49 protein-coding genes and 4 tRNA genes (1 of these 53 only partly in view) are annotated in these 57,671 nt (G+C 57.9%); 21 read left to right on the forward strand and 32 right to left on the reverse strand.

The features are described 5' to 3' along the window. The first annotated feature begins 394 nt into the window (after nt 1-394). Together FHL07_RS10610 and FHL07_RS10615 are read left to right on the forward strand one after the other, a co-directional pair. A complete protein-coding gene (locus FHL07_RS10610; protein ID WP_138738447.1) occupies nt 395-1,546 on the forward strand; it encodes a M14 family metallopeptidase in 1,152 nt (383 codons plus the stop codon). 173 nt (nt 1,547-1,719) lie between these two features. Continuing rightward, nucleotides 1,720-3,030, forward strand: a complete 1,311-nt coding sequence (locus tag FHL07_RS10615; RefSeq protein ID WP_138738448.1) for a protein kinase — start codon at nt 1,720-1,722, stop codon at nt 3,028-3,030. A gap of 56 nt (nt 3,031-3,086) precedes the next feature. Here the strand turns inward: FHL07_RS10615 and FHL07_RS10620 are convergent, their stop codons facing one another. The 3 genes from FHL07_RS10620 to FHL07_RS10630 all read right to left on the reverse strand — a co-directional run bounded on the left by FHL07_RS10620 (nt 3,087) and on the right by FHL07_RS10630 (nt 6,631). After that, nucleotides 3,087-3,791 (reverse strand): YebC/PmpR family DNA-binding transcriptional regulator, encoded by a 705-nt coding sequence (locus FHL07_RS10620; protein WP_016782338.1) that lies wholly within the window; start codon nt 3,789-3,791, stop codon nt 3,087-3,089. Between the two features lie 107 nt (nt 3,792-3,898). Next, nucleotides 3,899-5,290: an FAD-dependent oxidoreductase gene (locus tag FHL07_RS10625; protein ID WP_138738449.1), complete on the reverse strand. Its 1,392-nt coding sequence runs from the start codon at nt 5,288-5,290 to the stop codon at nt 3,899-3,901. A gap of 15 nt (nt 5,291-5,305) precedes the next feature. Then, nucleotides 5,306-6,631: an MFS transporter gene (locus FHL07_RS10630; protein WP_095019312.1), complete on the reverse strand. Its 1,326-nt coding sequence runs from the start codon at nt 6,629-6,631 to the stop codon at nt 5,306-5,308. A 291-nt stretch (nt 6,632-6,922) separates the two neighbouring features. Here FHL07_RS10630 and FHL07_RS10635 point away from each other — a divergent pair, with 291 nt between their 5' ends. Next, on the forward strand, nt 6,923-7,792 hold the full coding sequence (locus tag FHL07_RS10635; protein WP_095001689.1) for a LysR substrate-binding domain-containing protein: 870 nt from the start codon (nt 6,923-6,925) through the stop codon (nt 7,790-7,792). 44 nt (nt 7,793-7,836) lie between these two features. Here the strand turns inward: FHL07_RS10635 and FHL07_RS10640 are convergent, their stop codons facing one another. After that, nucleotides 7,837-8,694, reverse strand: coding sequence for a LysR substrate-binding domain-containing protein (locus tag FHL07_RS10640; protein WP_095001690.1), 858 nt, complete (start codon nt 8,692-8,694; stop codon nt 7,837-7,839). A gap of 113 nt (nt 8,695-8,807) precedes the next feature. On the opposite strand from FHL07_RS10640, the gene FHL07_RS10645 reads away from it, so the two are divergent. Further along, nucleotides 8,808-9,917 carry a 2-aminoethylphosphonate--pyruvate transaminase gene (locus FHL07_RS10645; protein ID WP_095001691.1) on the forward strand — a complete coding sequence of 370 codons (1,110 nt, stop codon included), beginning with the start codon at nt 8,808-8,810 and terminating at the stop codon, nt 9,915-9,917. Between the two features lie 72 nt (nt 9,918-9,989). After that, nucleotides 9,990-10,817: a phosphonoacetaldehyde hydrolase gene (gene phnX, locus FHL07_RS10650; protein WP_095001692.1), complete on the forward strand. Its 828-nt coding sequence runs from the start codon at nt 9,990-9,992 to the stop codon at nt 10,815-10,817. 70 nt (nt 10,818-10,887) lie between these two features. Here phnX and FHL07_RS10655 read toward each other — a convergent pair whose 3' ends face one another. Then, entirely contained in the window at nt 10,888-11,436 is a 549-nt protein-coding gene (locus FHL07_RS10655) for an NADPH-dependent FMN reductase (RefSeq protein WP_095001693.1), read from the reverse strand. Nucleotides 11,437-11,632: 196 nt separating this feature from the next. Here FHL07_RS10655 and FHL07_RS10660 point away from each other — a divergent pair, with 196 nt between their 5' ends. Both FHL07_RS10660 and FHL07_RS10665 read left to right on the forward strand, forming a co-directional pair. Then, nucleotides 11,633-11,854: a hypothetical protein gene (locus FHL07_RS10660; protein WP_095001694.1), complete on the forward strand. Its 222-nt coding sequence runs from the start codon at nt 11,633-11,635 to the stop codon at nt 11,852-11,854. 171 nt (nt 11,855-12,025) lie between these two features. Continuing rightward, nucleotides 12,026-12,937, forward strand: a complete 912-nt coding sequence (locus FHL07_RS10665; protein ID WP_095001695.1) for a LysR substrate-binding domain-containing protein — start codon at nt 12,026-12,028, stop codon at nt 12,935-12,937. A 53-nt stretch (nt 12,938-12,990) separates the two neighbouring features. Here the strand turns inward: FHL07_RS10665 and FHL07_RS10670 are convergent, their stop codons facing one another. The 4 genes from FHL07_RS10670 to FHL07_RS10685 all read right to left on the reverse strand — a co-directional run bounded on the left by FHL07_RS10670 (nt 12,991) and on the right by FHL07_RS10685 (nt 15,682). Then, entirely contained in the window at nt 12,991-13,566 is a 576-nt protein-coding gene (locus tag FHL07_RS10670; protein WP_138738450.1) for a GNAT family N-acetyltransferase, read from the reverse strand. A 67-nt stretch (nt 13,567-13,633) separates the two neighbouring features. Next, entirely contained in the window at nt 13,634-14,392 is a 759-nt protein-coding gene (gene dnaQ, locus FHL07_RS10675) for a DNA polymerase III subunit epsilon (protein ID WP_095001697.1), read from the reverse strand. Then, on the reverse strand, nt 14,385-14,837 hold the full coding sequence (gene rnhA, locus FHL07_RS10680; protein WP_138738451.1) for a ribonuclease HI: 453 nt from the start codon (nt 14,835-14,837) through the stop codon (nt 14,385-14,387). Before rnhA ends, dnaQ begins: the two co-directional genes overlap by 8 nt. A gap of 86 nt (nt 14,838-14,923) precedes the next feature. Next, nucleotides 14,924-15,682 (reverse strand): methyltransferase domain-containing protein, encoded by a 759-nt coding sequence (locus FHL07_RS10685; RefSeq protein WP_095001699.1) that lies wholly within the window; start codon nt 15,680-15,682, stop codon nt 14,924-14,926. Nucleotides 15,683-15,791: 109 nt separating this feature from the next. Between FHL07_RS10685 and gloB the strand changes: the two genes are divergently transcribed. The 8 genes from gloB to fabI all read left to right on the forward strand — a co-directional run bounded on the left by gloB (nt 15,792) and on the right by fabI (nt 26,415). After that, entirely contained in the window at nt 15,792-16,571 is a 780-nt protein-coding gene (gloB, locus tag FHL07_RS10690; RefSeq protein WP_095025492.1) for a hydroxyacylglutathione hydrolase, read from the forward strand. Nucleotides 16,572-16,668: 97 nt separating this feature from the next. Continuing rightward, nucleotides 16,669-18,069, forward strand: coding sequence for a lytic transglycosylase domain-containing protein (locus tag FHL07_RS10695; RefSeq protein WP_095001701.1), 1,401 nt, complete (start codon nt 16,669-16,671; stop codon nt 18,067-18,069). Nucleotides 18,070-18,250: 181 nt separating this feature from the next. Continuing rightward, the gene (locus tag FHL07_RS10700) at nt 18,251-20,056 is read left to right on the forward strand and encodes an extracellular solute-binding protein (RefSeq protein WP_410000166.1); all 1,806 of its coding nucleotides are present in this window, start codon (nt 18,251-18,253) and stop codon (nt 20,054-20,056) included. Beyond that, nucleotides 20,053-21,894 (forward strand): extracellular solute-binding protein, encoded by a 1,842-nt coding sequence (locus FHL07_RS10705; protein ID WP_095001703.1) that lies wholly within the window; start codon nt 20,053-20,055, stop codon nt 21,892-21,894. Before FHL07_RS10700 ends, FHL07_RS10705 begins: the two co-directional genes overlap by 4 nt. Further along, nucleotides 21,895-22,968 (forward strand): microcin C ABC transporter permease YejB, encoded by a 1,074-nt coding sequence (locus tag FHL07_RS10710; protein WP_138738453.1) that lies wholly within the window; start codon nt 21,895-21,897, stop codon nt 22,966-22,968. It begins immediately after the preceding gene. Between the two features lies 1 nt (nt 22,969). Beyond that, nucleotides 22,970-23,989 carry an ABC transporter permease gene (locus FHL07_RS10715; protein ID WP_095019320.1) on the forward strand — a complete coding sequence of 340 codons (1,020 nt, stop codon included), beginning with the start codon at nt 22,970-22,972 and terminating at the stop codon, nt 23,987-23,989. Nucleotide 23,990: 1 nt separating this feature from the next. After that, the gene (locus FHL07_RS10720) at nt 23,991-25,601 is read left to right on the forward strand and encodes an ABC transporter ATP-binding protein (protein ID WP_138738454.1); all 1,611 of its coding nucleotides are present in this window, start codon (nt 23,991-23,993) and stop codon (nt 25,599-25,601) included. Between the two features lie 19 nt (nt 25,602-25,620). Next, entirely contained in the window at nt 25,621-26,415 is a 795-nt protein-coding gene (gene fabI, locus FHL07_RS10725) for an enoyl-ACP reductase FabI (protein ID WP_016782317.1), read from the forward strand. 226 nt (nt 26,416-26,641) lie between these two features. Here fabI and FHL07_RS10730 read toward each other — a convergent pair whose 3' ends face one another. The 10 genes from FHL07_RS10730 to FHL07_RS10775 form a co-directional block, all read right to left on the reverse strand. Next, complete coding sequence (locus FHL07_RS10730; protein ID WP_138738455.1) at nt 26,642-28,513, reverse strand: SurA N-terminal domain-containing protein; 1,872 nt, start codon at nt 28,511-28,513, stop codon at nt 26,642-26,644. A 229-nt stretch (nt 28,514-28,742) separates the two neighbouring features. Continuing rightward, a complete protein-coding gene (locus FHL07_RS10735; protein WP_016782315.1) occupies nt 28,743-29,015 on the reverse strand; it encodes an HU family DNA-binding protein in 273 nt (90 codons plus the stop codon). A 148-nt stretch (nt 29,016-29,163) separates the two neighbouring features. Then, complete coding sequence (gene lon, locus FHL07_RS10740; RefSeq protein WP_138738456.1) at nt 29,164-31,560, reverse strand: endopeptidase La; 2,397 nt, start codon at nt 31,558-31,560, stop codon at nt 29,164-29,166. Nucleotides 31,561-31,722: 162 nt separating this feature from the next. Then, the gene (gene clpX, locus FHL07_RS10745) at nt 31,723-33,006 is read right to left on the reverse strand and encodes an ATP-dependent Clp protease ATP-binding subunit ClpX (RefSeq protein ID WP_016782313.1); all 1,284 of its coding nucleotides are present in this window, start codon (nt 33,004-33,006) and stop codon (nt 31,723-31,725) included. Nucleotides 33,007-33,112: 106 nt separating this feature from the next. Next, nucleotides 33,113-33,754: an ATP-dependent Clp endopeptidase proteolytic subunit ClpP gene (gene clpP / locus FHL07_RS10750; protein ID WP_095001709.1), complete on the reverse strand. Its 642-nt coding sequence runs from the start codon at nt 33,752-33,754 to the stop codon at nt 33,113-33,115. A 90-nt stretch (nt 33,755-33,844) separates the two neighbouring features. Continuing rightward, nucleotides 33,845-35,155 (reverse strand): trigger factor, encoded by a 1,311-nt coding sequence (gene tig, locus FHL07_RS10755; RefSeq protein ID WP_029611584.1) that lies wholly within the window; start codon nt 35,153-35,155, stop codon nt 33,845-33,847. A gap of 359 nt (nt 35,156-35,514) precedes the next feature. Then, nucleotides 35,515-35,590: transfer RNA gene (locus tag FHL07_RS10760), tRNA-His, on the reverse strand. A gap of 85 nt (nt 35,591-35,675) precedes the next feature. Continuing rightward, nucleotides 35,676-35,760 (reverse strand) — tRNA-Leu (locus tag FHL07_RS10765). A 56-nt stretch (nt 35,761-35,816) separates the two neighbouring features. After that, nucleotides 35,817-35,892 (reverse strand) — tRNA-His (locus tag FHL07_RS10770). A 41-nt stretch (nt 35,893-35,933) separates the two neighbouring features. Then, nucleotides 35,934-36,010, reverse strand: a tRNA-Arg gene (locus tag FHL07_RS10775). A gap of 280 nt (nt 36,011-36,290) precedes the next feature. On the opposite strand from FHL07_RS10775, the gene folD reads away from it, so the two are divergent. Beyond that, on the forward strand, nt 36,291-37,148 hold the full coding sequence (gene folD / locus FHL07_RS10780; protein ID WP_088377854.1) for a bifunctional methylenetetrahydrofolate dehydrogenase/methenyltetrahydrofolate cyclohydrolase FolD: 858 nt from the start codon (nt 36,291-36,293) through the stop codon (nt 37,146-37,148). Between the two features lie 220 nt (nt 37,149-37,368). Here the strand turns inward: folD and cysS are convergent, their stop codons facing one another. Together cysS and FHL07_RS10790 are read right to left on the reverse strand one after the other, a co-directional pair. Further along, nucleotides 37,369-38,751, reverse strand: a complete 1,383-nt coding sequence (gene cysS, locus FHL07_RS10785) for a cysteine--tRNA ligase (protein ID WP_095001710.1) — start codon at nt 38,749-38,751, stop codon at nt 37,369-37,371. A 22-nt stretch (nt 38,752-38,773) separates the two neighbouring features. Beyond that, nucleotides 38,774-40,471, reverse strand: a complete 1,698-nt coding sequence (locus FHL07_RS10790) for a glutamine--tRNA ligase/YqeY domain fusion protein (protein ID WP_095019323.1) — start codon at nt 40,469-40,471, stop codon at nt 38,774-38,776. Between the two features lie 277 nt (nt 40,472-40,748). On the opposite strand from FHL07_RS10790, the gene FHL07_RS10795 reads away from it, so the two are divergent. Together FHL07_RS10795 and lpxH are read left to right on the forward strand one after the other, a co-directional pair. Continuing rightward, nucleotides 40,749-41,252 (forward strand): peptidylprolyl isomerase, encoded by a 504-nt coding sequence (locus FHL07_RS10795; RefSeq protein ID WP_095001712.1) that lies wholly within the window; start codon nt 40,749-40,751, stop codon nt 41,250-41,252. Beyond that, nucleotides 41,249-41,986 carry a UDP-2,3-diacylglucosamine diphosphatase gene (lpxH, locus tag FHL07_RS10800; RefSeq protein ID WP_138738457.1) on the forward strand — a complete coding sequence of 246 codons (738 nt, stop codon included), beginning with the start codon at nt 41,249-41,251 and terminating at the stop codon, nt 41,984-41,986. Before FHL07_RS10795 ends, lpxH begins: the two co-directional genes overlap by 4 nt. A 121-nt stretch (nt 41,987-42,107) precedes the next feature. On the opposite strand, the gene FHL07_RS10805 is transcribed toward lpxH, so the two are convergent. From FHL07_RS10805 to miaE, 5 genes are all read right to left on the reverse strand, one after another. After that, a complete protein-coding gene (locus tag FHL07_RS10805) occupies nt 42,108-43,637 on the reverse strand; it encodes a DHA2 family efflux MFS transporter permease subunit (RefSeq protein WP_138738458.1) in 1,530 nt (509 codons plus the stop codon). A 63-nt stretch (nt 43,638-43,700) separates the two neighbouring features. Further along, nucleotides 43,701-44,906, reverse strand: a complete 1,206-nt coding sequence (locus tag FHL07_RS10810; RefSeq protein WP_095019325.1) for an efflux RND transporter periplasmic adaptor subunit — start codon at nt 44,904-44,906, stop codon at nt 43,701-43,703. A gap of 9 nt (nt 44,907-44,915) precedes the next feature. Continuing rightward, the gene (locus FHL07_RS10815; protein WP_095020910.1) at nt 44,916-46,391 is read right to left on the reverse strand and encodes an efflux transporter outer membrane subunit; all 1,476 of its coding nucleotides are present in this window, start codon (nt 46,389-46,391) and stop codon (nt 44,916-44,918) included. Next, nucleotides 46,388-46,861, reverse strand: a complete 474-nt coding sequence (locus FHL07_RS10820) for a MarR family winged helix-turn-helix transcriptional regulator (RefSeq protein WP_095020911.1) — start codon at nt 46,859-46,861, stop codon at nt 46,388-46,390. Before FHL07_RS10820 ends, FHL07_RS10815 begins: the two co-directional genes overlap by 4 nt. Before the next feature lie 261 nt (nt 46,862-47,122). Then, nucleotides 47,123-47,731, reverse strand: a complete 609-nt coding sequence (gene miaE / locus FHL07_RS10825; RefSeq protein WP_138738459.1) for a tRNA-(ms[2]io[6]A)-hydroxylase — start codon at nt 47,729-47,731, stop codon at nt 47,123-47,125. Between the two features lie 220 nt (nt 47,732-47,951). On the opposite strand from miaE, the gene FHL07_RS10830 reads away from it, so the two are divergent. Next, nucleotides 47,952-48,815 (forward strand): universal stress protein, encoded by an 864-nt coding sequence (locus FHL07_RS10830; protein WP_138738460.1) that lies wholly within the window; start codon nt 47,952-47,954, stop codon nt 48,813-48,815. Nucleotides 48,816-48,819: 4 nt separating this feature from the next. On the opposite strand, the gene FHL07_RS10835 is transcribed toward FHL07_RS10830, so the two are convergent. Continuing rightward, nucleotides 48,820-49,290 carry a DUF1289 domain-containing protein gene (locus FHL07_RS10835; RefSeq protein WP_095001720.1) on the reverse strand — a complete coding sequence of 157 codons (471 nt, stop codon included), beginning with the start codon at nt 49,288-49,290 and terminating at the stop codon, nt 48,820-48,822. 406 nt (nt 49,291-49,696) lie between these two features. On the opposite strand from FHL07_RS10835, the gene acnB reads away from it, so the two are divergent. After that, nucleotides 49,697-52,297, forward strand: coding sequence for a bifunctional aconitate hydratase 2/2-methylisocitrate dehydratase (gene acnB, locus FHL07_RS10840; protein WP_095001721.1), 2,601 nt, complete (start codon nt 49,697-49,699; stop codon nt 52,295-52,297). Between the two features lie 69 nt (nt 52,298-52,366). Here the strand turns inward: acnB and FHL07_RS10845 are convergent, their stop codons facing one another. Further along, nucleotides 52,367-53,437, reverse strand: a complete 1,071-nt coding sequence (locus FHL07_RS10845; RefSeq protein WP_095001722.1) for an AI-2E family transporter — start codon at nt 53,435-53,437, stop codon at nt 52,367-52,369. 87 nt (nt 53,438-53,524) lie between these two features. Continuing rightward, nucleotides 53,525-53,764, reverse strand: coding sequence for a sulfurtransferase TusA family protein (locus tag FHL07_RS10850; protein WP_095001723.1), 240 nt, complete (start codon nt 53,762-53,764; stop codon nt 53,525-53,527). 120 nt (nt 53,765-53,884) lie between these two features. On the opposite strand from FHL07_RS10850, the gene FHL07_RS10855 reads away from it, so the two are divergent. After that, nucleotides 53,885-55,315: a M48 family metalloprotease gene (locus FHL07_RS10855; RefSeq protein ID WP_095001724.1), complete on the forward strand. Its 1,431-nt coding sequence runs from the start codon at nt 53,885-53,887 to the stop codon at nt 55,313-55,315. A gap of 39 nt (nt 55,316-55,354) precedes the next feature. On the opposite strand, the gene nadA is transcribed toward FHL07_RS10855, so the two are convergent. From nadA to FHL07_RS10870, 3 genes are all read right to left on the reverse strand, one after another. Continuing rightward, nucleotides 55,355-56,413: a quinolinate synthase NadA gene (gene nadA / locus FHL07_RS10860; RefSeq protein ID WP_095001725.1), complete on the reverse strand. Its 1,059-nt coding sequence runs from the start codon at nt 56,411-56,413 to the stop codon at nt 55,355-55,357. Nucleotides 56,414-56,626: 213 nt separating this feature from the next. Next, nucleotides 56,627-57,313, reverse strand: a complete 687-nt coding sequence (locus FHL07_RS10865; protein WP_095032087.1) for a type 1 glutamine amidotransferase domain-containing protein — start codon at nt 57,311-57,313, stop codon at nt 56,627-56,629. Between the two features lie 84 nt (nt 57,314-57,397). Beyond that, on the reverse strand, nt 57,398-57,671 hold the 3' portion of the coding sequence (locus tag FHL07_RS10870; protein WP_095001733.1) for a type II secretion system F family protein. The gene runs 689 nt beyond the window's last position; 274 of the gene's 963 nt are visible here — the last part of the coding sequence; its start codon lies off the right edge, out of view — the gene reads right to left on this strand; the stop codon is at nt 57,398-57,400.

The raw sequence follows: 57,671 nt of genomic DNA on the forward strand, positions 1-57,671 counted from the left end.
CCTTAGGTCGGTCTTTTGAATTACCTCCTCATCAGGCTAATCACGGTTATTTGACCCGGCTTCTGGCCGGGTCTTTTTTTTGCGGCCAGTTATCTGGCTCTGCGTGCTTCAGGCTAATGAAGTCTGGTGTGCAGCCATTTTCTTGGGTGGCCGTCACGATAGGGTGATGATAGCAAAAGAACATCGAGAAACGGAAGCCTGAAGTCTAGGACTATAGCCGTAATGGCAATCTAGCACTTGAGAATCAATCGCAAAAACCCTACAATTGCGATGCGTCAAGGATGACGCCCCCCTTCGCTATTTCCTTCTTCCTCCCGCCTAAAATTCTGTATTGGCCTATCGCCATAGCACGGTACAGTAACGTCCACAATTATCAGATTTCGGGATTTGGACGATGACCGTGGCGCCCTCTTCACTTCATATCAGCAGCGACTTCGACAGCGGCAATATCCAGGTGCTGGATAGCAGCAACCCGTTGCAGGTAAAACTTGCCATCAAGCCGGACACCAAGAGCCCGCATTTTCAGTGGTTCCATTTCAAGGTCGATGGCCTGACACCCGGTCACACCCACCATTTCCAATTGAGCAACGCCAGCCAGTCTTCCTACAATAAAGCGTGGGATGGCTATCAGGCAGTGGCGTCTTACGATCAGGAAAACTGGTTCAGGGTACCGAGCGATTTCGACGGCACATCCCTGAATATTCATTTTGCAGCCGAGCAACCTCAGGCCTGGTTTGCCTACTTCGAACCCTACAGCCGCGCACGTCATGATCAGTTGATCAAAAATGCCCTGCAGTGGTCAGGTTGCGAGCTGCTGGCCACCGGCAAGAGCGTTGAAGGTCGCGACATCCAGTTGTTGCGCAAAGGTAGCGGCGCCAGCCACAAGCGCAAGATCTGGATCATCGCCCAGCAACATCCCGGCGAACATATGGCCGAATGGTTTATGGAAGGCCTGTTGGAGCGTCTGGAGCAAGGCAGCGACCCGCAAATGCGCAAGCTGCTGGACTACGCTGATCTTTACCTGATTCCCAACATGAACCCTGATGGCGCCTTCCACGGGCACCTGCGGACCAATGCCAACGGTCAGGACCTGAACCGCGCCTGGCAAAACACCAGCCCGCAGGTCAGCCCCGAAGTGTTTTTTGCCCTAGAGCAGATGAGCCAGTACGGCGTCGATCTCTTCCTCGACATTCATGGCGACGAAGAAATCCCCTATGTGTTTACCGCAGGCTGCGAAGGTAACCCGGGCTACACCCAGCGCCTGGCAACTCTGGAAGAACGCTTTCGCACGCATCTCAGCGCCCTGACCAAAGATTTCCAGACCACCCACGGCTACACCCGCGACGAACCCGGGCAAGCCAATATGACCCTGGCCTGCAACAGCGTTGGCCAACGCTTCGACTGCCTGTCGCTGACCCTGGAGATGCCGTTCAAGGACAACAACGATGCGCCGGACCCGCAGACCGGCTGGGATGGCAAGCGTTCTAAGCAATTGGCCAAGGACGTGCTGACCACCCTTTCGACGATGGTCAGAGAGCTGCGTTAAAAGCGGCATAAGCAGTACCGGGCCCGACCAAGGGCCCTTTACCGCTGACTGGCCAGAGCCCAGGTGCATCACGTTTTGCGCTCATAACCCGCCGACAAATCCTCGGCCCCAAGCCGATAAATCGCTATCATGCGCGACACTTTTTGTCCTGCTTACGAGTCCCGACCCTGCATATGGATACCCTCGCTAAACTGCGCGCTGGCCAACTGGCGGGCCTCAAACGTCTTGATCTGTCGTGCGGGCTGACCGAGTTTCCGGCCGAGATATTCCAGTTGGCCGACACCTTGGAAATCCTCAACCTCAGCGGCAACGCCCTGAGCAGCCTGCCCGCTGACCTGCATCGCCTGACCCGGTTACGCATCCTGTTTTGCTCGGACAATCAATTCACCGAGCTGCCGGTTTGTCTTGGGCAGTGTGCGCAATTGAGCATGATTGGTTTCAAGGCCAACCGGATCGCCAACGTACCCGGTGCGGCACTGCCTCCTTTACTGCGCTGGCTGATCCTGACCGACAATTGCATCGAGCAACTGCCCGAAGAGCTGGGCCAGCGGCCACTGCTGCAAAAGCTGATGCTGGCCGGTAACCGCTTGCAGCAACTGCCCGCCAGTCTGGCCAAGTGCGAGCGTCTGGAGCTGATCCGTCTGGCTGCCAACCAGTTCAGCGAACTGCCCGACACCCTGCTGGCCTTGCCGGGCCTGAGCTGGCTGGCGTATGCCGGCAACCCGCTGCGTGAAGATGCCAGCACCCGGCACCAGCCCGACACCACGCCAAATATTGACTGGTCGCAGCTCGAGCTTGAGCAAAAGCTGGGCGAAGGCGCCTCCGGGATCATTTATCAGGCGCAGTGGCGCGCACCGGGGCAATCCCTGCAACCGGTGGCGGTCAAACTGTACAAGGGCAGCATCACCAGTGATGGCTCGCCGCTCAATGAAATGAATGCCTGCATCGCGGCAGGCCAGCATCCAAACCTGATCAAGGTACTGGGCCGCGTCACGGGTCATCCCGACGATCAGGCCGCATTGGTGATGGAACTGATCGACCCGTCCTTTATCAATCTCGCGGCCCTGCCCAGCTTCGACACCTGTAGCCGCGACGTGTATGCCGACAGCACCCGTTTCACCCGCGACAGCGCCTTGCGCATTGCCCGCGGTATTGCCTCGGCGGCCGGCCACCTGCACGCGCAGGGCATCTGCCATGGCGACTTGTACGCGCACAATATTTTATTCAATGCCCGGGGTGACTGCCTGCTGGGCGATTTCGGTGCCGCGTGCTTCCATGCCCTGGACGACAGCCCGCAAAGCCGGGCGCTGCAACGCATCGAAGTGCGAGCGTTCGGGATTTTACTGGGCGAATTGCTGGAGCGGATCGACTCGGGCTTGAGCGATCAACAGCGCATTGAGCTGCAAGGGTTGCAACAGCGCTGTATTCAGCCAGAGGTACTGGCACGGCCGGGATTTGCCGAGGTTATACGGGCATTAGAGTAAGTCCTGTAGCAGCTGCCTTCGTTCCTCGGCAGCTGCTACGGGATAGGCTCGATGGCTTACGCCAACGCTACAAACATGTCCTGCACGTCGTCCTGCTCTTCCAGCTTGGCCAGAAACTCTTGTACTTCGGCCATTTGCTCATCCGTCAAACCGCTTACCGGGTTCTTCGGCTGGTAGCCCAGCTTGGCTGAAACCACGGTAAAACCTTGCTCGGGCAATGCTTTCTGTACAGCGTCGAGGTCAGTCGGCTCGGTGATGAACAAGGTCGTGCCTTCTTCTTCGCCTTCTTCGAAATCCTGGGCACCGGCTTCAATCGCGGCCATTTCAGGGTCTGCGTCCGGGGTATCAGGCTTGGCCTCGATCATGCCGACATGATTGAAGTCCCACGCCACCGAACCCGAAGCGCCCAGTTGGCCCTTGCGGAAGGCCACGCGGATTTCAGCGACGGTACGGTTGATGTTGTCCGTCAGGCACTCAATGATCAGCGGCACCTGGTGGGGAGCGAAACCCTCGTAGGTAACGCGGTGGTATTGCACGGCCTCGGTGCCGATACCGGCGCCCTTGTTGATCGCGCGCTTGATGGTGTCAGCCGGCATCGAGGCTTTTTTGGCCTGCTCATAGACCAGACGCAAGTGCGAGTTCATGTCCGGGTCGGCGCCGTTGCGCGCAGCAACCGTCAATTCCTTGGCCAGCTTGCCAAAAATCTTGCCGCGGCTGTTGGCGGCGTCCGCTTTATGTTTAACCTTCCACTGTGCGCCCATTACTCACTCTCTCAATCTGGTGTGTCGCAGCCTGTCGGCCGTCGAATGGGCGCAAGTTTATACGGCAAGAAGTCGGCAATCGACCAAAAAATCCAATTGATACCTGCTTAACCCTTGTCAGCCTTGCCCGCCGCCGCGGCAAATCTGGCCAGGCGCACATCCAGATGCCGAGGCCGGCGACCATGATCTTCGGCCCGTTCCTTGCGCCGAATGGCGTTGCGCACCATCAGCGACCCCAGGTAACGAATGGGTTCGGGCGGGAAATACCCCAACGGTCCATTGACCAGCGGCGAGCGGGTCCAGTCATTGGCCAGCCCCAACACCAGCGAGGCGAGAATCTGCCCGCCCATATGGCAAGGCCCCACGCCGCTGCCCGAATAACCAAAGCCATAAAACACATTGCCGTTGCTGCTCATCTGACCAAAAAACGGCAAACCGGTGACAGAGCGGTCTGAAGGACCATTCCATGTCGCCTCGATCCCAACCCCGGCAAACGCCGGAAAGAACTGCTCCAGGCTTTTGCCCAGCAGCCCGGCGTAGGGCGACGGCTGATCGAACACAGGCAGCATGCGCCCGCCGTAGGCGAAGGTATTGCCACCCTTGCCCAACATGATTCGTCCGTCCGGGGTGTTGTGGTAGTAGTGCACGAATATTCTCGAATCGAGCACGGTGACACCACTGGTCAGGCCGATGTCCTGCAGCAGGTCCGGGCGCGGCTCGGTGATCAGCATGTCGCTGGAGACAATCGCCACACTGCGCTCGAACTGCGGGAATGCCCGGGCCATCCAGGCATTCATCGCGAGCACCACGCGGTCAGCACGAATGCTTCCGCCAGGCGTGCGGATAAGCGCCGGCGCGCCCTCTTCCAGCCCGGTCATTGGCGTGTTTTCGTGGATTTTAACCCCCAGCTGCAAGGCCACCCGACGCAAACCACGCACCAGTTTGCCAGGCTGTACGCTGGCAGCAGCGGGAGAAAACCAGCCCTCCAGATGCTGGGCAGAACCGGCCCGGCGCTGCACTTCATCAACCGCCAGCTTGCTGAACGAGTTGATGGCCTGGCGCTCCAGCGCAGCAATCACGCCATCCGTCGATCCGATCTGGGCCTGATTGGTCGCGGTGTATAACGTGCCATCGAGGCGGTAATCAGCCTCCACACCATAGCGCTCACAAAATGCACCGATTGCGTAAATGCTCTGTTCCGAGGCTTTGACCAGCCGCACGGCCTCCTCCACCCCGAACAACCGCTCAAGGGTGAAGTACTTGGCCGACCATGACAGCGCACAGCCACCGTTGCGCCCGCTGGCACCTGCGCCGCATATATCGGCTTCAATCAGCACTACATCCAGTTCAGGGCTTTGCTCCTTGAGCATGATCGCCGTCCATAACCCGGTATAACCGCCCCCCACAATGCACACCTGGGCACGGGTTTCACCCGCCAGCGCCTCGCAGGGTGCTTCATTTTCCAGGGCCAGTGCCTGTTCCAGCCAAAAAGGTCGCATGGGTCATTCTCCTGCTCAGGTGCGTAAAGGCTTGATCAGCAATGGATGATTGGGCACAAACGGGCACGCGGCTTTGAGCCCCGCAGGTCGGCTGTTCCAGTGCGGAATCAGCACCAGCGAGGAAAACAGCGCGCAGCAGGCAAATACGATAAACACCGTGACCGTGTCGAAATAACCGGGCAGCAGGCCGCCCAGAATCGCCCCGACCGAGCCGCAGCCATTGACGAACCCCGCCGCCGTGGCTCCGGCCTTGGCGGTGCCAAAATCAATGGCTGCAGCGCCGCTGATCATGGAGTCAGGCCCATACAGAGTCAGGCCCATGACAAACAGCAAGGCCACCACCAGCACCACGCTGCCGGAATGCAGTGCACCCATGAAAAACGCCAGGGAAACGGTCAGCGCCAACAGGCTCAAAATGCAGGCGGGCATGCGCCGGGCACCGAACAGCTTGTCGGAGGCCAGGCCGATCATGATCGGCCCCAGCAAACCCGCCAACTCAAAGGCCGTAGGAATAATCGCGGCGCCGACCTTGCCCACTTGCGGCATTTGCTCGAACACAATCACCGGCCCCCACAGCAGAATCGCGTAGCGTGCCGGCTTGAGCATGAAGTACGCCAGACCCAGGGTCAGCACCGTGCGATTGCGCATGATCTCGCGCAACGGTGCCCAAACGCTGATGCGCTTTTCGGCAGCGATTTCATCGGCGCTCATTGGCGGCTCGGGCTCAACCGCCGGCAGGCCGACATCTTGCGGCGTATTGCGCTGGAAGATAAAGAACAGCACCGCCACCAGCGCCACCACCGCCGCGCTGGAAATAAACGCCGCATGCCAGCTGCCGATCAGCGTATACGCCCACCACCCGGCAAAGGGTGAGGCCACCAGCCCGCCAAAGGCGTAGCACGAACTCCACAGTCCCAGCACCCGACCACGTTGCTGCGCCGGGAAAAAGCTGCCGATGTTTTTGCACAGCCCCGACCAGCCGGTGGATTGCGCCAGACCCTGGATCAGCATGCAGGTGGCAAAGATCGGCAAGGTGGCGTAAGTGCCCATCACCAACGCCGCCAGTGCAGAGATGATCAAGCCGCCCAGCACCACAACCCGCGGGCCGAAGCGATCGGCGAGAATGCCCCAGGTAAATTGTCCTACGGCGTAGGCTGCCAGGTAGATGGCATCGAGGTTGGCCATTGCCATCTTGTCCAGATGGAAGCCGGGATCATCAGCAATCCCCAGTTTAGCCACGGAAAAGGCTTTACGAGTGAAGTAAAAGGCCGCGTAGGCCAGCCAGGTGATGGCAAAAATCTGCACGCGCCAGCGCTTGATGGTGGCAAAGGAGTTGTTCATGTCGGGTCTGACCTCAGAGGTGGAATGTGCCGGCAGAATCAGAAGAGAACGCCTGTTTTTTTATTGTGTTGAGCACTTCAATACCGCCCTTCAGACAAGAGCCGTATTTGACAGACACACCCTGAACGGCCCGTTTTTTGTTGGAGTTAGGGGCTGCACATCAGTGTGTCGCGACCCACCGTTATCGAGGACATAACGCCGGGCTGAGGTCGATCAAAGCAATTACTGACTAATAGGTAAAATCGATTTATCGTATTTCACTCATAAGCTCAGCTTGTAAGAGGTTTTTCAATGTCAGTTTCCCATGCGCAGTTGAAGGCCTTTCATGCCGTCGCCGTTCACGGCAGTTTCACACGGGCTGCCGAACGTCTGTTTTTAAGCCAGCCGGCCATCTCCGATCAGGTCAGAAAACTTGAAGAACGCTTCGGGGTGTTGCTGTTCCACCGCAACAAGCGCTCGGTGCGCCTTACCGACCTGGGTGAGCGGTTGCTGAGCATCACCCAGCGCCTGTTCGGGGTACAGGCCGAGGCCCAGGAGTTACTGCAGGACTCCCAGGCCCTGCAAACCGGCAGCCTGATCCTGGCGGTTGACGCCCCTGTTCATGTGTTGCCGCAAATCGCCCGCTTTTGCCAGCGCTACCCCGGGATCACGGTAAAAATCGAAACAGGCAACACCGACGAATGTCTGGCGCGGCTGTTCAACTACCAGGCAGACCTGGCCCTGCTGGGGCGCGATGTGAATGATGACCGGCTGCTGAGCGTGCCCTTGCGCAGCGACCCGATGGTGGCGTTTGTAGCACGCACGCACCCTTGGGCAAGCCGCCGTTCGATCTGCCTGGCCGACCTGGATGACACACCGCTGGTATTGCGCGAAGTCGGTTCGGTAACCCGGCAAACCCTGGAAGAAGAAATGAGCCAGGCCGGCCTGCGTATCCGCGCCGCGATCCAGGTAGAGGGTCGTGAAGCGGCGCGTGAAGCAGTGGTGGTCGGGATTGGCGTGGGGGTGGTGTCGGCGGCGGAGTTTGGCTCGGACTCCCGGGTGTGCGCCCTGCCCATCATCGACTGCAAAAGGCGCCTGACCGAAACCTTGGTGTGCCTGCAGGAGCAGAGCTCACGGCGGGTAGTGGCAACGTTTCTGGAGATTGTGCGGGCAGACCTGTAACACACCATTCGTAGCAGCTGCTACGCGTGTTATTCCCGCACAAATCACACCGCCAGCTCCATAAACGCCTTGATCAACCGCAACTCGGCCCGCCGTTCCATGCAGCCGAGCATATGCAGATTGACCAGCCCCGCGCCGTTGATCGGTACCGCACGCACGCGGGGGTCATGACTGACTTCCACCGACGACACAATGCCCACACCCAACTGCGCAGCGACGGCTTCGGTCACCGCCTCCCGGCTGTCCAGTTCCAGTAATACCCGTGGATTGACTCCAGCCTGCTCACAGGCATTGTCGAAAGTGCGACGGGTAATCGAGGTTGGTTCACGCAGCACCATGATCACCTGATCCAGTTGCCCGATCGCGATGCCATCAGGCAAGGCCAGCCACGGGTGGTTGGCGGGAACCAGCGCACAAATCCGCGACTCGTTCAGCGCACGCAAGGCCAGGCCCTTGCGCGGCTCCACTTCAGTCAGCACCGCCACATCGGCATGCTCCGACAGCAACGCCGCCAAGGTTTCCTGAGCGTTGCCCAGGCGCAAATTCACGGTAACCCCCGGATAACGTGCGCGCAGGCTTGCCAGCATCGGCATCACCAGATGCGGACCATCGGCCGCCACCTCAAGTCGCCCGGTGAGCAACTGGCGGTTGGCCTCCAGCATGACCTGCGCTTCATCCACCAAACCGAACATGGCCCGGGTGATGGCCGCCAGCTTGGTGCCTTCTTCAGTCAACTCCACCCGCCGCGCCGTACGCCGCAGCAAGGTGATCTGGTAGTGCTCCTCAAGCGCCTTGATATGCCCGGTCACCGCCGGCTGGCTGATAAACAGCCGGGCCGCAGCCCGGGTAAAACTGCCCTCGCGGGCCACGGCATCAAACGCACGGAGCTGGAATAAATTCATTTATAAGCCTCACTGATGGCAGGCATAACAACAAACAATTTGATTGATATCAACACAAACTGCAATTTATGTCCTGTACCAAGTAGCCATCCCATGCTTGTGAGGAATTCAGAATGAGTACTGCCGCGCCGATCCTGCTGACCCCTGGCCCACTGACCACCTCGGCGCGTACCCGCCAGGCGATGATGGTTGACTGGGGCTCATGGGATGACAGCTTCAACCAGTTGACTGCCAGCCTGTGCCAGCAACTGCTGGCCATTATCAACGGCGCCGACAGCCATCACTGCGTGCCCCTGCAAGGCAGCGGCACCTTTGCCGTCGAAGCCGCCATCGGCACCCTGGTACCCCGGGATGGCAATGTACTGGTGCTGATCAACGGTGCGTACGGCAAACGCCTGGCGAAAATCTGCGAAGTGCTGGACCGTCGCTACAGCACCTTTGAAACCGCTGAAGACGAGCCCACCACGGCGGCAGACGTCGACCGCCTGCTGCATGCAGACCCGAGCATCACCCACGTGGCGTTGATCCACTGCGAAACCAGCACCGGCATCCTTAACCCGCTGCCCGACATTGCCGCAGTGATCGCTCAGCACGGCAAACGCCTGATCATCGATGCCATGAGTTCCTTCGGTGCCCTGCCGATCGATGCCCGGCAAGTCCCTTTTGATGCATTGATCGCTGCCTCCGGCAAATGCCTCGAAGGTGTGCCCGGCATGGGCTTTGTATTCGCCCGCAAAGAAGCCCTGGGCAATGCCGCCGGTAACAGCCATTCACTGGCAATGGACCTGCACGATCAGCACGTTTACATGAGCAAAACCGGACAATGGCGCTTTACCCCGCCGACCCATGTGGTAGCCGCCCTGCACGAGGCACTGCTGCAATACAACGAAGAAGGCGGCTTGCCTGCCCGCCATCAGCGTTACGCCAACAACTGCCAGGCCCTGCTCGACGGCATGGCCAAACTGGGCATTAGCAGTTTTCTGCCCGAGGCTATCCAGGCGCCGATTATCGTCACCTTCCATGCGCCAAAAGACCCCCGCTATCAGTTCAAGGAGTTCTACGAGCGGGTCAAGGCCAAGGGTTTCATCCTGTATCCGGGCAAATTGACCCAGGTTGAGACTTTTCGTGTGGGCTGCATCGGCCACGTCAATCAGGCCGAGATGCAGGCAGCCGTAGACGCCATAGGCCAGGTGCTGCAGGAAATGGAAGTCTTCGATATTTGATGGTGCAGGAACAGGCTAGAACAACCCTATTTACTTCGTGCGGCACAGCCCGCTCTTACAGGATTAACAGACATGAACTACACCAACCCGAGCAAGCTGCAAGCCGCCATCCTCGACTGGGCCGGCACCGTGGTCGATTTCGGCTCGTTCGCCCCAACCCAGATTTTTGTCGAAGCCTTTGCCGAGTTTGACGTGCAGGTGTCCATCGAAGAAGCTCGCGGGCCGATGGGCATGGGCAAGTGGGACCACATTCGTACCCTGTGTGATCAGCCGCAGATAACCGAGCGCTATAAAAAAGTGTTTGGCCGTGCACCGACCGACGATGACGTCACCGCGATTTATGAGCGCTTTATGCCGCTGCAGATCGAAAAGATCGCCGAGCATTCGGCCCTGATTCCCGGCGCACTGGACACCATTGCCCAACTGCGTGAGCAAGGTATCAAGATCGGTTCCTGCTCGGGCTACCCCGCGCAGGTCATGGCCAAAGTGGTTGAACTGGCCGCCACCAATGGCTATGTGGCCGACCACGTCGTGGCCACCGATGAAGTCCCTAACGGTCGCCCCTGGCCGGCCCAGGCACTGGCCAACGTGATCGCGCTGGGCATTGATGATGTGGGTGCCTGCGTCAAGATCGACGACACCGTACCGGGCATTCTTGAAGGTCGCCGCGCCGGCATGTGGACCGTGGCGCTGGTGTGCTCGGGCAACGCCCTGGGCCTGACCTGGGAACAATACAAGGCACTGGCCCCGGCAACCCTGGACAGCGAACGCAACCGCATTCACGCCCTGTTCGCCGGCTCTCGCCCCCACTATCTGATCGACACCATCAGCGACCTGCCCGCAGTGATTAGCGATATCAACCAGCGCCTGGCCAAGGGCGAGATGCCACAGAGCAGCTGATAGCTGCAGGTTGATAGCTGCAAGCTGCAAGCTGCAAGTTTCTGACTTGCGGCTTGCGACTGCTGTAGTCCTAGCGCTCTACCCACCCGGCAAACTGATCGATAAATTTCTGCAAAAACGGTCGGGTTTTATCCGACAGTTTACCGGATGCATCAAACGCATCACCGGCTCCTCCCAGATAAGCCTCAGGCTGCTGCATGCACGGCACATCGAGAAACACCAGCGACTGGCGCAAGTGATGGTTAGCCCCAAAGCCACCAATGGCCCCAGGCGAAACGCTGATCACCGCGCCCGGCTTGCCACTGAACACACTCTGCCCATAGGGCCGCGAACCGACATCAATGGCGTTTTTCAACACCCCTGGCACCGAGCGGTTGTACTCGGGGGTCACAAACAGGATGGCATCGGCCGGGCGGATCTGATCGCGAAAAACCGTGTATGGCGCAGGTGGCGACGCACCATCAATGTCTTCGTTGTAAAGCGCCAGCTCACCGATTTCGACAATAAACAGTTTCAGGCTTGGCGGAGCCAGCTCTGCCAGAGCCTGAGCCACTTTTCGATTGAGGGAATCCTTCCTCAAACTGCCAACCAACACTGCAACGCTGTAGACCTTGCTCATGGAAAACCCCGAGTCAGTAGCTGTAGGAAGAGTAGTTATAGATGATCGGACGGCTTTCTTGCACCCCAGTTCACCCTATCGGCCTGCAAGCCTGTAAAGTAGGGGGACTATTTTTTTCACATGGTTAAACTTCCCCTGCTGAACAACGGTCTACAGAACCGCAAATTGGGTGTTTATCTCCAGAGGTTCTCTACAAATGGCGGCAGTTCTCGTTGGACAATTTCATGCAAGAGATGCGGAAGGTCGCGTCTATTCCGTGCATGAGTTTGAAGATTCACAAGCAACCGGCGATCAACCCGTAATGACCTACAAACTGGCCATTGGCGATCGTGTCAAAAAGAACGATGACAACAACTTCGAGCTGGTGCAGTCGGGTGTCATCCTGGTTCGCGACCCGTCGCCCGTCGTCGCAGCCTGACCTGCCACTCAGGGCGTACAGGTTGAAGTCAAAGGATGAGAGACGGATCAGGCTTCGCAACGCTGAAACCTCATCTGCCGGGCACTGGTGTCCGGCCTCATGATTACGATCCTTTTTGACGACAACAGACGCCGTCAAAAAGGATCAGTATTTGCGAGACAGGACACCAGTATGCGTCTACGCCACATCGAAGTGATTCAAGCCATCTTGCAAACCGGCAACCTCGGCCATGCTGCCGAATTGCTGCAATTGCCCACGGCCACCCTCAACGCAACGCTGCAGGAAGCCGAACAGCAATTGGGCTTTATGCTGTTTGCCAGTATTCGCGGGAGGCTGCAAGCCACCCGCGACACCCTTGTGCTGCAACCCCTTATCAATCAGCTGTACCAGGCACTTGAGCCTCTGCGCCAGCTGGGCAACGAGCTGCGCCAGCATCAGGAACCGGCCTTGCGCATAGCCTGCAGCGAAACCCTGGCCCAACCGCTGCTGCCTCATTGCATAGGCGCCCTCAGACGGCGCTTTCCCGATACCCCGACAACCTTGAGCAGCCAGCCTTGCGCCGAAATTGTGCGCCGTCTGTTAATGGACGAATGCGATCTGGGCTTGAGCCTGCAGCAATCGGAGCAATCCGGGATCGAATCTCAGCCACTGGTTCAAGGCAAGGTGCAGTTTCTGGCGCCTCATGGCTGGTTGTCACCCAAGCACAAATACATCGCACTGCAAGAGCTGGCGGGACAGGCAATGATCGGCCTGCATCAGCACGACCCGTTGAGCCGCCTGCTCGACAGCAAGCTGCAAGCCTTGCGTCCGGCACCGGTGGTGCAGATTCAGGTGCAGAGTTACCAGATGATGCGCAGCATGGTCGAAGCGGGAGAAGGACTGGCGCTGGTCGACCCGTTCACGGCAGTGGGTGCCAGGGCAAGCGGGCTGGATGTGTGCCCGATTTCACCGGCGATCCCGGTGACGCTCTATGCGCTTACACGCAAAGGCACCCGGCACGGGCTGGCACTGGATGCCTTGCTGGAGATTGTGCGGCAAAAGGCCGAGGCATTGCTGGCGGATCAGGGCTTGGTGGTGCTTTAAAACACGATCCCTGTAGCAGCCGCCGAACGCAGCCTCGCAGAGCTCGACAACTGCTACAGATCCCTGCGCTCAAATATCAAATACCAGAAAATAGCCACTTCACGGGTCTGCGGGTCAATACCGCGATAGCGCAAATCATCGATGCCCCCTACCTGATACCCGCAACGCTCATACAACCGGCAGGCGCCCAGGTTGTTGTTCTGGGTCTCGAGCATGATCCCCGGCAGGTTTTTTTTATGGCTCCAGAACCTCACCACTTCCAGCAATGACCTGGCCACACCGTGGCGACGGGCGCCCGCGATAACGGCCAGTTCATCGACATGGGCAAAGCCGTTCCAGTGGGTGCTTACCACCACATGCCCCACGGGCTGGTTGTCCAGGTACGCCATAAAGATGTCGCTGCTCTTGCCACCGCGGTAGCTGGCGAACTCATCCGGGTCGATGCCGTAGCACTTGCGATAGGGCGTAATCAGCTCCAGCGGCCAGTGCTCGACCTTTTTATGGCGGTCGGCACGGGCATAGGCACGAACTTCAAAGCTGAAATCGTTGCACCAGACATAGGGCGCAAAACCCTCGTCGGCCAGGCGTACCGAGACTTGAGGGTCTTGGGGGTTGATAACCAGATGCATGAAAAATCCTTCTTTCCTGTCGTCGACGCTGACAATAAGCGGCAGCGGCAGTCAGGTAGGCGCCAGGTTACTGCAGCGTCTGCCCTTTCGCGTCGAGGAGTTGCGCCCACAACGACGGGCCGCCAGCCGATTTGGCAATGGCTTCAAGTCGAGCCGCATGCTCGGTCAAGTCGCTTTCACTTGCACGAATAATCCGGCCCGGTTGACGGTCCGCCGACAGGCGGCGAATTTCGCTGGCCTGATTGCCCGACCCCTCACCCGAGCCATTACCGTCAGAAGCATTCCCGGCCAACGACAGGCTGGTCTGGCCACCGGTCATGGTCAGGTAAACGTCGGCCAGGATCTCGGAGTCGAGCAAGGCGCCGTGCAGCTCACGGCCCGAGTTGTCGACACCATAGCGTTTGCACAGCGCGTCGAGGCTGTTGCGCTGGCCCGGGTGACGGGCCCGTGCCATGGCCAGGGTATCGAGGATGGTGCAGTGCTGAGTCAGGTCGGCGCGATCGGTCTGGCCGATCAGGGCAAACTCGTTGTTGAGGAAGCCCACGTCAAACGCAGCGTTATGAATAATCAGCTGTGCGCCCTTGATGAATTCGAAAAACTCATCGGCGACTTCAGCAAAACGCGGCTTGCCCACCAGGAATTCATTGGTAATGCCGTGGACGCCAATGGCGCCTTCGTCACTTTCACGGTCGGGTTGCAGATACACGTGAAAATGGCGACCGGTCAAACGGCGCCCCATCAACTCGACGCAACCGATCTCGATCACCCGGTGGCCGTCGGTGACCGGCATACCGGTGGTTTCGGTATCGAGTACAACACTACGCATGCTTGATTCCCCGTACCTGATCGACCCCACGATTGGCCAACTGGTCGGCGCGCTCGTTGCCGGGATGGCCGATGTGACCGCGTACCCACTGCCATTTCACGGTGTGACGACTGACCTGCTCATCGAGCAGCTTCCACAGGTCGGCATTTTTTACCGGCTCCTTGGAGGCGGTTTTCCAGCCGCGTTTTTTCCAGTTGACCATCCACTCGGTGATGCCTTTCATCACATACTGCGAGTCAGTCACCAGCAGCACCTCACACGGACGCTTGAGCTCTTCAAGCCCGCGAATGGCGGCCATCAGTTCCATGCGGTTGTTGGTGGTACTGGCCTCGCCACCCCAGAGCTCTTTCTCGACACCCTGGCAGATCAGCAAGGCACCCCAGCCACCCGGGCCAGGATTGCCCTTGCAGGCACCATCGGTGAACATTTCAACGCTATCAATCATTGCAAACTATCCAGGTAAGGCTGCTTATGGCCTGACCATCAGCAATGGCCAGCACCTGAGCCGGGCAAACCCGGCCCAACATAAATTTAGGAGTCTGTGTGGCGCCGATTGACCTTGGCCATCTGCAAGGGAATCAGCTTGCCCATCGGTTCCCGGCGCATCGGGTTGACAGGGCGCAAGCCCACCACCATTTTGCGAGCAACCAATACATAGAAGCCGCCACCTGCCAATTGCCAGCTACCGGCCTTGCGTTCCCAGCCGGACAAGCGGCTTTGCCACACTTTGGAAGCGAGCGGCGGACGATAGCACCCGAAGCGGCGTTTCTCCAGCGCAAAGCCCAGCAGGTTCAGCCAGTCGGCGACCCGTGAAGGTGAGATACAGCGTGCCTTGCGCAGGGCATCCTTGGCGAAGACATGGCGCAAGCCCCAACTGCTCCAGGGGTTGATCCCGACAATCAGCAGGTGCCCGCCAGGGCGTACGCTGCTGGCCGCTTCGCGCAACAGACCGTGGGGCGACAGACAGAAATCCAGCCCGTGCTGCAGCACCACCACGTCGGCAGCGTGCTCGCACAATGGCCAGGCCTGTTCTTCGCAGATGATTTCAACACCCGGTAATGGCGCGCCCAGGCGTACGTTGCGCTGAACCTGCGGGGCCTTGGGCGGGGTGTCGGCAGCAGGGCCGTAATGCACCAGATAGCCGCCGAAAAAGCGCCCCAGCTCGTCCTCAAGCACGCGTTGCTCATCTTCGAGCAACAACTGCCCATGGGGGCCAGACAGCCACTCACGCGCCGAACTGATCAGTGCCAGCCACTCAGGATCAGCCTGAGCCAATGCTTTATCGGTCATTGCTCCTCCAACTCGCCCTTTATCTGTCGCAAGCCCTGACGACGCGACTCGCAATAAAACGTCAACAGCCCCTAAGATGCGCCATTGTTTCACACTTGGGAATTGCACCATGTTACAGATCGACGCCCTGCCCGCCTTCAACGACAACTACATCTGGTTGTTACAGGACACTACCCAAAAGCGCTGCGCCGTGGTCGACCCGGGTGATGCCGCGCCTGTTCTGGAGTGGCTGGCCAGGCGCCCGGACTGGGTCCTCAGCGACATTCTGATCACCCATCACCATTTCGATCATGTGGGCGGTGTCGCGCAACTTCACGCACACACTAACGCGAAGGTCTGGGGGCCGGCGCTTGAGACCATACCGGCCCGACAAGTGGCACTCAACGACGGCGACCGCATCGAGGTACTGGGCCTGGAGTTCCAGATCCTGCTGGTACCCGGCCATACGCTTGGGCATATCGCCTACTATCACCAAGACCCGACAGCGCCCCTGCTGTTCTGTGGCGACACCCTGTTCGCCGCGGGTTGCGGCCGACTGTTCGAGGGCACCCCGGAACAGATGCATCACTCCCTGACTCGCCTGGCCGCGCTGCCCGCCCACACCGGCGTGTACTGCACCCACGAATACACCTTGAGCAACCTGCGCTTCGCCCAGGCCGTGGAACCGAACAACCCGGATATTGCCGCGCGTGTAGCGCAAGTCACGCAGTGGCGGGCTGAAGGTCGTATCAGCTTGCCATCATCTATGGCACTGGAACTACGCACAAATCCCTTTCTGCGAGTCCACGAAACATCTGTTAAAGAAAAAGCTGACGAGTGGAACTCCCGCGACAACGACTCGCCCAGTGCGGTCTTTGCCAGCCTGCGCAGCTGGAAAGACAGGTTCTAAAACCGGCCGCGGTCAGAACAAAAATTCTCAACAGTTGACCGCGCCCCCCCTGCTTTCTAGAATCCCCCGACATTTTTTCCTGACTTTTTTCAAAACAATGTCGTCATTTAAAGGTAACTCCATCAATTCAGACGCATTGACGCGCATGGTCAAAGCCATTGCGGTGGCTGTCTGCGCCACGCTCGCGGGCTGCCAGTCCATGGATCATTCGGCGCAGACCACGGAGCGGGCCAGCCTTAAAATCGCCAAACGCATTCCCCAGGATCCACTCTGGCTCAGCCAGAAGCCCAGCCCCCTCCCCCCTCAAGATGTGTGGGAGCGCATGCGCCAGGGTTTCAAGTTGCAGGACGGCCAGAACGTCAACCCCCGAATTGAACAACAGCGCCTGTGGTTTGCGAGCAACCCGTCGTTTCTCGAGAATGCGGGCGAGCGCGGCAGCCTTTATATCCACTACATTGTAGAGCGCCTCGAAGAACGCAATATGCCGCTGGAACTGGCCCTGCTGCCAGCCATTGAAAGCGCCTACAACCCAATGGCGTATTCCCACGCAAATGCGGTCGGGCTCTGGCAGTTCATTCCGTCGACAGGCCGCTACTTCAACCTGCGTCAAACCCGTGCCTACGATGGTCGCCGTGACATTACCGCCTCGACGCTGGCAGCCCTGAACTACCTGAACCGTCTGCATGACATGTTCAACGGCGACTGGCTGCTGGCCCTGGCGGCCTACAACGCTGGCGAAGGTACCGTCAGCCGGGCCATCGAGCGCAACGAAAAGCTCGGCCTGCCGACCGACTACTGGAACCTGCCACTGCCGCAGGAAACCAAAGACTACGTGCCAAAACTGCTGGCCCTGTCACAAGTGGTTCTGGCCCCTGAAGCTTACGGCATCAACCTGAACCCGATCGCCAACGAACCCTACTTCGAAATGGTCGAGATCAAACAGTCCATGGACCTGTCCCGCGTGGCAGCCCTGGCCGAAATCGACGAAGACGAAATGTTCCAGCTCAATCCGGCCTACAAACAGCGCGCCACCACCGATGGCCCCCAGCATCTGCTGGTACCTACGGCCAAAGCCCAGCTGTTGACTGCCAGCCTGTCCAATCTCAGCTCCGACCAACTGGTCAGTCTTCGCCCCAACAAGCCGGTATTTGACAAGGTTGCAAGCACATCCCCAGCTCGCCTGAACCGCAAGTACCGGGTCAAGAGCGGCGACAACCTGACCCTGATTGCCAAGGCCAACAAGGTCAATGTCAAAGACTTGCAACACTGGAACAAGCTCAGCGGCAACAACCTCAAGGCCGGCCAGGTCCTGGTGATGCAGGACACACGCAAGCCCTCGGGCAAAAAGCCGACCCAATACAAGGTCCAGAAAGGCGACTCGCTGTATATGGTGGCCAAGCGTTTCAACGTTGAAATGCAGCATCTCAAGCGCTGGAATCCAAACAGCGCAAAAGCCCTCAAGCCGGGGCAAATGCTGACCGTTTCCAAACCCCGATAAGCACAGCGCTGACATCCCCCGCGGGCAAGCTGATTCCTACACAAAAGTAGGCCGCAGCTTGCCCGTCGTGCTTACCAGCGTGGCCTTTTTCCTACAGATACAAGCTGTTACTGTACGGAAACCTTAAGCCCAATGCCTGGATCGGATCTCTGACTTGACGCGTCCCCTCCTTACGCTATTTATCTGCCTGGCCTTGAGCTTCACCGCCAGCGCAAACCTGAGCGAAAGCCACGGTTATGCGCAGTTCGGCACACTCAAGTACCCCGCCACCTTTACCCATTTCGACTGGGTAAACCCTGACGCCCCCAAGGGCGGCACCTTGAAGGTCATGGCGTTCGGCACGTTCGACACGATCAACCCCTACACCTTCAAAGGCACCAGCCCGGTTTCGACTCCCAACTTCCTGCAGTACGGGGTCAATGAACTCAACGAAACCCTGATGGCCGGTACGGGCCAATATGCCCCCTCCGGCGATGAGCCAACATCCAGCTATGGTTTGATCGCTCAATCAGTGGAGTACAACGAGGACCGCAGCTGGGTCGTCTTTAACCTGCGACCCGAAGCCCGCTTTCATGATGGGACGCCGATCACTGCCTACGATGTTGCCTTCTCCTACGACCTGTTACTAAAAGAAGGTCATCCGCAGTACCGCACCAATCTTCAGGAAGTCCAGCGAGTCGATATCCTGGGCCCCAAACGAATTCGTTTTGTCTTCAAGCGCTCAGGCAACCCGTTGCTGATTTTGCGCCTGGGCGAACTGCCCGTGTTGCCCCAGCATTACTGGGTAAAGCGCGACTTCAAAGCCACCACCTTCGAGCCACCGCTGGGTAGCGGCCCCTATCGCATTACCCGGGTTACCCCCGGGCGCCAACTGGTCTTTGAGCGCGTCAAGAACTGGTGGGGCGCCAACCTGCCGGTCAACCGCGGCAAATACAACTTCGACCGGGTTGAAGTGGAGTTCTACCGCGACAGCGATGTCGCCTTCGAGGCGTTCAAGGCCCGCGAGTTCGACATTTACATCGAGCACCAGGCCAAGAACTGGGCCAATGGCTATAACTTCCCGGCGGTACGCCGCGGCGATGTGATCAAGGCCGAAATTACCCACCAGATCCCGACACAAACCCAGGGGCTGTTTATGAACAGTCGCCGCGCCACCTTTGCGCAAAACAAAACCCGTGAGGCCCTGGGCCTTATGTTTGATTTTGAATGGACCAACCGCACCCTGTTCAACGGCGCCTACCAGCGCGCCGTGAGCCATTACCCCAACAGCGAATTCTCGGCCAGCGGCATTCCCCAGGGGCATGAGTGGCTGATGCTGTCACCCTGGCGCAGCCAACTACCGCCCGAACTGTTCAACCAGGCCTTTACCTTGCCGCAAACCGACGGCCGCGGCATCCCCCGCGCAACTCTGCGCCAGGCACTGGCACTGCTGGATGAAAGCGGCTGGAAACTGTCGGGCCAGCGCCTGGTCAATAGTGAAGGCAAACCCCTGCGTTTCGAAATATTACTGGTAAACCCGAACCTTGAGCGCATCCTGCAACCCTATGTGGAGAACCTGGCCAGCATTGGCGTCGATGCCCGGCTGCGCACCGTGGATCGCGCGCAATACAAGCAGCGCCTGGACCAGTTCGACTTTGACATGATCCTGATGACCCTTGACCAGACCCTGAGCCCCGGCCTTGAACAGTGGCAGTACTTCCACTCCAGCCAGGCCAACGTCAAGGGCAGCAAAAACTATGCAGGGGTAGCCAGCCCGGTGGTGGACCAACTGCTCGAGCGCCTGCTGGCCGCACGGACCCGCGACGAGCAATTGTCTGCCGGCCAGGCCCTGGACCGCGTGTTGCTGTGGCAGCACTACATCATTCCCAACTGGTATCTGAACTATCACCGCCTGGCGTACCGCAACCGGTTCGCCTTTGTGACTACGCCGCCCTACACCCTGGGCCTCAGCGCGTGGTGGCTTAAGCCTACGGAGAAAAAACAATGATGCCTTTGCGTACATGGCTAAAGCCCCTTGCCAGCTTGTTGTTTGCCGGTTTTGCCTGCACGGCCATGGCCGCTCCCCAGCATGCCTTGACCCTCTATGACGAGCCGCCGAAATATCCTGCCGACTTCAAGCATGTCGACTACGTCAACCCGCAAGCCCCCAAGGGCGGTACCTTTCGCAAGTCTGCGCTGGGCAGCTTTGACAGCCTCAACCCGTTTATCAATAAAGGCGTGCCAGCCGACGACATTGATCTGACCTTCGATACCCTGGCCCGGCAAACCCTCGACGAGCCTTTTACGTCCTACGGCCTGATTGCCGGGAAAATCGAGAAAGCCCCGGATAACAGCTGGGTGCGGTTTTACCTGCGCCCGGAAGCGAAGTTCAGCGATGGCCATCCGATTCGCGCCGAAGATGTCGTGTTCAGCTTCGATACCCTGATGAAAAGTGGCTCGCCGCTGTACAAGGGTTATTACAGCGATGTCGACCAGGCCATCGCGGAAAACCCGCTGCAAGTGAAATTCACCTTCAAGCACAACAAAAACCGTGAACTGCCGCTAATCCTTGGCCAGCTCCCGGTTCTGCCCAAGCACTGGTGGGAAACCCGCGACTTCAACAAGGGCAACCTGGAAATCCCTCCCGGCAGCGGCCCCTACACCATCGCCGAGATCAAGCCCGGGCGCTCGATCCGCTACGAGCGCAACAAGGACTATTGGGGCAAGGACCTGCCCATCAACAAGGGCCTGTACAATTTTGATGCCATCACGGTCGATTACTTTCGCGACAACAGCGTTGCCTTCGAAGCCCTCAAGGCCGGTCAGTTTGATTACTGGCTGGAGATCAGCGCCAAAAACTGGGCCGGAGCCTACAACTCTCCGGCATTTACTCAGGGCCGCCTGAAAAAAGAAGAAATCCGCAACCACAATCCAACAGGCATGCAGGGATTTGTCTTCAACCTGCGCAGGCCAATGTTCCAGGATGTGCGTGTACGCGAGGCGCTAAGCCTGCTGTTCGACTTTGAATGGGCCAACAAGCAACTGTTCAACGGTGCCTATGCGCGCACTGGCAGCTACTTCGAAAACTCGGAAATGGCCGCCAAGGCGCCGCCGACCGAAGCTGAACTGGCCATTCTGGAGCCCTTGCGCGGCCAGATTCCCGAGCAGGCGTTCAGCCAGGTGTTCAAACCCAGCGTCACCGACGCCAGCGGCATGATTCGCGAGCAACAGCGCCGCGCCTACCAACTGCTGCAAGACGCCGGCTGGCGCATCGTCGATGACAAGATGGTCGACGCCCAGGGCAAGCCGGTGAAGATCGAATTCTTGCTGGCACAAACCGAATTCGAGCGCATCCTTCTGCCGTTCAAGCGCAACCTCAGCGACCTGGGCATCGATTTGCAGATTCGCCGGGTCGACACCTCCCAATACCTCAACCGCCTGCGCTCAAGGGATTACGACATGATTGTCGGCAGCTTCCCGCAGTCCAGCTCACCCGGCAGCGAGCAGCGCGAGTACTGGGAATCACAAAGTATCGACAAACCCGGCAGCCGAAACTTTATCGGCCTCAAGGACCCGGCCATCGACCAGTTGACCGAGGGCCTGATCAACGCCGAGTCACGGCAAAGCCTGATCAACCATGCCAGGGCGCTGGACCGTGTGTTGCAGTGGGGCTTCTACGTGATCCCCAACTGGCATATCAAAACCTGGCGCGTGGCCTACTCGAACCATATCGGCCATCCCGAAGTTACGCCCAAATACGATATCGGCACCAACACCTGGTGGGCCAAACCTGACGCAAAACCTGCACCCTCTACCAAACCTTCAAGCGCGAGCCAGGAGCCTTAAATGCTGGCTTATATTTTCAGGCGACTGCTGCTGATCATTCCGACACTGTTCGGGATTCTGTTGATTAACTTCATCATTATCCAGGCGGCCCCCGGCGGCCCGGTTGAACAGATGATCGCCAAGCTCGAAGGCTTTGACGGCGCCACCAGCCGCATCGCCGGTGGTGGTTCGGAAGTGTCGGTGGCGGGCTCCAACTACCGTGGCGCCCAAGGGCTGGATCCGGAACTGATCAAGGAAATCGAAAAGATGTACGGTTTCGACAAGTCGGCGCCGGAACGCCTGTGGATCATGATTAAAAACTACGCCCGACTGGACTTCGGCGAAAGCTTCTTCCGCGACGCCAAGGTCATCGACCTGATCAAGGAGAAAATGCCGGTCTCCATCTCGCTGGGGTTGTGGAGCACCCTGATCATGTACCTGGTGTCGATCCCCCTGGGGATCGCCAAGGCCACGCGCCACGGCAGCCACTTTGATGTCTGGACCAGTTCACTGATCATCATCGGCTACGCCATCCCGGCCTTTCTGTTTGCCATCCTGCTGATCGTGCTGTTTGCCGAGGGCAGTTACCTGGACTGGTTCCCTCTGCGCGGCCTGACGTCCAACAACTTTGACGAACTGAGCCTGGGCGGCAAGATTCTCGATTACTTCTGGCATCTGGCATTGCCCGTTACGGCACTGGTTATCGGCAACTTCGCCACCATGACCCTGCTGACCAAAAACAGCTTTCTCGACGAGATCAACAAACAGTATGTCGTCACTGCCAAAGCCAAGGGCCTGACCAACCACCGGGTGCTCTATGGCCATGTGTTCCGCAATGCCATGCTGCTGGTTATTGCCGGTTTCCCGTCGGCCTTTATCGGAATTTTCTTTACCGGCTCACTGCTGGTCGAAGTGATTTTCTCCCTCGATGGCCTGGGCCTGATGAGTTTCGAGGCTGCTATCAATCGCGACTACCCGGTTGTCTTCGGCACCCTGTTTATCTTTACGCTGGTCGGGCTGGTGGTGAAGCTGATCGGTGACCTCTCATACACCCTGGTCGATCCGCGTATCGACTTTGAAAGCAGGGAGCATTGAGATGAAGCTATCCCCCCTCAATCGACGCCGTTTTGCCCGTTTCAAAGCCAACAAGCGTGGCTGGTGGTCGCTGTGGATCTTCCTGGTGCTGTTCGGGCTGAGCCTGAACGCCGAGTTCATTGCCAACGACAAACCCTTGGTGATCAATTACGACGGGGAGTGGTATTTCCCGGCGCTCAAGCGCTATCCAGAGACCGACTTCGGCGGTGAATTCCCCCTCGAAGCCAACTACAAAAGCCCGTATATCCGTGAACTGCTGGCCAAGAAAGATGCCTGGGTTGTGTGGCCACCCATCCCCTACAGCTATCAAAGCATCAACTACGACCTGAAAGTCCCTGCCCCTGCCCCGCCCTCCGCCGAGAACTGGCTGGGCACCGACGACCAGGGCCGCGACGTGCTGGCCCGAGTGATTTATGGCTTTCGCATATCGGTGCTGTTCGCCCTGACCCTGACGGTACTGAGCTCCATCATCGGCGTGATCGCCGGGGCCTTGCAGGGCTTTTATGGTGGCTGGGTCGACCTGGCCGGTCAGCGCTTTCTGGAAATCTGGTCAGGCTTGCCCGTGTTGTACCTGCTGATCATTCTCGCCAGTTTTGTGCAGCCCAATTTCTGGTGGCTGCTGGGCATCATGCTGCTGTTCTCGTGGATGAGCCTGGTGGACGTCGTGCGCGCCGAATTCCTGCGTGGGCGCAATCTGGAGTATGTGCGCGCCGCCCGCGCCCTGGGCATGCAGGACATGGCCATCATGTACCGCCACATCCTGCCCAACGCCATGGTCTCCACCATGACCTTTATGCCGTTTATCCTCACTGGCGCCATCGGCACCCTCACTGCCCTGGACTTCCTGGGCTTCGGCCTGCCCCCGGGCGCGCCGTCGCTGGGCGAACTGGTGGCCCAGGGCAAGTCCAACCTGCAAGCGCCCTGGCTGGGCATCAGTGCATTCGCAGTGCTGGCCATCATGCTCAGCCTGCTGGTGTTTATCGGTGAGTCCGCTCGCGATGCCTTCGACCCGAGGAAATAAGATGACGCAGGACAATCTGATCGAAGTGCGCGACCTCAGCGTCGAGTTTGTAGCGGGTGACACACCGCAGCGGGTGGTGCAAGGCGTCAGTTTTGATATCAGGCGCGGCGAAACCCTGGCCCTGGTGGGCGAAAGCGGTTCGGGCAAATCGGTGACCGCGCACTCGATCCTCAGGTTGCTGCCCTACCCCCTTGCACGCCACCCCAGCGGCAGCATCGCCTACGGCGGCCAGGATTTGCTCAGCGTGGACGAGAAAAAGCTGCGCAACATTCGCGGCAACCGCATTGCGATGATTTTTCAGGAGCCCATGACCTCCCTGAACCCGCTGCACAGCATTGAAAAACAAATCAATGAGGTGCTCGGCATTCACAAGGGGATCACCGGCAAGGCCGCTACCCTGCGCACCCTGGAGCTTCTGGAGCTGGTAGGCATACCCGAGCCTCACAAACGCCTCAAGGCGCTGCCACACGAGCTCTCAGGGGGTCAGAGACAGCGCGTGATGATCGCCATGGCCCTGGCCAATGAACCCGAACTGCTGATTGCCGACGAACCTACCACCGCCCTGGACGTGACCGTTCAGCTTAAAATCCTCGACTTGCTCAAGGATCTGCAAGCCCGCCTGGGCATGTCGTTGTTACTGATCAGTCACGATTTGAACCTTGTACGAAGAATTGCGCATCGCGTATGTGTCATGCAGCGCGGTTTAATCGTCGAACAAGCATCGTGCGAGCAGCTGTTCCGTTCGCCGCAGCATCCTTACACCCGGGAACTGCTCAGCGCAGAGCCCAGCGGAGGCCCGGCCAGCACCATTGCCGGTCCGCCATTGCTGCAAGTCGAGGACCTGAAGGTATGGTTCCCGATCAAGAAAGGCCTGCTGCGCAAGACCGTCGATTACGTGAAAGCGGTGGACGGTATCAATTTCAGCTTGCCCCAGGGGCAGACCCTGGGAATTGTGGGTGAAAGCGGATCGGGCAAATCAACGCTGGGCCTGGCGATTTTGCGTCTGATTGCCAGCAAGGGCCTGATCAGCTTTGAAGGCAAACGGCTAGACTGTCTGTCACAGAAAGAAGTCAGGCCATTGCGACGGGAAATGCAGGTGGTATTCCAGGACCCGTTTGGCAGTCTCAGCCCGCGCATGAGCGTCAGCGAGATTGTCGGTGAAGGGTTGCGCATTCACCGTATGGGCACCGAAGCGGAACAGGAAAGTGCAATTATTGAAGCCTTGCGAGAAGTAGGTCTGGATCCGGAAACCCGGCACCGTTACCCTCACGAGTATTCAGGCGGACAACGGCAAAGAATCGCCATTGCCCGCGCACTGGTGTTAAAGCCGGAGTTGATATTGCTGGACGAGCCAACCTCTGCGCTGGACCGCACAGTACAACGCCAGGTTGTTGAACTGCTGCGCTCACTGCAAGCCAGGCACAACCTGACGTATTTGTTTATCAGCCATGACCTGGCTGTCGTCAAAGCGCTGAGCCACCAATTGATGGTGGTCAAGCATGGCCAAGTGGTCGAACAGGGTGATGCGCAAAGTATCTTTGCCTCACCGCAACATCCATATACACAACAGCTGCTGGAAGCCGCCTTTTTGGCACCAGTGGCTGTCGATTAACCTGATAGAGGAACAACACATGGGTTTTCTCACCGGTAAGCGCGTACTGATCGTTGGTGTCGCTAGCAAATTGTCCATCGCTTCTGGCATTGCTGCCGCCATGCACCGTGAAGGCGCCGAGCTGGCTTTCACTTATCAGAACGAAAAGCTGAAAGGTCGTGTTGAAGAATTCGCCGCAGGCTGGGGTTCGAACCCTGAGCTGTGCTTCCCTTGCGACGTTGCCAGCGATGAAGAAATCGCCAAGGTCTTCGAAGACCTGAGCAAGAAGTGGGACGGTCTGGACTGCATCGTTCACTCAGTAGGTTTCGCTCCTGGCGACCAGCTGGATGGCGATTTCACCGACGCCACCACCCGTGAAGGCTTCCGCATCGCTCACGACATCAGCGCCTACAGCTTCGTGGCCCTGGCCAAGGCTGGTCGCCCGATGATGAAAGGTCGCAACGGCAGCCTGCTGACCCTGTCCTACCTGGGCGCCGAGCGCACCATGCCTAACTACAACGTGATGGGCATGGCCAAGGCCAGCCTGGAAGCCGGTGTACGTTACCTGGCAGGCAGCCTGGGCCCTGAGGGTACTCGCGTTAACTGCGTATCGGCAGGCCCGATCCGTACCCTGGCAGCGTCGGGCATCAAGAACTTCCGCAAAATGCTGGCGGCCAACGAAGCGCAGACTCCACTGCGTCGCAACGTGACCATCGACGAAGTCGGCAATGCCGGCGCCTTCCTGTGCTCGGATCTGGCATCGGGCATCAGCGGCGAAATCATGTACGTAGACGGTGGCTTCAACACTACCGCCATGGGCAGCCTCGAAGAGTAAACCCTTCGTTACAAGCGCTACTCAAAAACGCCCGGTGTAGAGATTGCATCGGGCGTTTTTTTGCCTCGCGACAATCTCTGGGAGATGATCTGTGGGAGCGGGCTTGCCCGCGATACGTCAGACAGAGCGCATGGATGCCATCGCGAGCAAGCCCGCTCCCACAAAAAAACCAGCGCAAAAAAATGGCCGCTCAATGAGCGGCCATTTTTAGCGAAGCAGGCTGAACTTAGTAGCGCTCAACCTTGGCTTCGTTTTCCAACTGCTTGCGGTAGGCAGCAAAGTCTTGCTGGCCAACACGCGAAGCGAGGAAGCGGCGATACGACGCTTTCTCTTCTTCAGTCGGCGCTACTGCATCGTTGACGCCGTTCAAACGCAATACAACCACAGTGCCATCTGCCAGGGTGACACTGCTGAATGTCGGCTTGTCCTTGGCTGCAGGTTTCGGCATGCGGAATACCGCTTGCAGCACGGCAGGATCAATACCTTCCTGACGACGGGCAACCGCTTCCTGGACCTTCCACGCCTGACCATCAACCGGCTGGTTCAACGGCAGTTTGCCATCGCGCAGCTCCTTGATGATTTCTTCAGCACGGGTTTTGGCCGCAGCACTGGCGTGCTCTTTGACCAGTTGCGCACGAATGCTCGAGGCAACAGCCTCCAGCGGCAACTGCTCAGGCTTGCGGTGCTCCTTGACGCGCAACACCACTACGGTCTCAGGGTCCAGCTCCAGGGCTGTACTGTTCGCGCCCTCATCCATCACTTCGGTGCTGAATGCGGCCTGAATCACAGCGCGATTGGCGGTGACACCCTCGCCCCCCTCGCGACCAAATGGCGCAGAGGTATGCACAGTCAGCTTAAGCTCTTGAGCTGGCTGAGCCAGATCGGACGCTTCAAATGCCGAGTCTTCCAATTGCTTGGTTGCATCGACAAACAGGCGTTCAACCTGCTGGGTTTTCAGGTCATGGGTCAGCTTGTCTTTCAGGCTGGCAAAGCTCGGCACTTCAGGTGCTTCAACACCCAGCAGCTTGATCAGGTGATAACCGAAGCTGGTGCGTACCGGCTCCGAAACCTGGTCCTGCTTCAACCCGTAAACAGCCGTTTCGAACACAGGATCGTAAACACCAGGGCCTGCGAAGCCCAGGTCACCGCCATTGGCAGCCGAACCCGGATCCTGAGAGAACTCCTTGGCCAGAGCTTCGAAGCTTTCACCTTTGGTCAGACGCTGCTGAATCTCGGCGATCTTGGCTTTGGCCTGCTCGTCGCTGACCTTGTCGTTCACTTCGATCAGGATATGCGCAGCGCGGCGCTGTTCGGCCAGGTTGGCGATTTCCTTTTGATACAACGCTTGAAGCTCATCATCCTTCACGGCTACCTGGTCAAAGAAAGAAGATTTCTTCAACTCGATATAGTCGATCACGACCTGATCAGGGGTCATGAATTCCTTGGCGTGCTCGTCGTAGTAAGCCTTGATTTCGTCATCGCTCAGTTTCACCGCAGCCGGGTCGGCCTTGATGTTCAGCGAAGCGAAATCACGGGTTTGTTTCTCAAGACGGGCGAACGCATTCACCTGTTCGTCGGTCACGAAACCACTGCCCGCCAAACCGGCACGCAGCTGACCAATCAGCATTTCTTCGCCCAGCATGTTACGGAACTGCAAGCGACCGTAACCCAGTTGACGGATCACCTGGTCGAAACGCTCAGGGCTGAATTTGCCGTCTTCCTGAAATTCAGGAGTCAACAGAATGACTTGGTCCAAAGCGGCTTCAGAAAACGAAAACTTCGCGTCTTTGGCGCCTTGCAGCAACAGCTTGCGATCGATCAACCCTTTGAGGGCCGCTTCACGCAGCATTTTTTCATCCAGCAACGACGAGTCGAAATCCTTGCCCAACTGCTGCAGCAGCTGCCGGCGTTGCATATCGACGGCCTGGCTCAGTTCAACCTGGGTGATTTCTTCACCGTTAACCTTGGCAGCATCCTGGCTGGTAGAGGTGGCTTGAAAAATGGCATCGAAACCGGTCAACGCCATTAACGCGACGATGACACCGATGATGGTCTTGGCAATCCAGCCTTGTGAATTGTCCCTGATATTTTGCAGCATGCTTCCCCCAGAAACGGTCTTGCATAATGAGCAACCGTGGAGCGTGGGTAGAGTCCGGATAGAAGAAAGGCGCATCCGAGGATGCGCCTTCTCGTAACTGGCGGAGCGGACCGGGCTCGAACCCGCGACCCCCGGCGTGACACATCGATGTTGCCACCGACTGCACTACCGCTCCGCTGCCAAGCCTGGCGTGCGCCTGACCCGGTTGGGTAAAAGGTGTTACAGAAACTTAGTTAACCGCTTCTTTCAGTGCTTTACCGGCTTTGAAGCCTGGCTTTTTGGCAGCAGGAATTTCCAGCGTTTTACCGGTCTGTGGGTTACGACCAATACGGGCAGGACGATCGGTTACAGAGAAAGTACCAAAACCAACCAGTACCACAGAGTCGCCAGCTTTAAGAGCGCCAGTGACGGATTCGATTACTGCGTCCAGCGCACGGCCAGCTGCAGCTTTCGGGATATCAGCAGATGCAGCGATAGCATCAATCAGTTCCGACTTGTTCACTCTAAGTCCCCTTATATCTGTCTGAGTATGTTTCTAAAGTTTTTTGGTAAAAGCAAAACGACTGCTGAAGCACTTACGGACACTTATAGAGCCGCTTTATAACAAGGGCTCTAAAAAGCGTCAAGAAAGCCCGTCAGGCGAATCCGTATTAATGCGTGCTAATTCTTTCCTTAGAGTCAGATTCTCGTTTGTCGTCCTTGGCAACAATCTCGGGAGCCACATCCGGCAAGGGCTCCGGGGCGTATTGCAGCGCAATTTGCAGGACTTCGTCAATCCATTTAACCGGTTTAATCTGAAGATCCTGTTTGATGTTGTCAGGAATTTCCTTCAGGTCACGAACGTTCTCTTCAGGAATAATTACAGTTTTGATGCCACCACGGTGAGCAGCAAGTAATTTTTCCTTCAGGCCACCAATCGCCAACACCTGACCACGAAGGGTAATTTCACCGGTCATGGCAACATCGGCGCGTACCGGAATCAGGGTCAATGCAGAGACCAGGGCAGTACACATTCCCACACCAGCACTAGGGCCATCTTTAGGCGTAGCGCCTTCGGGCATGTGAATGTGAATATCGCGTTTTTCGTGGAAATCCAACGGGATACCCAGGCTCTTGGCGCGGCTGCGCACCACCGTCAATGCAGCGGTGATGGACTCTACCATCACGTCGCCCAGCGAACCGGTCTTGATCAGCTGGCCTTTGCCAGGAACAACGGCCGCTTCAATGGTCAACAACTCGCCACCCACCTGGGTCCAGGCCAGGCCGGTCACTTGACCGATCTGGTCCTGAACTTCAGCCAAACCGTAGCTGAATTTTCTTACGCCCAAAAAGTGCTCAAGTAGCTCCGGCGTGACGGTGACCGCAAAGCGTTTTTCCAGCGCATGCTCTTTGACCGCCTTGCGGCAGATCTTCGCAATCTGGCGCTCAAGGCCCCGCACACCGGCTTCGCGGGTGTAGTAGCGGATCATGTCGCGGATGGCTTCGTTATCAAATGCCAGCTCGCCCTTCTTCAAGCCATTGGCTTCAATTTGTTTCGGGGCCAGGTATTTGACAGCAATGTTGATTTTTTCGTCTTCGGTGTAGCCAGGCAGACGAATGACTTCCATCCGGTCCAGCAAGGCTGGCGGGATGTTCATCGAGTTGGACGTACACAGGAACATCACATCGGAGAGGTCGTAATCAACCTCGAGGTAATGGTCGTTGAAATTGTGGTTCTGCTCGGGATCGAGCACTTCAAGCAGTGCAGACGCCGGATCGCCGCGCACGTCACTGCCCATCTTGTCGATTTCATCAAGCAGGAACAGCGGGTTGCGCACACCAACCTTGGTCATCTTTTGAATCAATCTTCCTGGCATCGAACCGATGTACGTACGGCGATGGCCACGAATTTCCGCTTCGTCACGCACGCCACCCAAGGCCATACGCACGAATTTACGGTTTGTTGCGTGGGCAATGGACTCAGCAAGCGAGGTTTTGCCTACACCCGGAGGACCGACCAGGCACAGAACCGGACCACGAATTTTCTTCACACGCTTTTGCACGGCAAGATATTCGAGAATCCGTTCTTTGACTTCGTCCAGACCGTAGTGATCTGCGTCCAGAATGTCTTCAGCACGCTTGAGATCCAGGCGCACCTTACTCTGAGCCTTCCACGGCACCTGCACCAGCCAGTCGATGTAGGAGCGCACCACGGTGGCTTCTGCGGACATTGGCGACATTTGCTTGAGCTTGTTCAGCTCCGCCTGGGCCTTGGCCATTGCATCTTTCGGCAAACCGGCAGCATCGATGCGTTTTTTCAGCTCTTCGATTTCATTGTGACCTTCGTCACCATCACCCAGCTCTTTCTGAATGGCCTTCATCTGCTCATTCAGGTAGTACTCGCGCTGGCTGCGCTCCATTTGCTTTTTGACGCGGCCACGGATGCGCTTTTCGACTTGCAGCAAGTCGATCTCGGCATCCAGCAGGGCCAGAACGTGCTCGACACGGGCCTGCAGATCGATGATTTCGAGGATTTCCTGCTTCTGCTCGATCTTGAGTGCCATATGGGCAGCCATGGTATCGACCAGACGGCTTGGCTCGTCAATGCTGTTAAGCGATGACAGAACCTCGGCCGGGACTTTTTTGCCCAGTTGCACGTATTGCTCGAACTGCGAAAGCAGGCTGCGCACAAAGACCTCGGATTCGCGATCCGGGGCAGCCACTTCGTCAATCAGGGAGACTTCGGCACTCAGATAACCATCTGCCTGACCAAAATGCTCAACCGCACCGCGCTGCTCACCCTCAACCAGCACTTTGACCGTGCCGTCCGGGAGCTTGAGCAGTTGCAGAACAGTTGCAATGGTACCGACGCGATACAGGGCGTCTTCGCCCGGATCGTCGTCAGCCGGATTCTTTTGAGCCAACAGCAAAATTTGCTTGTCGCCCGTCATCGCAGCCTCAAGGGCCTCGATCGACTTCTCGCGTCCCACGAACAGTGGGATCACCATGTGCGGATACACAACAACATCACGCAACGGCAGGAGAGGCAATTCGATGGTTGTCTTCATGATTTCGCCTCTACGGCGGCCATAAGGCCGTAATCAGATGGATGTAAGCTTGAAGCCAAGATGGGGGCAGTCTTGAAAAAAAACAAGCGTTGAACGACAGGAAAAACAAAGGGGCCCGAAGGCCCCTTCTTTAACACGCAATGTGGAATGCCAGCATTACATTTACGCGTCAGGTGCAACCTTGGCAGTCGCTTCGTTGTTTTCATAGATCAACAACGGCTTGGACTTGCCTTCTATAACGCTTTCGTCGATCACAACTTTACTCACCTCGGATTGCGAGGGGATTTCATACATTGTGTCGAGCAGCACGCCTTCAAGAATCGAACGCAGGCCACGAGCGCCCGTTTTGCGCTCCAGAGCACGCTTGGCCACGGCCTTCAAGGCGTCGGCACGGAACTCAAGATCTACACCTTCCATCTCGAACAGCTTGCCGTACTGCTTGGTCAAGGCGTTCTTCGGTTCGGTGAGGATCTGCATCAAGGCAGCCTCGTCCAGCTCGTCCAGGGTTGCCAGCACAGGCAGACGACCCACGAATTCCGGGATCAGGCCAAACTTGACCAGATCGTCAGGCTCGACTTCACGCAGGGATTCGCCAACCTTCTTGCCCTCTTCCTTGCTGCGCACTTCGGCACTGAAGCCGATGCCGCCGCGAGTCGAGCGAGCCTGTACAACCTTCTCAAGGCCCGAGAACGCACCACCGCAGATAAACAGGATGTTGCGGGTATCAACCTGCAAGAACTCCTGCTGCGGGTGCTTGCGGCCGCCTTGAGGCGGTACGGAAGCCACGGTACCTTCGATCAGCTTGAGCAATGCCTGCTGCACACCTTCACCGGAAACATCACGGGTAATCGAAGGGTTGTCAGACTTGCGCGAAATCTTGTCGATTTCATCGATGTAGACAATGCCCATCTGGGCTTTTTCTACGTCGTAATCGCATTTCTGCAGCAGCTTCTGAATGATGTTTTCAACATCTTCGCCTACGTAACCGGCTTCAGTCAGCGTGGTTGCGTCAGCGATGGTGAAAGGTACATTCAACAGGCGTGCAAGGGTTTCTGCCAGCAGGGTCTTACCCGAACCGGTAGGGCCGATCAGCAGGATGTTGCTCTTGCCGAGTTCGACGTCGTCGTTTTTCTTGTCACGCTGGTTGAGGCGCTTGTAGTGGTTGTACACCGCTACAGCCAAAACCTTTTTGGCACGTTCCTGACCAATGACGTATTGATCAAGGATGCCGCTGATTTCTTTTGGCGATGGTAATTTATGCGCGCTGCTCTCGGCCTGGGCTTCCTGCACCTCCTCACGGATGATGTCATTGCACAGGTCAACGCATTCGTCGCAGATAAAGACCGAGGGGCCGGCAATCAATTTGCGCACTTCATGCTGGCTTTTGCCACAGAAGGAGCAATAGAGCAATTTGCCGTTGTCCTCGCCGTTGCGGGTGTCAGTCATTCGATCGATCCAAATCCGATAGGCTTGCAACACAAGATGAAGGCAACTGCGGGCTTTTTCAAGCCCGCAGGTGGCCGGTTAACCCAACCACCCACATTTGAGCTGCTTAAGCGGGCATTTGACGCTTGCTGAACACAGAGTCGATCAAACCGTATTCGGCTGCACGCTCGGCGCTCATGAAGTTGTCACGCTCGGTGTCGCGCTCGATGGTTTCGAGAGTCTGGCCCGTGTGGTGAGCCAGCAGCGAGTTCAAACGGTGACGGATGTTGAGGATTTCCTTGGCATGAATGTCGATATCCGACGCCTGGCCCTGGAAACCGCCCAGTGGCTGGTGAATCATCATGCGCGAGTTCGGCAGGCAGTGACGCTTGCCCGGTGCGCCACCAGCCAACAGGAAGGCACCCATGCTGCAGGCCTGGCCGATGCAGATGGTCGACACGTCAGGCTTGATGAATTGCATGGTGTCGTAGATCGACATGCCTGCAGTCACCGAACCGCCCGGCGAGTTGATGTACAGGTGGATGTCCTTGTCCGGGTTCTCGGCTTCAAGGAACAGCAGCTGCGCAGCCACCAGGTTGGCCATGTAGTCTTCTACGGGGCCGACCAGGAAGATGATTCGCTCCTTCAGGAGGCGCGAGTAGATGTCGTAAGCGCGTTCGCCACGGGCGGACTGCTCGACAACCATCGGGACCAGGCCGCCAGCGGCGTGGATATCAGAGTTCTGCTGAATATAAGAATTGCGGGACATGTCCGGCAGTCACTCCCAAATAGTCTTGTCTGGATACGCATAAGCCAGCTCGAGGCTGGCTTATGGTTGTGTTTTCTAACGAGTCAGAAATCAGTCGGCTTGTGGAGCTTCCACCGGCTTGACAGCTTCTTCGTAAGAGACCGCTTTATCGGTCACCTTGGCCTTCTGCAGAACAGTATCCACAACTTGCTCTTCCAGCACAACCGAACGAACCTCGTTCAATTGCGCGTCGTTTTTGTAGTACCAGGCTACAACCTGCTCTGGCTCCTGGTAAGCGGAAGCCATTTCCTGAATCATTTCGCGAACGCGATCTTCGTCAGGCTTGAGGTCGAACTGCTTGACCACTTCAGCCACGATCAGACCCAGCACTACACGGCGGTTGGCTTGCTCTTCGAACAGCTCTGCCGGCAGTTGATCAGGCTTGATGTTACCACCGAACTGCTGAACAGCCTGCACGCGCAGACGGTCAACTTCGTTGGCCAGCAGCGACTTCGGCACTTCGATCGGGTTGGCAGCCAGCAGGCCGTCCATTACCTGGTTCTTGACCTTGGACTTGATGGCCTGACGCAGTTCACGCTCCATGTTCTTGCGAACTTCGGCGCGGAAGCCTTCCAGACCGGTTTCCTTGATACCGAACTGGGCGAAGAACTCTTCGTTCAGCTCTGGCAGCTTAGGCTCGGAAACAGTGTTCACGGTTACGGTGAACTCGGCTTCTTTGCCAGCCAGGTCCAGATTCTGGTAGTCAGCAGGGAAAGTCAGTTTCAGAACGCGCTCTTCACCGGCTTTGGCGCCTACCAGGCCTTCTTCAAAGCCAGGAATCATGCGGCCCGAACCCAGCACCAGCTGAGTACCGGTGGCGGAGCCGCCAGCGAATACTTCGCCGTCTACCTTGCCAACGAAATCGATGTTCAACTGATCATCGTTCTGGGCAGCACGGTCAGTCACTTCAAAGCGGGTGTTCTGCTTGCGCAGCACGTCCAGCATCTTGTCCAGGTCGGCATCAGCCACTTCGGCGCTCAGGCGCTCGATAGCGATGGTGTCCAGACCGGTCACTTCGAATTCAGGGAATACTTCGAAAGTAGCAACGTATTCCAGATCTTTGCCTTTTTCGAAAACCTTAGGCTCGATCGAAGGAGCACCAGCCGGGTTCAGCTTCTGCTCAACCACAGCTTCGTAGAACGAAGACTGGACTACATTGCCCAGCGCTTCCTGGCGCGCATCAGCTTCGTAACGCTGACGGATTACGCTCATTGGCACCTTGCCTGGACGGAAGCCCGGGATCTTGGCCTTTTGGGCAGTCTGTTGCAGACGCTTGTTGACTTCAGCCTCAATACGCTCAGCTGGCACGCCAATGGTCATGCGACGCTCAAGAGCGGAAGTATTTTCAACAGAAACTTGCATGGATATTCCTCGTTGCACAGACATTAGCCGGCCGTTTCCGACCCCATAATCAAGGGCAAGCATTCTAGTGGGTCAAACTCAAGAAGTCACCCTACCGCAAACACCCTAAGAAACGGCCGACAGAAATTAAGTAAAAGCAGCCATCCGCCTCGCCTTCTATATAGATAGAAGACTGCACTGATCAATTGGCGATAACGGGCAGCCTTTGGAGCTACCCCGATCTGCGCGCATTGTCACACAAATCACAGAGGACGCTAAGCATGCGGGAAACAAGGCGCCGAACGACACCCCTATATGCGATTCTCAAACCGCAGATACAAAAAAACGCCAGAGGGTTAGTCTGGCGTTTTCTTTTAATATGGGGTGGACGAAGGGGATCGAACCCTCGACAACGGGAGTCACAATCCCGTGCTCTACCAACTGAGCTACGCCCACCATAGTGCGTTTACAACCCTGCCGCTCCAAGAAGCAAACAGTTACAACCAAAGAAAAAGCCGCTACAAGCGGCTCTATCAAAATTTGGTGCGGACGGAGAGACTCGAACTCTCACACCTTGCGGCGCTGGAACCTAAATCCAGTGTGTCTACCAATTCCACCACATCCGCATTTCAAACTCTTGAAGCAAAGACGCCACACTTTTAATCTGGCGGCTTTCTAAATATGGGGTGGACGAAGGGGATCGAACCCTCGACAACGGGAGTCACAATCCCGTGCTCTACCAACTGAGCTACGCCCACCATATTGCCTGTACTGCTTTACTTGTGCCAAAGCTGCCTAATGGCGCACCCGGCAGGACTCGAACCTGCGACCATCCGCTTAGAAGGCGGATGCTCTATCCAGCTGAGCTACGGGCGCATTGTTAGCCTGTATTCTTTGACGACTACAAACCAAGTGCTTTCAGTATCACCAAGCTGGACGACAACTTCGCTCTACCTTCTTAACCAGTGCTAGGCTGTGCCCGACAAGTGCGACGAATGTTATAGGTGAGCCCGTAAGTCGTCAACTGTTTTTTAAAAAAAGTTTAGAAATATAAAGGAGTTAGGGCAATAAACAGACCAGGCGCCTTTGCCCTCGCGCCGCGGCATGCGAGAATGCACGTCCTTTTTCCACCCTTTACGATGGTTAATCACGCGTAATGACTGCACAACTAATCGACGGCAAAGCGATCGCCGCCAGCCTGCGCCAGCAGATTGCCAAACGTGTCGCCGAGCGCCACGAGCAAGGCCTGCGCACCCCTGGTCTGGCAGTGATTCTGGTCGGCAGCGATCCTGCTTCCCAGGTTTATGTTTCGCACAAGCGTAAAGACTGCGAAGAGGTAGGCTTTATTTCCCAAGCCTATGACCTGCCCTCCGACACGACCCAACAGGACCTCACCGACCTGATCGACCGTCTCAATGACGACGCGAACATCGACGGCATCCTGCTGCAACTGCCTCTGCCTGCCCATCTGGATGCCTCCAAACTGCTGGAGCGTATCCGTCCGGACAAAGATGTCGACGGTTTCCACCCCTATAACGTCGGTCGTCTGGCCCAACGCATCCCGCTGCTGCGCCCATGCACCCCCAAAGGCATCATGGCCCTGCTGGAAAGCACCGGCCAGGACCTGTACGGAATGGACGCGGTCATTGTCGGCGCCTCCAATATCGTTGGACGCCCGATGGCCATGGAATTGCTGCTGGCTGGCTGCACCGTGACCGTAACCCACCGTTTCACCAAGGACCTGGCCGGCCACGTTGGCCGCGCCGACCTGGTGGTGGTAGCTGCCGGCAAGCCTGGCCTGGTCAAAGGCGAATGGATCAAGGAAGGCGCCATCGTCATCGACGTGGGCATCAACCGCCAGGCTGATGGCAAGCTGGTGGGCGACGTGGTGTACGAGACCGCCCTGCCCCGCGCGGGCTGGATCACCCCGGTACCGGGCGGCGTAGGCCCGATGACTCGTGCCTGCCTGCTGGAAAACACCTTGTACGCAGCCGAAGAATTGCACGGCAACTAGTGCAAAGCGCTGCAAAAAAACGGCACCTTCGGGTGCCGTTTTTATTGGCGCCGCTAAAATCCGGGCAAACAAAAGCCCGCACTTGGCGCAATGCCATGACCTCAATTGTGGGAGCGAGCCTGCTCGCGAAAGCCCACCCGAGACCTTCGCGAGCAGGCTCGCTCCCACAAAATCATCAGCATCACGCCCCGTACGGGCTTTTGTTCAGACAACGGGCAATCTAGTCAGCCAAGCGCCAGGTTGTCCCGCCTTTACTGTCTTCCAGCACCACACCCATTGCCGCGAGCTGATCACGGATACGGTCAGACTCAGCCCAGTCCTTGGCAGCGCGGGCAGCCAGACGCGCATCGATCAAGGCCTGCACCTGAGCGGCATCGATCTTGCCTTCAGCACCGGCCTGCAGAAAGTCATCCGCTTCAAGCTGCAACACACCCAGCACATCGGCCAATTGCTTGAGACGTGCCGCCAGACCGGCAGCCGCCTGCAGATCGGTTTCGCGCAACCGGTTGATCTCGCGAACCATCTCGAACAGCACCGCACAGGCTTCCGGCGTACCGAAGTCGTCGTTCATGACCTGGGTAAAGCGCTCAACAAAGGCTTCACCACCGGCCGGAGCAACCTTGGGCAACCCTTTCAGTGCGTTATAGAAGCGATCAAGGGCTGCCTTGGCATCCTTGAGATTGTCTTCCGAATAGTTGATCGAACTACGGTAGTGGCTCGACACCAACAGATAACGCACAACCTCCGGGTGATACTTCGCCAGAACGTCGCGAATGGTGAAGAAGTTGTTCAAGGACTTGGACATCTTCTCGCCATTGATGCGAATCATCCCGCAATGCATCCAGGCATTGGCGTAGGTTTTACCCGTAGCCGCCTCGCTTTGGGCGATTTCGTTCTCATGGTGCGGAAACTCCAGGTCGCTGCCGCCGCCATGAATATCGAAGGTCTCACCCAGACAGCAGGTAGACATCACCGAGCATTCAATGTGCCAGCCCGGACGACCCGGGCCCCACGGCGACTCCCAGCTCGGCTCGCCAGGCTTGACGCCTTTCCACAACACGAAGTCCAGCGGATCGTCCTTGGCCTCGTCGACCTCGATGCGCGCGCCGATGCGCAGATCTTCGATCTTTTTGCGCGACAGCTTGCCGTAGCCCATGAACTTGGCAACGCGGTAGTACACGTCACCATTGCCCGGGGCATAGGCGTAACCCTTGTCGATCAGGGTCTGGATCATCGCGTGCATGCCAGGGATATGATCCGTGGCACGAGGCTCCATATCCGGCTTGAGGATATTGAGCCGCGCTTCATCTTCATGCATGGCCGCGATCATGCGCTCGGTCAGCACCTCGAAAGGCTCGCCGTTTTCACGCGCACGATTGATGATCTTGTCTTCAATGTCCGTAATGTTGCGCACGTAGGTCAGGTTGTAGCCGCTGAAACGCAACCAGCGGGTCACCAGATCGAAGGCAATCATGCTGCGACCATGGCCGATGTGGCAGTAGTCGTACACAGTCATGCCGCACACGTACATGCGCACATTGTTGCCGTCCAGCGGCTTGAAAACTTCTTTGCTCTTGGTGAGCGTGTTGTAGATCGTAAGCACGGCTTGTTCCTTCAAAACTTGATCACTGGCCCCACGAATCACGCAGGGTCACGGTACGGTTGAATACCGGGTGACCGGGTTTCGAGTCCTTGATATCTGCGCAGAAGTAGCCTTCGCGCTCGAACTGGAAACGGTCTTCCGGCTGTGCATTGCCCAGCGAGGGTTCAGCACGACAACCGGTCAGTACCTGCAGCGAGTCAGGGTTGATGTTTTCCAGGAAGCCCGCGCCGTCTTCGGCCTTTTCAGGGTTCGGCGAGCGGAACAGACGATCATACAAACGCACTTCGCATTCGACGCTGGCAGCCGCCGGCACCCAATGCACAACACCCTTGACCTTGCGACCTTCAGGGTTTTTACCCAGGGTCAGCGGATCGTACGAGCAATGCAGTTCAACGATGTTGCCATCGGCATCCTTGATCGCTTCGTCGGCACGGATCACATAGCTGCCGCGCAAACGCACTTCGCCCGCAGGCTCAAGACGCTTGTAGCCTTTTGGCGGCTCTTCCATGAAGTCTTCACGGTCGATGTAGATTTCACGGGCAAACGGCAACACCCGCACACCCATGTCTTCCTTAGGGTGGCAAGGCAGCTCGAGGTTTTCGACCTGACCTTCCGGGTAGTTGGTGATGATCACTTTCAATGGACGCAGCACGCACATGGCGCGCGGCGCGCTGTGGTCCAGATCGTCACGAATGCTGAATTCCAGCATGCCGAAGTCAACAACACCGTCAGAACGGTTGGTGCCGACCATGTCACAGAAATTACGAATCGATTTAGGCGTGTAACCGCGACGGCGGAAACCCGACAGCGTCGACATGCGCGGGTCATCCCAGCCGTTGACGTGCTTTTCATCGACCAGCTGCTTGAGCTTGCGCTTGCTGGTGATGGTGTAGTTGAGGTTCAGACGGCTGAACTCGTACTGACGCGGGCGCGCCGGTACTGGCAGGCTGTCCAGGAACCATTCGTACAGCGGACGATGGCTTTCGAACTCCAGGGTGCAGATCGAATGGGTGATGCCTTCAATGGCATCCGACTGACCGTGGGTGAAGTCATAGTTGGGGTAGATGCACCACTTGTCACCGGTCTGGTGGTGATGGGCATGACGGATGCGGTACATGATCGGGTCGCGCAAGTTCATGTTCGGCGAGGCCATGTCGATCTTGGCGCGCAGCACACGCTTGCCGTCTTCAAACTCACCGGCGGTCATGCGGGCGAACAGATCCAGGTTCTCTTCAACGCTGCGGTCGCGGAACGGGCTGTTCTTGCCGGGCTCGGTCAGGCTGCCGCGGTATTCCTTGGCTTGCTCGGGCGTCAGGTCGCAGACGTAGGCCTTGCCTTCTTTGATCAGGTAAATCGCCCACTCGTGCAGTTGATCGAAGTATTGCGACGCGTAACGCACTTCACCGGCCCACTCGAAGCCCAGCCACTTGACGTCGCTTTCGATGGCGTCGATGTATTCCTGGTCTTCTTTTGCCGGGTTGGTGTCGTCAAAACGCAAATGCGTCACGCCGCCAAACTCTTGAGCCAGCCCAAAGTTCACACAAATGGATTTGGCATGACCGATGTGCAGATAGCCGTTTGGCTCCGGCGGAAAGCGGGTCACGATCTGTGTGTATTTACCCGAGTCTAGGTCCGCCTGAACGATTGGACGCAGGAAGTTAGCCGGGACAGCAGGGCCAGCCTTTGGATTCAGAGTGGGGTCGACAGTGGGCTTGCTCATAGGATCCTTGAACGTAACAGGGTGCGCGGCCTGGGTCGGCCGACTAAATCAAAGCGCCTATCATAGCCGATGCCGCCAAGTCACTGACAGAGCAGGTGCTCAATCAAAGCGATTGAAATGCCGGCTTTTAGTCCCCATATGGGAAAAACACCATCGAAATGCCGTGCGAGCACGCTAAACTCCGCCCGCGGCTGTATCTACCCAGCCAGCCCGGGAGATTGAGGTGTGTTCACCCCGCTCCCCGGCCCGACGAATTCCCTGATAGAGCGATACGACCATGACCCAAGTAAAACTGAGCACCAACCACGGCGACATCGTGATCGAACTGAACGCTGAAAAAGCACCGATCACCGTAGCCAACTTCATCGAATACGTAAAAGCCGGCCACTACGAAAACACCGTTTTCCACCGTGTAATCGGCAACTTCATGATCCAGGGCGGCGGTTTTGAGCCAGGCATGAAAGAAAAGAAAGACAAGCGTCCAAGCATCCAGAACGAAGCCGACAACGGCCTGCCGAACGAGAAGTACACCGTGGCCATGGCTCGCACCATGGAACCGCATTCGGCTTCCGCCCAGTTCTTCATCAACGTGGCTGACAACAGCTTCCTCAACCACAGCGGCAAAACCGCTCAGGGCTGGGGCTACGCCGTATTCGGTAAAGTCGTTGCAGGCCAGGACGTAGTAGACAAGATCAAAGGCGTTGCCACCACGTCCAAAGCCGGCCACCAGGACGTGCCTAAAGATGACGTGATCGTCGAGAAAGCAGAGATCATTGAGTGATACTGCTGATTTCAGATTTGCATCTGGAAGAGGAGCGCCCGGACATTACCCGGGCGTTTCTGGATTTCCTGACCGGGCGTGCGCGCTCGGCTCAGGCGCTCTACATCCTGGGCGACTTTTTCGAAGCCTGGATTGGCGACGATGCCATGACCCCCTATCAGCGCTCGATCTGTGCAGCGCTGCGCACCCTGAGCGAGACCGGCACGCAGATCTTTCTGATGCACGGCAACCGCGACTTTTTACTTGGCCAGGCCTTTTGTAAAGCGGCTGGCTGCACCCTGATCAAAGACCCCAGCGTGGTCGACTTCTATGGCGAAGCGGTTTTGTTGATGCACGGCGACAGCCTGTGCACGCGCGACGAAGCCTATATGCGCCTGCGACGCATCCTGCGCAACCCCGTCACTTTGTGGGTCCTGCGCCACCTGCCGCTGAGCACCCGGCATAAACTGGCGCGCAAGCTGCGCAGCGAAAGCCGCGCCCAGACCCGCATGAAAGCCAACGACATCGTTGACGTGACCCCCGAGGAAGTACCCCGGATCATGGCGCACTTTGGTGTGCACACCCTGATTCACGGCCACACCCACCGCCCGGCGATACACAAACTGCAGATCGGCGAACAGACCGCCCAGCGCATTGTGCTGGGTGACTGGGACCGCCAGGGCTGGGTACTGCAAGTGGATGAGCAAGGCATGCAGCTGACGCCGTTTGATTTTGCTCCGCCTGGCGCACAGTAAACTCGTGGGAGCGAGCCTGCTCGCGAAGGTTTCTGCACAACATCACAGATAAACCGCATGCCGACTTTCGCGAGCAGGCTCGCTCCCACAAGGGACTTGCAGGGCTCCAGCCCCTCTACCTCTAATGCCCGCTGGTCGCCGGCCCCGCCTTGGCTATAAACGGTGGTTTCGCCAGCCACACCAGCAGAATCAAGCCCATAAACAGCCAACCCATCATGGTGAAGTAATCCACGGTGGAGAACATATAGGCCTGACTGGTCAGAATCTTGTCCATCTGTGCATAGGCGGGCGTGCTGGCGCCCCCCAGGCTTTCGAGCGCATGCCGGGTCACAGGGTCATAGGCGCTGATGCTTTCGCTCAAGTAGGCATGATGCTGATCCGCCCGGCGAATCCAGATCCAGGTGGTCAAGGACGCCGCAAAGCTGCCGCCCAGTGTACGCAGGAAGGTCGCTAGCCCAGCGCCATCAGCAATCTGATGCGACGGCAAATCCGACATCAAAATGGTCAAGGTCGGCATAAAGAACAGGGCCACGCCAATCCCCATAAACAGCTGCACCATCGCGATATGCTGGAAATCCACCTCATTGGTGAACTCGGCACGCATAAAGCAGCTCAGGCCAATAGCCAAAAAGGCCAGCCCGGCCAACAGGCGCAAGTCGAATTTATTCGCGTACTTGCCCACAAAGGGCGACATCAAAACCGGCAAGATCCCGATCGGTGCCACCGCCAGACCGGCCCAGGTAGCGGTATAGCCCATCTGCGTCTGCAGCCATTGCGGCAAAATCAGGTTGATACCAAAGAACCCGGCATAACCCAACACCAGCACAATGGTGCCAATCCGGAAGTTACGGTGAGCAAACAGGCGCAAGTTGACGATCGGATGCTTGTCTGTCATTTCCCAAATGATAAAGGCCGCCAGTGCCACTACCGATAACGCCGTGCCCGAGAGAATGAAACTGGACTCGAACCAGTCCAGATCATTGCCCTTGTCGAGCACGATCTGCAACGCACCCACACCGATGATCAAGGTGATTAGCCCCACGTAATCCATCGGTTGACGGGTAATCACCACCGGGCGCGCCTTGAGTTGCTGGCGAACCACCATCACGGCAAAAATACCGATCGGGATATTGATAAAGAAGATCCACGGCCAACTGTAACTGTCGGTGATCCAGCCGCCCAAAATAGGCCCGGCAATCGGTGCAACCACCGTGACCATTGCCAGCAATGCCAATGCCATCCCCCGTTTTGCCGGGGGATACACCGCAATCAGCAAAGTCTGGGTCATGGGATAAAGCGGCCCGGCCACCAGCCCCTGGAGCACGCGAAACCCGACCAGCTCTGGCATCGAGGTGGAAATACCGCACAAAAACGAGGCCAGAACGAACAGCATCGTGGCCCACAGAAACAACTTAACCTCACCAAACCGCCGGCTGAGCCAGCCGGTTAACGGCAAGGCAATCGCGTTACTGACCGCAAATGACGTAATTACCCAGGTACCCTGCTCCGAACTCACTCCAAGATTACCGGAGATGGTGGGCAAGGCGACGTTGGCGATGGTGGTGTCCAGCACCTGCATAAAGGTCGCCAGCGACAGGCCGATCGTGGCCATTACCAGGCTGGGAGGGGAAAATGACGCGTTTGTACTCATCGCAAATCCTTTAAAACCGGGGATGCAGCCCCACCCTTGCGGCGGGGCTCATGGATTGGCGAATCAGCGTTGGGCGGCCATGTCGCCAGTGCCAGCGCTGTTGCTGTCAATCAAACGCGTAATCAGGGCTTCGGCATCGACCAATTGCTGCGCATACACCGTGGTGGAGAATGAAGCTTTTTGCGGCGGTTGCTGAGCCAGAACCGGACCACTTTGGTCACGCAGGTTGACATCCACAGTCGTCGACAAGCCGACCCGCAACGGGTGCTCGGCCAGCTCATCGGCATTGATATGAATACGCACCGGCACACGCTGGACAATCTTGATCCAGTTGCCCGTGGCATTTTGCGCGGGCAACAGAGCAAATGCACTGCCGGTACCGGCACCGATACTGTCGATGGTGCCGCTGTATTTCACGCCGCTGCCGTAGATATCAGACTCAATATCCACCGCCTGCCCGATACGCATCTTGTGCAACTGGGTTTCCTTGAAGTTGGCATCGATCCACAGCTGGTTAAGTGGAATGACCGCCATCAACGCCGTGCCCGGCTGAACCCGCTGGCCCAGCTGCACGGTGCGCTTGGCCACATAACCGGTGACCGGCGCAATCAGGGTGGAACGGGCATTGGCCAGGTACGCCTGGCGCAGTTGCGCCGCTGCAGCCTTCACATCCGGGTGGTTGGCCACCGTGGTGTTATCGACCAGCGCCAGGGTGGTGTCGAGTTTTTGCTCGGCATTGCGCAAGGCGCTTTGCGCCGAAGACAGATCATCCCGGGCATGGGACAACTCTTCCTGAGAGATCGCCCCGCCTGCTGCCAGGCTTTTACGGCGGCTGTAGTTGTCCTGGTTTTTCTGCACTTCAACTTTCTGCGCAGCCACCTGGGCTTTCATGCCCTTCACATCACTGAACAGGCCGCGTACCTGGCGCACGGTACGGGCCAGATTGGCTTCAGCGCTCTGCAGGCCGACCTGGGCATCGCTCGGATCGAAGTCAATCAGCACCTGCCCTTCATGCACCAGATCGCCATCATCGGCGCCGATACTCACCACCGTACCGGTGACCAACGGGGTGATTTCAACCACGTTGCCATTTACATAGGCATCGTCGGTGCTTTCATTCCAGCGACCATAGAGCTCTTCCCAGGCCCAGACACCCAGCCCGAGCAGGATGACCAAAATTGCCAGGCCGCTCAGCCAGAGCTTGCGTTTGCGCTGGCTGGCAGCGTCCTGGGGTTGTTGCGTTTCATTCGGTGTTTGCACAGTGGCCATGACGGGTACCTAAATTATTCTGCCAGCGAGGGCTTCAGCGGGAGCGGCCGCAGCCGGATTGCCGGGCTCAAGTCCGCCGCCCAGGGCTTGCATCAGTTGAATCGAAAGGTCGATCTGCTCGGCATTCAGGCCCGCCAGCTGGCGCTGCGCCTGCAACAATTGCTGCTCGATGCTGAGCACGTCGAGGTAGTTGCCGACACCCGAGCCGTAGCGCTGCAAGACGGTATCGAACGACTCCTGAGCGATCTGGGTGGCCCGTTGCTGGGCGCTTATCTGCTGGCCCACGGCACTTAACTGCGCCAGGGTGTCACTGACATCGCCCAGGGCGCCGACCAGGATCTTGTTGTATTGCGCCACCGCCAGATCGTAATTGGCGTCCTCTGCGTCCAGCCCGGCACGCAAACGCCCGCCATCAAAGATCGGCAGAGAAATCGCCGGGGCAATATTGAGGAAGCGACTGGCAGAACCGAACAGCGCATCACCCAGCAACGACTGGGTTCCCGCCGCTGCACTCAAATTGAGATTGGGATAAAAACGCGTCCGGGCGGCGGCAATATTCTTGCTCGCCGCCTCTACCCGCCAGCGCGCAGCCACCAGATCGGGGCGACGCCCCAGCAGTTCAGCTGGCAAGCTGCTCGGTAACGCCACGGCGCCCGGGGCGAGGGTTTTCGGGCGAGCGATATCCATCCCGCGGTCCGGCCCCTTGCCCAACAACACCGCCAGCGCGATGCGTGCACTTTTGAGTTGTTTTTCAGCATTGATCAACTGCTCCTGGGAGCTGGCCTCAAGGCTTTCGGTTTGCTGGTACTGGTAATGGCTGTCGATACCGGCTTGCAGGCGGCGCTTGCTCAGGTCCAGCATTTTACCGGTGCGTTCCAGGTCATCCCTGGCCAGGTCGCGCACGATAAAGGCATGTCCCAGGCTGCTATACCCCCGCGCTACATCGGCAGCCAGGGTCAGGCTCGCGGCCTGAGTGTCGACTTCGGCAGCGCGGGCCTGGCCCAACGCCGCTTCCCAGGCCGCACGCTGGCCGCCCCATAGATCGAAGGTGTAATTAAATGTCAGGCTGGCGTTGCGTAGCGTGTCGTAACGGCCACCCTGGCCGGTCGGATCCTGGGAACGCGACAGGCGCGAACGCGAAACATCGGCCTCGGCATCCAGGGTCGGCATGCGTGCGGCATCTGCAGCCCCGGCTGCAGCCGTTGCTTGATGGGCGCGGGCACTCGCTATTTGCATATCAGGGCTGTCGCGCAACGCTTGTTCGATCAAGCCATCCAGCTGAGTGTCGCCCAGGCGCTTCCACCAGTCCTTTTCAGGCCATGCCGCCGGGCTGACGGTAATGCCTGCAAGGGTCCTGGCCGCTTCCAGGTTTTTCCCGTCCTGGCTCACGCCCTCGGTGTTCAGCCCGCTGTAGCTGGCACAACCGGCCAGCAGCATCGACGTAAAAACCAGGCTAAGGCCTGTACGCAGTGTCTTGTGGCTCATTTTTCACCTAAACGCATGACAGTGATGGGATCACCCGCTGCCAACAGTATTTTCTTGAGGATCTGTTCCAGGCTTTGCAGTTCTTGCGGGCTGATGGCGCCGGCCAGCTGGTTCATCGCATCGGCACCGACCTTCGGCAGAAGGCCTGCCAGGGCCTTGCCGTCTTCGCTCAGTACCAGCCGCACCTGGCGACGGTCAGCCTCGGAACGCTGGCGCACCAGCAGGTTTTTCTGCTCAAGACGATCGAGCATGCGCGTCATCGAGCCGCTGTCCAGGCACAGATGGCGGCAAAGCTCAGCCGGAGTGTCGACGTCGAACTGGGCCATGATGATCAGCACCTTGAACTGCGCCGCCGTGATGCCGTAAGGCTCCATATGGCGGTCAATGATCTTGTCCTTGAGCATGGCCGTGCGCCCCAGGAGCAAACCCAGGGTGCAGTTTTGAAAGTTATCGGGGTGAAAATGCTTCATCAGGGCACCAGGAAGCTGCCTAGGCAGTAATGTTTCCAAATATTACTGTCTAGGCAGCTAATGTCAAGCCGATTATTAGGTGGCTATCTATCTGGTTTTTCAGCGGGCACGCAAACCGGTGCCTAAGAGAGCAACTATCTAGATGATGGCGGGATTGTTGTGGGAGCGGGCTTGCTCGCGAGGGCATCGCCCTGCCTGCATGACAGACCGCAGCGTCTGCATCGCGAGCAAGCCCGCTCCCACAGTAGATCTACAGAAGACTCAAGAAACTGCCGGCACACCACTATGAAAGCGGAATTCAACATCCGGCGATTCAATCAGCTCCTGCTCCGCCGCCCTCACCCGCTCGATCACCTGGCCGATATCCTTGGCGTCGCCGTACTGGTAGGCCAGCTTCAGATAACCCTGGAAATGTCGGGCCTCGCTCTTGAGCAGACCGAAGTAGAACTTGCCGAGCTCTTCGTCCAGATGCGGCACCAGCGCCTCGAAACGCTCGCAGCTGCGGGCCTCGATAAACGCCCCCACCACCAGGGTATCCACCAGCTTGACCGGCTCATGGTTGCGCACCACCTTGCGCAGCGCCGAGGCATAGCGCCCGGCCGATAGCTGGCGCAGCTCGATCTTGCGCTTTTTCATCAGACGCATGACTTGCTCGTGGTGCACCAGCTCTTCACGAGCCAGACGCGACATCATATTGATCAGGTCAACATGGGAGTGATATTTGGCGATCAGGCTCAGCGCCGTGCTGGCGGCCTTGAACTCGCAGTTTTTGTGATCGATCAGCAGGGTTTCCTGATCAGCCAGTGCCGCTGCAATCCAGCCGTCAGGCGTTCGGCAACCCAGGAACTCATGAATTTCAGGAAGATTCACGCGCACACTCCCAGGCATTGGGAATTGCACGGCAGACCGGCAGTGATTTGAACAATTGCTGACATGGGACTCACAAAGACTGAATTGAGGCGAGCCGGTGATTATACGGGCCCCGGCGCGCAGCACCAACGACACAACTTGATATGCATCAACGCAGGTTCAACTGCCGACCAACTATAGTGAATGCACGCCTTTTCTATTACATGTGGAGTCACCGGTCATGCACAGCATTAACAGCCTGTTGGTCGTCATCGAGCCTCACCTGATGGAAAGCCTCGCACTCAAGCGGGCCAAGCACATTGCCAGTCACACCAAGGCGCATCTGCATCTATTGATCTGCGATAAAAAAAATGACCACTCAGCCCTGCTGAGCGTGCTTGAAAGCAGCCTCAAAAGCGAAGCCTACAGTGTGAGCAGCGAGCAGGCCTGGCACGAAAGCCAGCACGCCACCATTATCAAAGTGCAGCAGCCGCACAACTGCGGGCTGGTGATCAAACAGCATGTGCCCGACAACCCGCTAAAAAAAGTCCTGCTGACCCCTGAGGACTGGAAACTGCTGCGCTATTGCCCTAGCCCGGTGCTGCTGGCCAAAACAGCACAGAGCTGGGAGCACGGCGTGATACTGGCAGCCGTCGACGTGGGCAATAACGACCCGGAGCATATGGCCCTGCATACCAGCATTGTCGACCACGGCTTTCGCATCGCCAGCATGGCCCATGCCGAACTGCATGTGGTCAGCGCCCACCCGGCGCCAATGCTCGCAACAGTCGACGCGGTCTACCCGCTGGATACCGAGCTGGAACAGACCTACCGCGCAGAATGTAAAGTCTTCCAGCAACAATGCGAAATTGACGACAGCCGCCTGCATATTGAAGAAGGCCCGGCGGACGTGATCATTCCGCGGGTAGCCAAAAACCTGGACGCCGTGGTCACTGTGATGGGCACCGTCGCCCGTACCGGCTTTTCCGGGGCCCTGATCGGCAATACCGCCGAAGTGGTGATCGACAAGCTGGAAAGCGACATTCTGGTGCTCAAGCCCGATGACATCGTCGAGCATCTGGAGCAACTGGCGAGCAAGCTCTGAGCGCTTACTCGCCAAACGCATCCTTCAGAAAGCCCGGGGCGATATAGCGCTGATAATGCGCTTCGGACAGGAGGAAAAATTCCCGATCAATGGCATCGCGCAGATCGGTCAGCGGCCAGCCGCGAAACTCCGGCAACAGCACCATGCCGTACAGCTCCAGCTGGTTGATCACCCGCGCCCCGCGGGCAATCAGCTGGTAGGCCCAGCAATACTCGGACTGGGCAGGCACAAAGCGGATTTTGCGCGCCACCAGCTGGTCACGCAGCGTGGCCCGGTCGAACACTTCGACCTTGCCGGCCATCACCTGCACCAACAACTGCTCGAGCCGACGCCACACGGCACGCTTTTCTTCCTCGTTGTAACCGTTCCAGTTGATCACTTCATGATGGAAACGCTTGCAACCACGGCACACAAGGTCGCCGTAAACCGTTGAGCAAAGGCCTATGCAGGGGGTCTTGATGGTTTGATTGGACATGGCGAAATAGAGCACTGCAGAACGAAACAGGTGGCCATGTTAGCCCTTTGTCTAACGCAGATCACCCCTCAACCTTCAGGGCCTAACTTACCTTTAACAAGTTTTTACCGTAGAATCGGCCTGCCTTTTAAGGCGCCAATGTCCGTTAGAAGCTGTTTTCAAAGCGTCACGAGCACAGTTGATCCCGAAGAACGGTGTTGGTGAGGGGTGTTTGCACTGCAGATACCCCCACCGACATTCATCATCTCCCCCGTTCGGAAGGCGTAAAACTTTGAAAACAGCTTCTGTTGGGAATCCTTGAAACTCTGGCCAAGCGGCTCATAAAGCCGCGCAGCGCATGAGTGCTCGGCATTCCTGGATGAGCGTCCCGGACACCCATTTGGGACCAATGATGAGGGTAATAACTGTGCTTGAAGCCTACCGCAAACATATCGAAGAGCGCGCAGCACTGGGTATCGTTCCCCAGCCGCTTAACGCCGAACAAACCGCAGGCCTGGTTGAGCTGCTGAAAAACCCGCCTGCCGGCGAAGAAGAATTCCTCGTAGACCTGATCACCAACCGCATTCCGCCGGGTGTTGACGAAGCTGCTTACGTAAAAGCCGGCTTCCTGGCCGCGATTGCCAAAGGCGAAGCGACCTCTCCGCTGATCAGCAAAAAACGCGCTGTTGAACTGCTTGGCACCATGCAGGGCGGCTACAACATCGTGACCCTGGTTGACCTGCTGGACGACGCGGAGCTGGCTCCGGTTGCCGCCGAGCAACTCAAGCACACCCTGCTGATGTTTGACGCCTTCCACGACGTTGCAGAAAAAGCCAAGAACGGCAATGCCCACGCCAAAGCCGTGGTGCAGTCCTGGGCTGACGGCGAGTGGTTCAAGAACCGCCCTACCCTGGCTGACAAAATCAGCCTGCGCGTGTTCAAGGTAACCGGCGAAACCAACACCGACGACCTGTCGCCGGCACCGGACGCCTGGTCGCGCCCTGACATCCCGCTGCACGCCCTGGCCATGCTGAAAATGGCCCGTGACGGTATCGTGCCGGACGTGCAAGGCTCCATCGGCCCGATGAAGCAAATCGAAGAAATGCGCGGCCAGGGCTTCCCTATCGCTTACGTCGGTGACGTAGTCGGTACCGGTTCGTCGCGCAAGTCGGCAACCAACTCCGTACTGTGGTTCTTCGGCGACGACGTTCCTTATGTACCGAACAAGCGTGCCGGCGGTTTCTGCTTCGGCAGCAAAATCGCTCCGATCTTCTACAACACCATGGAAGATGCTGGCGCACTGCCAATCGAATTTGATGTTTCCAACATCAACATGGGCGACGTGATCGACCTGTACCCGCACGCAGGCAAAGTCTGCAAGCACGGTACTGACGAAGTTATCACCACTTTCGAACTGAAAACCCCGGTTCTGTTGGACGAAGTACGCGCTGGCGGCCGTATTCCGCTGATCATCGGCCGCGGCCTCACCGAGAAGGCTCGCGCCGAGCTGGGTCTGGGCCCTACCGACCTGTTCAAGAAGCCTGAAGCACCGGTTGAAAGCACCAAGGGTTTCACCCTGGCGCAGAAAATGGTCGGCAAGGCTTGCGGCGTGACTGGCGTTCGTCCAGGCACTTACTGCGAACCGAAGATGACCACCGTAGGTTCTCAGGACACCACCGGTCCTATGACCCGTGACGAACTGAAGGACCTGGCGTGCCTGGGCTTCTCCGCTGATCTGGTGATGCAGTCGTTCTGCCACACCGCGGCTTATCCAAAGCCGATCGACGTGACCACCCACCACACCCTGCCTGACTTCATCATGACCCGCGGCGGTGTTTCCCTGCGTCCGGGCGACGGCATCATCCACAGCTGGCTGAACCGCATGCTGCTGCCGGATACCGTCGGTACCGGTGGTGACTCGCACACCCGTTTCCCGATGGGCATTTCGTTCCCGGCCGGTTCGGGTCTGGTGGCGTTCGCCGCAGCTACTGGCGTAATGCCATTGGATATGCCGGAATCGGTTCTGGTTCGCTTCAAGGGCGAAATGCAACCGGGCATCACCCTGCGTGACCTGGTTCACGCCATTCCTTACGTCGCTATCCAGAAAGGCCTGCTGACGGTAGAGAAGAAAGGCAAGATCAACGAATTCTCGGGTCGTATCCTGGAAATCGAAGGTCTGGACAACCTGAGCATCGAGCAAGCCTTCGAACTGTCCGACGCTTCGGCAGAACGTTCGGCCGCCGGTTGCACCATCAAGTTGTCCAAAGAGTCGATCACCGAATACCTGAATTCCAACATCACCCTGCTGCGCTGGATGATCGGTGAAGGTTACGGCGACGCACGTACCCTCGAGCGTCGTGCTCAAGCGATGGAAGCCTGGGTAGCCAACCCTGAGCTGATGGAAGCCGATGCTGACGCCGAATACGCGCACATTATCGAAATCGATCTGGCTGACATCAAAGAGCCTGTGCTCTGCGCGCCAAACGACCCGGATGACGCCCGTCTGCTGTCCAGCGTTGCTGGCGAGAAAATCGACGAAGTGTTTATCGGTTCGTGCATGACCAACATCGGCCACTTCCGCGCTGCGGGCAAGTTGCTGGACAAGGTCAAAGGCCAGCTGCCAACCCGTCTGTGGCTGTCGCCGCCGACCAAGATGGACGCTCACCAACTGACCGAAGAAGGCTACTACGGTATTTACGGCAAAGCTGGCGCGCGCATGGAAATGCCGGGCTGCTCGCTGTGCATGGGTAACCAGGCACGTGTAGAGCCGAACTCGACTGTTGTGTCGACTTCGACCCGTAACTTCCCGAACCGTCTGGGTGACGGCGCGAACGTTTACCTGGCTTCGGCCGAGTTGGCGTCGGTTGCCTCGATCCTGGGTCGCCTGCCTTCCGTTGAGGAATACATGGCCTACGCGGCAGAGATCAACACCATGGCTGCGGACGTGTACCGCTACCTGAGCTTTGATCAGATCGCCGAATTCCGTGAAGCGGCAGCCAATGCCAATATCCCGGTTATTCAAGCGTAAGCTGAGGCAGTAACGAAAAAGCCCCGACTCTTACGAGCCGGGGCTTTTTCATGTCTGGCGTTCAGTGATTTACAGCAGCGGTGACACGACTTGCTGCTCTCGCGGCCAAGCATCGAGCACGGCCTTGAACAAGGTCGCCAGCGGGATCGCAAAGAATATCCCCCAGAACCCCCATAAACCGCCAAACAACAGCACCGCACAAATGATCGCCACCGGGTGCAGGCTCACCGCCTCGGAGAACAGCAGCGGTACCAGCACATTGCCGTCCAGGGTCTGAATGATCCCGTAGACCGCCATCAGGTAGATAAACTGATCGCTCCAGCCCCACTGGAACAGCGCAATCAGCAGCACCGGCACCGTCACCACCACCGCCCCGACATAGGGCACCACTACCGAAACCCCCACTAGCAGCGCCAGCAAGGCCGCATAGTTGAGGCCCATGGTGACAAAGGCGATATAGGTCACGCCGCCACAAATGATGATCTCGATCACCTTGCCGCGAATGTAATTGGCAATCTGGCGGTTCATTTCTTCGGCCACGCGGGTAATCAATGCCCGTTCACGGGGCAAATAACCCCGCACCCAACGGCCAATCACCGCGCGGTCCTTGAGGAAGAAAAACACCAGGATCGGCACCAGCACCAGATAAATCATGATGTTGACCAGCAGCGGCAAACTGGACAGCGAAAAGGTCAGTGCCAGTTGCCCGAACTTGCCGATTTCACCCCGTGCAACTTCGATGGCCTGTAACACCTGCTCATCCGACACGAGGTGAGGGTAGCGCTCAGGCAGCAACAGCAACAACGATTGCCACTTGGCAAGCATGCCCGGCAGCTCGTTGAACAGGGTGATCAACTGATGCCAGAGCAAAGGCACTACCACCACCAGAAACACCAGCAACAGCCCCATAAACAGCGCAAACACCAGCCCGACTGCCGCCGCGGCCGGCATCCGCATGCGTTCCAGTGCAACCACCAGGCCCTGCATCAAATACGCCAGCACCATGCCCGCCAGCACCGGCGCCAGCATGCCGCCCAATGTCAGTACGGCGGTGAAAGCCAACACCAGCAACACCGCCAGCACCACCGCTTCTTCATCAGAGAAATAGCGCTGCACCCAACCACGTAAAACCTTGAACATCGATATTCCTTAAAAGAAAGTGCAGCGCTTCTGCGGCAGCGATTCATTCGCGAGCAGGCTCGCTCCCACAGCGAGGTCAAGCAAGGCTCAGGCCTTGCGTAACCAGTAGCGATAAGTGCCAGCATCTACTTCTTCACGCAGCAATTCATGGCCTGCCAGGCGCGCGAAGGTACGAATGTCCCGTTGTGAGCCGGCATCGGTGGCAATCACCTTGAGGGTCTGGCCACTGCCCATTTTGTTAAGCGCCATCTTGGCCTTGAGCAGTGGCAGCGGGCAATTGAGCCCGGCAGCATCCAGTTCGGCATCATGGGCCAGCACATCAGTCATTGCATACGTCTCCACAGAGGGCTTTTTTTATGCGGGCTAGAATACCCCAAGCAACCCCGCCACTGGTCGCCAGCCAAGTGTCCAGCTACAGTAAGCGCTTTACCGACCAGAGCCTTGTGCATGACTTTTCTGCGCCCTACCCTGTTGACGCTCGCTTGCCTGCTCGCATCACCGAGTTTCGCCGACGATTTACCGTCTCTGGGTGACGCCAGTTCGTCCATTGTCTCGCCACAGCAAGAGTACCAACTGGGCCGCGCCTGGCTGGGCATGTTGCGCGGCCAGGTGTCACAACTCAACGACCCGCAGCTCAAGGACTACGTCGAGACCAGTGTCTACAAACTGGTCGAAACCAGCCAGGTGCAGGACCGCCGCCTGGAATTCATCCTGATCAACAGCCCGCAGCTCAACGCCTTCGCCGCACCCGGCGGCATCATCGGGGTTAACGGCGGTCTGTTCCTCAATGCCCAGACCGAAGGTGAATATGCCTCGGTAATGGCCCACGAACTGGCCCACTTGTCCCAACGCCACTTTGCCCGTGGCGTGGAAGCCCAGCAGCGCATGCAACTGCCGATGATGGCAGCGCTGCTCGCCGGGATCATCGTTGCAGCCTCTGGCGCAGGAGATGCCGGCATCGCTGCGATTGCCGGCACCCAGGCTGCGGCCCTGCAAGAGCAGCGACGCTTCTCGCGCCAGAATGAGCAGGAAGCTGACCGCATAGGCATTCTTAACCTGGAGAAAGCCGGTTACGACCCGCGCTCCATGCCCACCATGTTTGAGCGCCTGATGCGCCAGTACCGTTTTGATGGCAGGCCGCCGGAATTTTTGCTGACTCACCCGGTCACCGAGTCGCGTATCGCCGATACCCGCAACCGCGCGGAACAGGCCCGGCCAGGCGGCACTGAAGACAGCCTGCGCTATCAGTTGATCCGCGCCCGGGTGCAACTCAATTACGAAGAAACCCCGGGGCTGGCGGCCAAACGCTTTCGCCAGCAACTGGATGAAAACCCGAAAAATAACGTAGCCCGTTATGGCCTGGCGATTGCCTATATAAAAGGCAGCCAGTTCAACGAAGCCCGCGAGACCCTCAAGCCACTGCTGGAAAAGGCGCCCAACGACATCACCTATAACCTGGCACAGATCGAGCTGGACATGGACAGCAACCGCCTGAGCGAAGCCCAGCAACGTATCGACCGGATGCGCACCCTGTACCCGGGCAATTACCCGCTCAATCAGGCCCGGGTTGATTTGCTGCTCAAGCAGAATAATCCCAAGGAAGCCGACAAGGCCCTTGAGGCGCTGCTCAAGAGCCGCCCCGACGACCCGGATGTCTGGTATTCGGTTGCCGAGACCCGAGGTTTGTCAGGCAATATCATCGGCCTGCACCAGGCCCGTGCGGAGTACTTCGCATTGGTGGGGGATTACCGCCAGGCCATCCAGCAGCTGGATTTCGCCCAGAAGCTGACCAACAACTTTCAGCTGTCGGCACGCCTGGATGCTCGCAAGCGGGAGTTGATGGATCAGGAACGGGCGCTCAAGGAAATGATGAACTGAGCCTGACTGGCTCAGTTCCTGTGGGAGCGGGTTTGCTAATCAGGCATTCCCCGCCAGCTTCAACCGCGCTGCCTGGGTGAAATCGAGCATGCGCTTGAGCGGGCGAATGGCATGGGGTACCAGTGCCGGGTCGACAAAGATTTCGTTGCTGCCCTGCTGCAAGCATTCCAGCGTGCGCTCCAGGGTATTCATCGCCATCCACGGACAGTGCGCGCAACTGCGGCACGCCGCACCGTTACCCGCGGTCGGGGCTTCGATAAACACCTTGTCCGGGCACAACTGCTGCATCTTGTAAAAAATGCCGCGATCGGTGGCCACGATAAAGGTCTTGTTGGGCAGGTTCTGCGCCGCAGCAATCAACTGACTGGTAGAGCCCACGGCATCGGCCAGATCGATCACCGACTCTGGCGACTCCGGGTGCACCAGAATCGCTGCATCCGGGTACAGCGCCTTCATGTCTTCCAGCTGCTTGGACTTGAACTCTTCGTGAACGATGCAGGCACCGTCCCACAGCAGCATGTCGGCACCGGTCTGGCGCTGGATATAACGGCCCAGATGCTTGTCCGGCCCCCAGATAATGGTTTCGCCGTTATCCATCAGGCTTTCGACGATTTCCAGCGCGCAGCTTGACGTCACCACCCAGTCCGCCCGGGCCTTGACCGCCGCCGACGTGTTGGCATACACCACCACCGTGCGCTCGGGGTGCTTGTCGCAAAACGCGGAGAACTCTTCCACCGGGCAGCCCAGGTCCAGCGAGCAGGTGGCCTCCAGCGTCGGCATCAGCACGCGTTTTTCAGGGGTGAGGATTTTTGCGGTTTCGCCCATAAAGCGCACACCGGCCACCAGAATGGTCTTGGCCGGGTGAGCCGCGCCAAAGCGGGCCATCTCCAGGGAGTCAGAGACACAGCCGCCAGTTTCTTCGGCCAGGGCCTGAATCACCGGATCACAATAAAAGTGCGCCACCAGCACCGCGTCGCGGGCTTTAAGTTCAGCCGCGATTTGCGCCCGCAGGCTGAGGGCTTGAGCCTCAGTCAACGGCTTGGGCTGCTTGGCATCAAGGTGGGCTTGAACCAGAAGTCGTTCAGAAATTTGCGTCATGTTCGCAAGACCTGCAAGCGCTGTTGCGCGAAAGTCGAGTGTACCACCAGCTCCGGGCCGGCAAGCCCCGCTGGGAGAATGTATGTATCAGGCACGGACAAGCACTGAAGCGCGACAAGGCTACAGAATATCCTTGGGATTCAAAAGTTTAATGTGGGTATCAGGCAGGTAGATGCAGGCTGAGGGGCCTGCATCGGCTTTAGAACGGGGATTTTACTGAATCGCCGCCAGTACCAGCTCGGCCACCGGCCCGCCCGATGCCGGGTTTTGCCCGGTAATCAGCCGTCCGTCTGCGATGGCAAACGGTGCCCATGGGGTACCGGCCTTTTGATACAAGGCACCGCGCTTCACCAGCTCGGTTTCGGTCAGGTACGGCACATGCTGGCTTAATCCGGCCAAGTCTTCCTCTTCATTGGAAAAACCAGTGACTTTCTTGCCCTTGACCAGCAGCTCACCATTACTCAGCTTGATATTCAGTAAACCCACAGCGCCATGACACACCGACGAAACCACCCCGCCGTGCTCATAGATATGACGGCTGAGCGCTTGCAGTTTCTCGTTGTCAGGAAAATCCCAGATAACGCCATGGCCGCCCGCGTAATAAATGGCGATGTAGTCATCCGGGTTGACCTGATCGGGCTTGAGCGTCGCGCCCAGCCGGTTCATGAAGGCCTTGTCGTGATACCACTGCCAGTCAATCGGCGACGCCATGTCGGCGGCCAGGCTGTGGGGGTCGATCGGCGTGTACCCACCTTGCGGGCTGACGTAGTCGACGGCATAGCCTGCGGCCTCGACCTTGTGCACAAAATGCACGGCCTCGCCCAGCCATAAGCCTGTGGCGCGATCAAGGTTCGGGTATTTCTCGACGCTGGTCAGTACCACCAAAATCTTCTTGCTCATGGTCAACCTCCTGTTTGTGCGAACACCGGCAAACCGGTGGGAACAAGAGCATAGACCACAGCAACACGCATTCGTCCTGTGCACTCAAATCTTGCCGAACACCTTGAACACACTGATGATCGCAGGCCCGATGGCCACCAGGAAAAAGCTCGGCCACAGGCAGAAGATCAGTGGAAACACCAGCTTGGTACCGACTTTGGCGGCCTTTTCTTCAGCCAGCTGGGTGCGCCGATCGCGAAACTCTTCAGCATAAATCCGCAGGGTCGTACCCACACTGGTACCAAAGCGAATGCTTTGTGCCAGCAAGCTCACCAGCCCGCGAATATCTTCCAGCCCGGTACGCTCGGCCAGGTGCTTG

This window comes from Pseudomonas sp. FSL W7-0098, from assembly GCF_005930585.1.
Lineage (GTDB): Bacteria > Pseudomonadota > Gammaproteobacteria > Pseudomonadales > Pseudomonadaceae > Aquipseudomonas > Aquipseudomonas bubulae.

What these genes read in the sequence shown, in the direction of transcription:
- FHL07_RS10610 (WP_138738447.1), top strand. Translation starts at nt 395, where the DNA reads ATGACCGTGGCGCCCTCTTCACTTCATATCAGCAGCGACTTCGACAGC.
- FHL07_RS10615 (WP_138738448.1), top strand. Translation starts at nt 1,720, where the DNA reads ATGGATACCCTCGCTAAACTGCGCGCTGGCCAACTGGCGGGCCTCAAA.
- FHL07_RS10620 (WP_016782338.1), bottom strand. Translation starts at nt 3,791, where the DNA reads ATGGGCGCACAGTGGAAGGTTAAACATAAAGCGGACGCCGCCAACAGC.
- FHL07_RS10625 (WP_138738449.1), bottom strand. Translation starts at nt 5,290, where the DNA reads ATGCGACCTTTTTGGCTGGAACAGGCACTGGCCCTGGAAAATGAAGCA.
- FHL07_RS10630 (WP_095019312.1), bottom strand. Translation starts at nt 6,631, where the DNA reads ATGAACAACTCCTTTGCCACCATCAAGCGCTGGCGCGTGCAGATTTTT.
- FHL07_RS10635 (WP_095001689.1), top strand. Translation starts at nt 6,923, where the DNA reads ATGTCAGTTTCCCATGCGCAGTTGAAGGCCTTTCATGCCGTCGCCGTT.
- FHL07_RS10640 (WP_095001690.1), bottom strand. Translation starts at nt 8,694, where the DNA reads ATGAATTTATTCCAGCTCCGTGCGTTTGATGCCGTGGCCCGCGAGGGC.
- FHL07_RS10645 (WP_095001691.1), top strand. Translation starts at nt 8,808, where the DNA reads ATGAGTACTGCCGCGCCGATCCTGCTGACCCCTGGCCCACTGACCACC.
- phnX (WP_095001692.1), top strand. Translation starts at nt 9,990, where the DNA reads ATGAACTACACCAACCCGAGCAAGCTGCAAGCCGCCATCCTCGACTGG.
- FHL07_RS10655 (WP_095001693.1), bottom strand. Translation starts at nt 11,436, where the DNA reads ATGAGCAAGGTCTACAGCGTTGCAGTGTTGGTTGGCAGTTTGAGGAAG.
- FHL07_RS10660 (WP_095001694.1), top strand. Translation starts at nt 11,633, where the DNA reads ATGGCGGCAGTTCTCGTTGGACAATTTCATGCAAGAGATGCGGAAGGT.
- FHL07_RS10665 (WP_095001695.1), top strand. Translation starts at nt 12,026, where the DNA reads ATGCGTCTACGCCACATCGAAGTGATTCAAGCCATCTTGCAAACCGGC.
- FHL07_RS10670 (WP_138738450.1), bottom strand. Translation starts at nt 13,566, where the DNA reads ATGCATCTGGTTATCAACCCCCAAGACCCTCAAGTCTCGGTACGCCTG.
- dnaQ (WP_095001697.1), bottom strand. Translation starts at nt 14,392, where the DNA reads ATGCGTAGTGTTGTACTCGATACCGAAACCACCGGTATGCCGGTCACC.
- rnhA (WP_138738451.1), bottom strand. Translation starts at nt 14,837, where the DNA reads ATGATTGATAGCGTTGAAATGTTCACCGATGGTGCCTGCAAGGGCAAT.
- FHL07_RS10685 (WP_095001699.1), bottom strand. Translation starts at nt 15,682, where the DNA reads ATGACCGATAAAGCATTGGCTCAGGCTGATCCTGAGTGGCTGGCACTG.
- gloB (WP_095025492.1), top strand. Translation starts at nt 15,792, where the DNA reads ATGTTACAGATCGACGCCCTGCCCGCCTTCAACGACAACTACATCTGG.
- FHL07_RS10695 (WP_095001701.1), top strand. Translation starts at nt 16,669, where the DNA reads ATGTCGTCATTTAAAGGTAACTCCATCAATTCAGACGCATTGACGCGC.
- FHL07_RS10705 (WP_095001703.1), top strand. Translation starts at nt 20,053, where the DNA reads ATGATGCCTTTGCGTACATGGCTAAAGCCCCTTGCCAGCTTGTTGTTT.
- FHL07_RS10710 (WP_138738453.1), top strand. Translation starts at nt 21,895, where the DNA reads ATGCTGGCTTATATTTTCAGGCGACTGCTGCTGATCATTCCGACACTG.
- FHL07_RS10715 (WP_095019320.1), top strand. Translation starts at nt 22,970, where the DNA reads ATGAAGCTATCCCCCCTCAATCGACGCCGTTTTGCCCGTTTCAAAGCC.
- FHL07_RS10720 (WP_138738454.1), top strand. Translation starts at nt 23,991, where the DNA reads ATGACGCAGGACAATCTGATCGAAGTGCGCGACCTCAGCGTCGAGTTT.
- fabI (WP_016782317.1), top strand. Translation starts at nt 25,621, where the DNA reads ATGGGTTTTCTCACCGGTAAGCGCGTACTGATCGTTGGTGTCGCTAGC.
- FHL07_RS10730 (WP_138738455.1), bottom strand. Translation starts at nt 28,513, where the DNA reads ATGCTGCAAAATATCAGGGACAATTCACAAGGCTGGATTGCCAAGACC.
- lon (WP_138738456.1), bottom strand. Translation starts at nt 31,560, where the DNA reads ATGAAGACAACCATCGAATTGCCTCTCCTGCCGTTGCGTGATGTTGTT.
- clpX (WP_016782313.1), bottom strand. Translation starts at nt 33,006, where the DNA reads ATGACTGACACCCGCAACGGCGAGGACAACGGCAAATTGCTCTATTGC.
- clpP (WP_095001709.1), bottom strand. Translation starts at nt 33,754, where the DNA reads ATGTCCCGCAATTCTTATATTCAGCAGAACTCTGATATCCACGCCGCT.
- tig (WP_029611584.1), bottom strand. Translation starts at nt 35,155, where the DNA reads ATGCAAGTTTCTGTTGAAAATACTTCCGCTCTTGAGCGTCGCATGACC.
- folD (WP_088377854.1), top strand. Translation starts at nt 36,291, where the DNA reads ATGACTGCACAACTAATCGACGGCAAAGCGATCGCCGCCAGCCTGCGC.
- FHL07_RS10790 (WP_095019323.1), bottom strand. Translation starts at nt 40,471, where the DNA reads ATGAGCAAGCCCACTGTCGACCCCACTCTGAATCCAAAGGCTGGCCCT.
- FHL07_RS10795 (WP_095001712.1), top strand. Translation starts at nt 40,749, where the DNA reads ATGACCCAAGTAAAACTGAGCACCAACCACGGCGACATCGTGATCGAA.
- FHL07_RS10805 (WP_138738458.1), bottom strand. Translation starts at nt 43,637, where the DNA reads ATGAGTACAAACGCGTCATTTTCCCCTCCCAGCCTGGTAATGGCCACG.
- FHL07_RS10810 (WP_095019325.1), bottom strand. Translation starts at nt 44,906, where the DNA reads ATGGCCACTGTGCAAACACCGAATGAAACGCAACAACCCCAGGACGCT.
- FHL07_RS10815 (WP_095020910.1), bottom strand. Translation starts at nt 46,391, where the DNA reads ATGAGCCACAAGACACTGCGTACAGGCCTTAGCCTGGTTTTTACGTCG.
- FHL07_RS10820 (WP_095020911.1), bottom strand. Translation starts at nt 46,861, where the DNA reads ATGAAGCATTTTCACCCCGATAACTTTCAAAACTGCACCCTGGGTTTG.
- FHL07_RS10830 (WP_138738460.1), top strand. Translation starts at nt 47,952, where the DNA reads ATGCACAGCATTAACAGCCTGTTGGTCGTCATCGAGCCTCACCTGATG.
- FHL07_RS10835 (WP_095001720.1), bottom strand. Translation starts at nt 49,290, where the DNA reads ATGTCCAATCAAACCATCAAGACCCCCTGCATAGGCCTTTGCTCAACG.
- FHL07_RS10845 (WP_095001722.1), bottom strand. Translation starts at nt 53,437, where the DNA reads ATGTTCAAGGTTTTACGTGGTTGGGTGCAGCGCTATTTCTCTGATGAA.
- FHL07_RS10850 (WP_095001723.1), bottom strand. Translation starts at nt 53,764, where the DNA reads ATGACTGATGTGCTGGCCCATGATGCCGAACTGGATGCTGCCGGGCTC.
- FHL07_RS10855 (WP_095001724.1), top strand. Translation starts at nt 53,885, where the DNA reads ATGACTTTTCTGCGCCCTACCCTGTTGACGCTCGCTTGCCTGCTCGCA.
- nadA (WP_095001725.1), bottom strand. Translation starts at nt 56,413, where the DNA reads ATGACGCAAATTTCTGAACGACTTCTGGTTCAAGCCCACCTTGATGCC.
- FHL07_RS10865 (WP_095032087.1), bottom strand. Translation starts at nt 57,313, where the DNA reads ATGAGCAAGAAGATTTTGGTGGTACTGACCAGCGTCGAGAAATACCCG.